This window comes from Rodentibacter haemolyticus, assembly GCF_015356115.1.
GTDB lineage: Bacteria > Pseudomonadota > Gammaproteobacteria > Enterobacterales > Pasteurellaceae > Rodentibacter > Rodentibacter haemolyticus.
Genome location: NZ_CP063056.1, coordinates 1095759 through 1152978, shown reverse-complemented (window position 1 = coordinate 1152978; position 57220 = coordinate 1095759). Strand labels below are relative to the sequence as shown.

Sequence of the window (57220 nt, the reverse complement as noted above, 5' to 3'; positions counted from 1 at the left end):
GATAACCGGAAAAGTTGCGCTGTGCCGGTTTTAACAAACCTAATTTCTCATAATCCCGAATTTGTTTTGGGGTAAGTCCGCTTAATTTGGCGACTTCACTAATATTCATAAAAACACCTTGACCTTTACCTTGGGTTAAGGTTTATAGTAAGCCACCTCAAAATATCATTCAATACTAACAAGGAGAAAATAATGAAAAACGTTCGTTTAACGGTAACAGGAATGCATTGCGGCGGTTGTGTAAAAAGCGTAACTCGCGTATTGGAAGAATTAGATGGCGTGGTGCAAGTGAATGTTGCCCTTGAAGGCTATGCGGATGTTCAATTTGATGAAACCAAAGTCTCCGTTTCACAATTAATTGAAACCATAGAGGATGCAGGTTTTGACGCAACAGAGTAAAAAAATTTCTCTTCAAATTGAGGGAATGACTTGTCAATCTTGCGCCAGTCGAATTGAAAAAGTGCTGAATAAAAAGCCTTTTGTGGAACAAGCGAATGTCAATTTTGCGGTGGAAGAAGCGCAGGTCGTTTTTGATCCGACACAGGCAAGTGCGGATGATATTCTCGGCATTATTCAGAAAACCGGTTTTAAAGGAAGTTTAAAAACCGACAAACAGTCGCTTTTGCGGGAAGATAAAAAATCCCATTGGCGACTTTGGCTATTGTTGGTGATTAATATTCCGTTCTTAATCGGAATGATCGGAATGTTGATCGGTAATCATCAGTTAATGTTGCCGCCAATGTGGCAATTTGTGTTAGCAACCGTTGTGCAATTCGGGTTGGCCATTCCGTTTTATCGCGGAGCAATAGGCAGTATTCGCGGCGGATTGGCAAATATGGATGTTTTGGTGAGCAGCGGCACACTTACGATTTATCTGTATTCCGTTTATATGTTGTTTTATCACACTGCACAAGGTCACGATGCGTTACATCACGTGTATTTTGAAGCGGCTGTGATGGTGATCGGTTTTGTAAGCCTCGGTAAATTTTTAGAAGAGCGAACAAAAAAACACAGTCTCAATAGTTTGGAATTGTTGCTACGGCTTACGCCAAGCCAAGTTAGCGTTTGGCGTGATGAAATGTGGCAGATTATTTCCCTTGATCAAGTAAAAATCGGTGATGTATTGCGGGCAAATCAAGGGGAGCGTATTGCTGCGGACGGCATTGTGGAGCAAGGAAACGGCTGGTGTGATGAAAGTCATTTAACCGGTGAATCGATGCCGGAAATGAAACAGGCGAGAAGCAAGGTTCTTGCCGGCGCAATGGTAACCGAAGGCAGTTTGACTTATCGGGCGCATCAACTCGGCAGCCAAACTTTATTGGGTGATATGATGAGCGCATTGTCTGAAGCACAAGGCTCGAAAGCGCCCATTGCGCGTTTTGCCGATAAAGTGGCAGGTGTTTTTGTCCCCGTCGTGCTTGGTATTTCCGCAATCACTTTTATCTTAACTTGGCGGATAACCGGTGATCTTGAAACCGCAATTATTCACGCCGTATCCGTACTGGTGATTGCTTGCCCTTGTGCTTTAGGGCTTGCCACACCGGCTGCGATTATGGCAGGCATGGGGAAAGCGGTTAATTCAGGTGTTTGGTTTAAAGATGCGACAGCAATGGAACAAGCGGCGCATATTAATACTGTTGTATTAGACAAAACCGGTACGCTAACCACCGGTGAGCTAAACATTGCTACAGTATGGTTGCCGCAAAGTGCGGTCATTTCCGAAGACGATTTATATCGCATTACCGCAGCCGTAGAACAATATGCCAATCATCCTCTTGCGAAAGCGATTGTGCGTGAGGCGCAGAAAAAAATCGCTTCGATTCCGACCGCACTTTCGGTGAAAGCCGAAGTGGGAGCGGGTATTTCGGCAGAAGTAGAAGGAGTAGGACTCGTCAAGGTGGGGACGCCTGCGTTTTGTGAATTTGATTTACCGAATGATCTGGCGGAAGTATGGGACATTGCCAGTGTAGTGGCGGTTTCAATTAATGGAAAAACTGCCGGTGCTTTTGCTTTGACGGATACCTTACGCAAAGAAAGCGAAGCCGCAATCAAGCGATTACATCAGCATCATATTCAGGTGATAATGATGAGTGGCGATCGCCAATCCGTGGTGGATTATGTCGCACGGCAGCTTGGTATAAAAATGGCATTCGGTCGGCGCTCACCACGTGAGAAAGCGACAAAAATTCATGCTTTACAACAAGAAGGAAGAATTGTTGCAATGGTAGGAGATGGCATTAATGATGCTGCGGCGCTTGCAATGGCGGACGTGAGTTTTGCGATGAAATCCGGTTCTGATGTGGCACAACAAACCGCCTCCGTCACCTTAATGCGCCAATCGGTAAATCAGCTTGCCGATGGGATTTTGATTGCGCAAGCAACACTGAAAAATATCAAGCAAAATCTCTTTTTTGCGTTGGTTTATAATGTGCTAGGTATCCCGCTTGCGGCATTAGGCTACTTGAATCCGGTGATTGCCGGTGCTGCAATGGCGTTAAGCTCTATTTCGGTATTAACAAATTCTCTAAGACTTAAACGTCTCAAACTTCATTAGCAAAGGGGGGGAATTTTCCGGTATTATGTAGCAATTGCACAAAACATCGTAAATACCATCGTTCCTGTAAGGTGGGCAAATTTTTGCCCACCTTTCTAATTACGATATTTCAATGGTGGGCAACTAGTTGCCCACCCTACCCCAAGAAATATCAAAGCGCTTTGTGCAACTGATACATAATACCGGAATTTTCCCCCCTTCTCTTTATTCGTTTACCCAAAGCGGTAACGAGATAGTCATCGCCAAGCCGCCTAACGGACTTTTTTCCGCCCACACTTTACCTTGATGCCCCTTAACGACATTTGAAACGATAGCCAAGCCAAGCCCGGTGCCGCCGGTTGTGCGTGTACGCGTCTCATCAACGCGATAGAATGGGTAGAAAATTTTTTTCAATTCTTCCGGATGCACCCCGGATCCGTTGTCATCAATGCGGATCTTCAGGAATTCTTCTTCTTCTTCTTCTTCTTCTTGGAGAAAAATATGAAGTTTGATCTTATCCTTTGTATATTTCAGCGCGTTTCTAATAATATTTTCGACCGCACTTTGTAGTTGATCCTCATTGCCGTTTAGAAAAATATCGACATCGCGGGGTAAATCGAAGGATTTCTCAAATTCAATATGACGCTGTTCGGCTTCAAATACCGCATCTTGTACCACATTACGCCAAATTTTTTCTGCCGGAAAGATGGTTCTTGTTACTTGCGCATTGATTTGTTGACGAGAGATGAGTAATAACTCATTAATCATTTTATCCATACGGGCAACCTCTTTCTCAATGCGCTGAACGGCATTGGTTTCTCCGATTTGATGGCGCAGTAGTACCGTAGCGAGTTGAAGCCGGGTTAGTGGTGTTTTCATCTCATGAGAAATGGAAGACATTAAGGTTTGTTGGTTTGAGATTAATTCATTAATCGCCATTGTCATTCGGTTAAAACGAGTACCTACTTGGCGTAGCTCCAGCGGTCCATCATGGCTTAGTCTTGGATCAATTGTAAAGTTACCCAGTGCTACATTGTTTGCCGCTTTTTGCAAACGAGAAATTGGTTTTACTATAGTGTAAGTAAACCACCACAGCAGTGGTGTTGTAATGAACAGGGCTAAAATAAGTAATGTCAGTGGGTTATTCAGTAAATATTGAAGTATCTCTTTATGCGGATCAACACGGGATACGAAGAAGAGTGAAAACGGCTCATGAAAGTCATTATTTGCATATAGTTGGAAAGGGCCGGCAATTTGGATGTCGTCAAAATTCTTTCGCATTGGAATTGAAAAATCCGTTGAATTTTCAGCAAAACGATATACAAGCGGTTTTTCTTCAGTAAATGCACCGAATACTTCTTTAGTATGAGGGTTGTAAATAACAGGGCGGGCAATATCAAACTGCTCGACTGGAAGTAGAGGTGTTTTAGAAAGAATGGATTTGATTTTATGATGGTAGATGATTTCAGCTATTGTTTTTTGGTAGTTCGCAATTTCATTATTTTGTAGCGCAGAGTAAAAACGGTTATCAACATAGGGAAGGGCAATAATGGTTACGATCATGGCTAAAAAAGCAAACCAAAATACGGCGAAGATGCTAACGGTTAACTGATTCAGACTAAATTTCTTTTTACGCTGCATAAGATTATTTATTAACTAAAAGATAGCCTCGCCCACGCAAGGTTTTAAACCAAGGCAAACCGTTTTCTTTTTGTGGTAATTTTTTACGTAGGTTTGACATATGCATATCGACTGAGCGATCAAATGGAGAAAGCGCTTTCCCTAAGGCACTAAGACTTAATTCTTCACGGGTGACTAATTCTCCCGCGGAGCGAACCAACTCTCTCAGTAATGCAAATTCTGATTCGGTAAGATGTAGATCTTGCGTTTTATAGAACGCTAAGTGATTTTCTAAATGAAGTTTTAATCCGTGGAAATCTACCCATCCGTTTTTGTCCCTTTGAGAAGAGAGGGGGCGGTTTGATGTGCCATTTGAATCGACACTTCTACGTAAAATCGCTTTAATGCGTGCAACTAATTCCCGATCATTAAAAGGTTTTGGCAAATAGTCGTCAGCCCCCAGTTCTAATCCGAGTACGCGATCAATTTCTTCACCACGTGCGCTCAGCATCATAACGGGTACGTTGGATTGTTGGCGGATATGTTTTAGTGTTTCGATGCCGTTTAATACCGGCATCATTACATCTAACAAAATTAATGCATAATTTTGCTCAAGTTTATCCAACGCTTCTTGACCATTATTAGCCACATCAACAATAAAGCCTTCCAGCGAAAGCACTTCCGCAAGTAAGTCCGTTAGTTCGGTATCATCATCAACGAGTAAAATTTTTGACATGACCAACTCCCTTATCGTTACTTAATTATCCGATGAAAGAATGCCTGCAAAGCAGGCGATAGACCGGAATTACCAGAATTTCCACCAAGATTTTTTCTGTGCATTACCATTGCGCTCAATAATCGTGTTATTTTCATTTTGTGAGGCGACTTCAGGTAATGGCTTATCAAGATTGGTTTCGGTTACAATACCGCGTTGATCAAATTTTACGGTAAAAGTATGTTGTTCCGGCGATTGATAGGCGTGTTGTTGTAAAAACACGTAGTACCAAGTGAGATTGCTATAAGGGTCAATTAAAACCGGCGTACCAAGTAAATATTGTACTTGTTGTGCCGTCATACCTTGTTTTACTTGCGCTACATTAGCGGCTTCCAGGTAATTCCCTTGTGGCACATCAATACGATAAACCACTTTCTCGATAGTTGAACAAGCCGTCAGGCTTAATGCCAATACCGCTGCGCCAAAAATAGTTTTAAATTGCATTTTCTTTACCTTAATTTCTGCAAACTTTCTGAAATAATATCCAAAGTTACGGGACTTGCCAAACTAATTCTCTGATTTTAGGGCTTTTTGTAATTGATCTTTCAAATTCGGTGGTAAACCTTTAATCGTTAATTCATCGGATAGCGGATCCCAAAGAATACGCGTATTAAGCAAATCCGCATCAAAACTCAATGTAACGCCTTTACCGGAACCGGAGAATTTTGTGAGCGATTTCAATGCAGAACGTAGCGGTGGGATACTTTCTTCTAAACCGTAATCTTGTGCTTCGGCAAAGGCGACAAAAGATTGCTCGTTTAGAGTGGGTAAGTTTGCCGAAAGTTCCGTTAATTCAATCTCTTCGCCGCCGCTAAGCTGCCCTTTGCAATACTCAAAAACCTGCTTTTTCACTGCTTGGGTTTGCTCTTTATTTAATTCGCCTTGCTCACAATAATCGCTCACCGCTTGTAATAAACATTGATTTTGCACTTGCGGATTTAATCCTTCTTCCGCACCAAGAAAATCCATAAAGAAATCACTGATTTTACGACCGACACGTCCTTTGATAAACGTTAAATAGCGGTTGGAGTTCGCATTCACCTGCAAATCCGTCAAATTGATCCGTGCGGCGATGTCGAATTGTGTGATGTCGAGATATTCCGTACGGCGAATGTCCAAATGCTCGTCTACCAGCATACTGTGGCGGCTATCAAGCAGCGCAATAAATAAATAGTCGGTGGCTAAAAAATTATACTGGCAGAGAATGAGCGTGCCGCTATCGGCAAAATTATATTTACTTAATTCATTTGCGAGCAGTTGGGTGGAGGATTGGCTAAAACCTAAAAATTCGATTTCCCGTTCCAGTAAGCGATTTAAATGTTGGGCAAAGATGGAATTTTCTTGGAATACCCCAAAAGCTTTCGCTTTATTTTGATAACCTTGGTGTAATTGCAACATCATTTGTTCTACTTCCGGCGTGATCGCCAACAATTCATCACGCAGAACGCTTTTCATTTCTGCATTTTCACCGTCAGTTTGCTTGATTAGCTGATGGAGTACGATTTGATTAACGCTAATACTCATTTTCTTTTCCTTTCTTCAAAAACGTTGCAAATTATAACCGCACTTTTTAATCAAGAAAAAAGAAATTGTTTAGGATCTGGGAAATAATCGGGTATGATAGAGCGACTTTTTTCTCTCGTTTTGAATAAAATGGCTCAACATTCAAAGTATTCCGATGCGCAACTCGGCGCAATTGTAAATGATATGATAGCCGTGTTGGAAAAGCATAAAGCCCCTGTCGATTTGTCTCTCATTGCACTAGGCAATATGGCAAGCAATTTGCTTACCAGCAGCGTGCCGCAAACTCAACGTGAGGCTTTGGCGCAAGCCTTTTCCAATGCTTTAGTTAACGCAGTAAAAACGCACTAATATGATGTGGTTTAAAAAAGGCACTTTCAGTGGGAAACAATATCGTGATGATACCTCCCGAAAAATTTCGTGGGGGCATTGGTTTGCCTTTTTTAATATTATTATTTCGGTGCTGATCGGCGCACGTTACGCTTTTCTCATTGATTGGCCCGATACGCTTGGCGGTAGACTTTATTTCTTCGTTAGCTTGCTCGGGCATTTCAGTTTTTGCGTTTTTGCCGTTTATTTATTGGTCATTTTTCCACTGAGTTTTGTTGTTAAAAATCACCGCACTTTCCGTGGTTTAACGGTCATACTTTCTACGGTTTGTACAACGCTATTACTGTTTGATACGGAAGTATTTCACCGTTTTAATCTGCATTTATCTTCTGTGGTGTGGAATTTATTGGTGAATCCGGAAAATGGTGAGATGTCACGCGATTGGCAAATTTTCTTTACGCCAATGCCGATCATTTTGCTTGCTCAAATGCTGTTTTCCCGTTGGAGCTGGGAAAAGCTCCGTAGTCTTGAACGGCAAAAATGGCTGAAAGGCGTAGGGGTATTTTTCATAACAACTTTTATTGCAACGCATCTTATTTATGCTTGGGCGGATGCTTATTTGTATCGTCCGATTACAATGCAACGTTCCAATTTTCCGCTTTCTTACCCGATGACGGCACGCTCTTTCTTGGAAAAACACGGCTTGTTGGATTTTGAGCAATACACGAAAACATTGGAGCGGGAAGGACGATTAGATGCGCTGAAGATTGATTATCCAAAGCATAAACTCACCTTTGCACCGCTTGAAAATAAGCCGAATCTTTTAGTGATCACGGTTTCAGGACTGCGTTATGATGCGGTCTCTCGTGAAAAAATGCCAAGACTGGCGGCGTTTGCTAAGGGTTCGACACAATTTGTCAACCATTATAGCAGCGGTAATACAAATAATACCGGGTTGGTCGGCTTATTCTATGGTTTGAATGCAAATTATACGGACAGTATTCTGAGCAACCATACGCCGTCCGTATTGATTGAAAAACTCCGTTCGGAAAAATATCAATTTGGTTTATTCTCAGCCACAAACTTTAAAGATAGCTTATTCCGTCAAGCCCTCTTTAAGAATATTAAGTTGCCGCAAGGAAAATTCGGCAATGAAAGTGCGGTCAAAAATTTCAATGAATTTATGGCTGCAAGAACCGCCCAACCCCCTTGGTTTGCTTATCTTGATCTTGATTTAACGGCAAAAAACGAGACGGAATATGACCGCACTTTAGGACGAATAGATGCGTTGATTGAGCAGGCATTAATGAACGTGCCATTAGAAAATACCCTCGTGATTGTAACGGCAGAACACGGTTTGGCTTTTCATAAAATGGATGAAAAAGATCGCTCCGGTTATTTTGGACGTGATGCTATTCAAGTTCCGCTGCTGGTCTATTGGAAAGACTTACCGGCGGGCGTTGAAAAAGGGCTAACCGGGCATACCGATATATTGCCGGCGTTGATGACATCGGTGTTCAAGGTAAAAAATCCGTTGAGTGATTATTCGCAAGGGCGTAATTTATTTGATTTGAATGGAGATAATTGGGTGCTTGCTTCAAATTATCGTTGGAACGTATTGATTCAACCGGATGGCACGCAGTATCACATTGATCGTAAAGGAAACTACAAAAAATTTGACCGCACTTATCAAGAACAATTTTCCGAACGTCCGCCATTGGGGCTGTTCTTGGAAATGTTTAAACGGGAAAATTCATTTTTTGAGAAATAAGATAAGTTAGGCGGTATTTCCGCCTTGATTTTATCGTAAAAATGAATGGCTTTTTGTGCTTCAACCCTTTATACTTGCGCCTCAGTTTAAGACTGAAAAGATGTTATTAATGAAAATCCGTGAGTTTTTCATAACATTATCACTATGCTTCTCGCCACGCTTGCCGTGCCTTTCAATTAATACGCTTCTCGTCTTTTTATCCTCATTCTTTTTTATGGAGTTTGTATGAAAAGCCACGTTCGTAGTTTTAAAACCTATATTCGCGATGAGATCATTAAAAAAGGCGGTTGGGTGAATGCCCACGCGCATGCAGATCGCGCCTTTACGATGACTCCGGAAAAAATCGGGATTTATCATAGTAGCAATTTGCAGCAAAAATGGGATTTGGTCGATGAAGTAAAACGCACTTCCAGCGTTGATGATTACTATGCGCGATTTTGCCAGTCTATCGAGTTAATGATTTCCCAAGGTGTAACGGCTTTCGGTACATTCGTTGATATTGATCCGATTTGCGAAGATCGTGCAATTATCGCTGCTCACAAAGCACGTGAAGTCTATAAGCATGACATTATTTTAAAATTTGCCAATCAAACCTTAAAAGGCGTGATTGAGCCCACTGCCCGTAAATGGTTTGATATCGGTTCGGAAATGGTGGATATGATAGGCGGTTTGCCATATCGCGATGAATTGGATTATGGACGCGGTTTAGAGGCAATGGATATTTTGCTGGATAAGGCAAAATCTCTTGGTATTATGTGCCATGTGCACGTGGATCAATTTAATAATCCAAGTGAAAAAGAAACCGAGCAATTATGTGATAAAACCATTGAACACGGTATGGAAGGGCGTGTGGTCGGGATTCACGGAATCTCTATCGGATCGCATTCCAAAGAATATCGTTATCAACTTTATGAAAAAATGCGTAAAGCAAAAATGATGATGATTGCTTGCCCGATGGCATGGATTGATAGTAATCGGAAAGAAGACTTAATGCCGTTCCATAACGCTTTAACACCGGCAGATGAAATGATTCCGGAAGGTATTACGGTTGCTTTGGGAACAGATAATATTTGCGATTATATGGTGCCGCTTTGCGAGGGTGATTTGTGGCAGGAATTGAGTTTGCTTGCGGCAGGTTGTCGTTTTCCTCATTTAGATGCGATGGTGGATATTGCAAGTATTAATGGACGTAAAGTGTTGGGATTAGAGCCGATTTAATTGAAATTCATTTAAAAAAAGAGCGGTCATAAAATAAAAGGTTTTATGATCGTTTTTTATTTGAAAATAGAAATTAAGGTTATTGAAGAAGATATTAGAAGAGGTGGTGGGCGATACCGGTCTCGAACCAGTGACCCCCTCCTTGTAAGGGAGGTGCTCTCCCAACTGAGCTAATCGCCCGATAATATTAAGGCTAAATCCTTAAATTTTCGGTTTATTTAAACACGTAATTAAGTGGTGGGCGATACCGGTCTCGAACCAGTGACCCCCTCCTTGTAAGGGAGGTGCTCTCCCAACTGAGCTAATCGCCCACTTAAGATAGCGTTTAAATAAAAGGGAAAGTTTGAGCGGAAAGAACACTTTAGAGAAGTGGTGGGCGATACCGGTCTCGAACCAGTGACCCCCTCCTTGTAAGGGAGGTGCTCTCCCAACTGAGCTAATCGCCCGCTTGGTCAAACTTAACAACATTAAGTACCTTGGATAGTGGTGGGCGATACCGGTCTCGAACCAGTGACCCCCTCCTTGTAAGGGAGGTGCTCTCCCAACTGAGCTAATCGCCCTTAATGTTGTGGGTTGGCATTATAGGGATAATGTGTTTTCAGTCAATCATTTTTTATAAAAAAGCGATTAATTGTTGTAAAAATAAGCATAAAAAGCAGCTTTACTTATTTAGATGTGAATGCAGTCGTAGTAGAATAGCGGGCAATATTTTGATTAAAGATAGGTTAGAAAATGAAATTAGCAGCTCCTTTTGATTTAGATCCGAATGTGAAAGTGCGTACCCGCTTTGCCCCTAGCCCTACCGGTTATTTACACGTAGGTGGGGCGCGTACTGCGCTTTATTCTTGGTTATTCGCAAAACATAATCACGGCGAATTTGTATTGCGTATTGAAGATACGGATTTGGAACGTTCTACGCCGGAAGCCACGGCTGCGATTTTGGAAGGAATGGAATGGTTAAATCTGGCTTGGGAGCATGGGCCTTATTACCAAACCGAACGTTTTGATCGCTATAACCAAGTTATTGATGAAATGCTTGAACAAGGTTTGGCATATCGTTGCTACTGTTCTAAGGAACGTTTGGACGCTCTTCGTAATACACAAGAACAAAATAAAGAAAAACCACGTTATGATCGCCGTTGTTTGCACGATCACGGCCATTCACCGAATGAACCGCACGTCGTTCGTTTCAAAAATCCGACGGAAGGCTCGGTCATATTTGATGATGCCGTGCGGGGACGCATTGAAATTAGCAACAGTGAATTGGATGATCTCATTATTCGCCGCACGGACGGTTCACCGACCTATAATTTCTGTGTAGTGGTAGATGACTGGGATATGGGCATTACTCATGTGGTGCGTGGTGAAGATCATATTAATAATACGCCTCGTCAAATTAATATCCTCAAAGCTATCGGTGCACCGATTCCGATTTATGCACACGTTTCAATGATCAACGGTGATGATGGTCAAAAACTTTCAAAACGTCATGGTGCGGTGAGTGTGATGCAATACCGTGATGAAGGTTATTTGCCGGAAGCGCTCATTAATTACCTTGTGCGTTTAGGTTGGGGGCATGGTGATCAAGAAATTTTTAGTCGTGAAGAAATGATTCAATATTTTGAACTTGATCACGTGAGTAAATCGGCAAGTGCCTTTAATACCGACAAACTCTTGTGGTTGAACCATCACTATATCCGTGAATTACCGCCGGAGTATGTAGCGAAACATCTTGAATGGCATTATAAAGATCAGGGTATTGATACAAGCAGCGGGCCTGCGTTGAGTGAAATTGTGACAATGCTTGCCGAACGTTGCAAAACATTAAAGGAAATGGCGATGGCAAGCCGTTATTTCTTTGAAGAATTTGATACTTTTGATGAAGCGGCCGTGAAAAAATATTTCAAAGGTACTGCTGTTGAAGCCCTTGAAAAAGTAAAAGAAAAATTGACCGCACTTTCCGCTTGGGATTTACATTCTACTCATGAAGCGATTGAACAAACCGCTGCTGAGCTTGAAGTAGGAATGGGGAAAGTCGGTATGCCGTTGCGTGTAGCGGTTACCGGTTCGGGTCAGTCGCCATCAATGGATGTAACTTTAGTCGGCATTGGTCGTGAACGTGTACTTGCCCGTATTCAACGTGCGATTGATTTTATTAAGTCGCAAAATGATTAATATTTAATCGTCTGATCTTTTCAAGATAATTTCATATTGACAGCGGTTGCGGCAAAATTTAAGATAGCACCGCTTTTTGGGGATATAGCTCAGTTGGGAGAGCGCTTGAATGGCATTCAAGAGGTCGTCGGTTCGATCCCGATTATCTCCACCAAATTTATCAACGCACTGTGTTTACAGTGCGTTTTCTTTTTCTAGATATTTCGTAGTTTATCGGAATAAAGTATCAAACAAAGTGCTATCACCATAATGAGGATGGCTCCGGCGAATAAAATCGTATCTAGCGCGCTTTCGTGTATAACGATAATAAAACGTAGCATTGCGGTGATCCCCGAATAAATAAAATAGCGTAAAGGGAAGTGATAACCGCTTTTAAAATATTGCACGATCAAGCCGATAAATCCGAAGTATAAGAAAAACATTACGGCTTGTTCAGCTAAGGCATAAGGCACAACGGTCGAAGGGCTTATCACCATCAAGGCAAGAGAATAAGTAATTTTTGCTAAAGCAATAGTAAGTACAATCGCTAAAGCAATCAATGCGGTACTTAGTATGATTTTTAGTATGTTTGTTATGATATTAGGGAATTTCTCCATTTGGTTTTCTTCCATTGTTTATCCTCTATCTGTTTATCTTTAATAAAAAATACCGACATTATCATCGGTATTTCTTGGAAAGTGCGGTTATTTTTCACCGAGTTTTAATCCGGCGCATAATATAGTTTTCCTATTTCAATTTTTTGACGACCCGTTTCTTCACGCCATTTGTTGCTATCACGTAACGAATACACACAGCCGCAATATTCTTGTTGATAAAAACGTTCACGCTTGCTGATTTCGATCATTCGTTGTGAACCGCCTTCTTTGCGCCAGTTGTAATCCCAATAAATCACGTCATCATACTTTTCTGCCGCACGATGTCCGCAACCGTTGATTTGGTTCATATCTTTCCAACGAGAGATTCCGAGACAACTTGTGAAAACAGGGAAACCGTGCTCATGAGCATATTCCGCGGCTTTTTCAAAACGCATATCGAAACACATCGTACAACGAATTCCACGTTCCGGTTCCCATTCCATACCTTTCGCACGATCGAACCAATTTTGGCGATCGTAATCCGCATCAATAAAGGGAATGCCAAACTTTTGAGCGAAGCGAATGTTTTCTTCCTTACGAATTAAATATTCCTTTAACGGATGAATATTCGGATTGTAAAAATAAATGGTAAAGTCGATACCGGAGGCAAGGATTGCTTCCATCACTTCACCGGAGCAAGGCGCACAGCAAGAGTGAAGAAGTAATTTATTGTGTCCGTCGGGTAGGGTTAATTTTTCACGAACAAAAGGGGCGTTAGGATCTTTACGCACTTTTTGTTTGCGTATTTTAGGCTGGAAATTGACCGCACTTTGCGTTGAATTTTCGGTGTTATTCATAACGTTAATATAGGGAAAGATTTTCCTAAAATGTTAATTTTGTATCAAAAGTTAATAGGTTCTATCTACGGATAAATAAGCTAAAGAAATCAAGGCCTGTTTGTATTCGCTTTCCGGCAAAATAGCAATTGCATCAACGGCTTTTTGTGCCTCTTGTTTTGCCTGCGCCATAGAATAATCCAACGATTTATGCTCTGCCATAATGGCAAGCACTTCATCGATAGCTTCTCGTTTACCGCCTTGCTCAATAGCTTCACGGATAAGTGTCGCTTGCCGCTCATTTCCATTTCGCATTGCGTGCAATAGAGGAAGCGTCGGTTTTCCTTCCGCCAAATCATCGCCCACATTTTTTCCGAGTGCTTGGGCGTTTGCGCTATAATCCAATACGTCATCCACCAGTTGGAATGCGGTGCCGAGATAACGACCGTAATCCTGTAAGGCTTTCTCTTGTGCTTCCGTTGCGCCGGCAACAATGGCGGCGGCTTGTCCTGCAACTTCAAATAAACGTGCGGTTTTGCTGTAAATCACACGCATATAATTCGCTTCACTGGTTTCAGGATCATTGACGTTCATTAATTGTTGGACTTCGCCTTCCGCCAGTACATTGGTTGCATCTGCCATAATGCGTAGGATTTTTAAAGATTCCAATTGTGCAACCAACTGAAATGCCCGCGTGTAAATAAAATCTCCGACCAATACGCTTGCGGCATTGCCGAATTCCGCATTGGCGGTAGCACGCCCACGACGCATATCGGATTCATCTACGACATCATCGTGCAATAAAGAGGCGGTGTGAATAAATTCGACAAAGGTTGCGCAAGTGATCGTTTGCGATCCTTCAAACCCTAAAGATCGTGCGGCAAGTATGGCGATCAAAGGACGGATCCTTTTTCCGCCGCCTTGCACAATATAGAAACCGAGTTGGCTTATTAATGCCACATCGGAATTTAATTGAGTAAGAATATTTTGATTCACTTTCTGCATATCCGGATCAACTAATTGCTGAATAGATTGCATGTCCATTAAATCTTGTTTTTTCATCTCTTTTGATTGGCTTCTAAGGTAAAAGTGCGGTGTATTTTAACTGAATTTTCAGGCTTTCTGAAATCAAACCACCGGAAAAGGGAATTTTTTTATTTTATTACAAATAAACCCTTGCTATGGGATCGTTTTTTCCGTAGAATTTGCGACCTATTTTATGTGAATTTTGAAGTGCGGACTGCAAAGTGCAGAAAAGCACAGTTAAGCGGAGTATTTATGTACGCAGTTTTCCAAAGTGGCGGTAAACAACACCGTGTTAGCGAAGGACAAGTTGTTCGTTTAGAAAAACTTGAACTTGCAACCGGCTCAACAGTTGAGTTTGATTCAGTGTTGATGGTCGTTAATGGTGAAGATGTAAAAATTGGTGCACCGGTAGTTGCCGGCGCAAAAGTAGTGGCTGAAGTGGTTGCACAAGGTCGTGGCGAGAAAGTAAAAATCGTTAAATTCCGTCGTCGTAAACACAGCCGTAAACAACAAGGTCATCGTCAGTGGTTCACCGAAGTGAAAATCACTGGGATTCAAGCATAATTTCAGGGAGATCAAGTAGATGGCAACTAAAAAAGCTGGTGGTTCAACTCGTAACGGTCGCGATTCTGAAGCTAAACGCCTTGGTGTTAAACGTTTCGGTGGCGAGTCTGTGTTAGCAGGTAGTATCATTGTTCGTCAGCGTGGTACTAAATTCCATGCAGGTAGCAATGTAGGTATGGGTAAAGATCACACCCTATTTGCAACGGCAGACGGTAAAGTTAAATTTGAAGTAAAAGGCGAAAAAAGCCGTAAATACGTAAGTATTGTTACTGAGTAATTTAAAACCTATTTGAGTGAAACGCCCTACAAATATGTGGGGCGTTTTATTTTTTGGATCATCCTTGCATTCCGTAACTTTAGGATCTAATGTATAACCACTGAAGATTTATATAAATTTATTGTGAGTAGCAACAAACATAAGGAATAAGTATGAAACAACAACCATTCTTGGGCTTTATCTTTGCTTTAATTACCGCGATGGCGTGGGGCTCACTACCTTTAGCACTGAAACAAGTTCTTTCAGCGATGAACGCACAAACGATAGTCTGGTATCGTTTTGTTGTTGCAACACTTGCATTGTTGTTATTGCTTGCTTACAAAAAGAAATTGCCGGAATTGGCTAAAATCGGGCGATATGGCTGGCTGGTTGTTATCGGTGTGCTTGGGCTTGCAGGAAATTTTTTATTATTCAGCAGTTCACTTAATTATATTGATCCCTCGGTCGCACAGATTTTCATCCATTTATCTTCCTTTGGTATGTTGCTTTGCGGTGTCTTTATTTTTAAAGAAAAGCTAGGATTACACCAAAAGATCGGGATCTTGCTTTTATTAGCAGGTTTAGGATTATTCTTTAACGATCGTTTTGATGTATTCAGTGGTCTGAACCAATATTCCATCGGTGTGATATTAAGTGTAAGTGCTGCCTTGATATGGGTTGCATATGGTATGGCGCAAAAACTCATGTTGCGTAGATTCAGTTCACAACAAATTTTATTAATGATGTATTTTGGTTGTGTTATCGTGTTCACCCCAATGGCTGAGTTTTCGCAGGTACAAGCATTAACCCCTTTTACGCTTGGTTGTTTTATTTATTGTTGTTTGAATACCCTAATTGGCTATGGTTCTTATGCCGAGGCATTGAATCGCTGGGATGTTTCAAAAGTGAGTGTGGTGGTAACACTTGTACCGCTTTTCACTATTTTATTTTCTCATCTTGCACATCTTTTTAGCCCTGAGTACTTTGCCCTACCGAAACTAAATACTGTTAGCTATATTGGGGCGTTTATTGTAGTATGCGGAGCAATTTTATCTGCAGTTGGACATAAATTATTATCACCGCATAATGTGAAATAGTGCGGTATTATGTATCAGTCGCACAAAGAGAATTTTATATACAATATTTATCGAGGGTAAGGTGCATTAAGCTTTGCGTAACGCACCATTTCATCATTAACCCTCTATTGGTGCGTTACGGCTTCGTCTAACGGCATCTTACTATGATTTGTGCAGGTGCTCATAATACTGAAATAGCATAAAAGTGCGGTTCGATTTTGGAGAATTTTTAATGAAATTTATTGATGAATCCCTCATTCGTGTAGAAGCCGGTGATGGCGGTAACGGTTGTGTCAGTTTTCGCCGTGAAAAATTTATCCCGAAGGGAGGGCCTGACGGCGGAGACGGCGGAGACGGCGGTGATGTCTATTTAATGGCTGATGAAAATCTCAACACATTGATTGATTATCGTTTTAACAAACGTTTTGCTGCCGAACGTGGTGAGAACGGACGCAGTTCGGATTGTACAGGTCGCCGTGGTAAAGATATTATTTTGCAGGTTCCGGTTGGAACAAGGGCGATTGATAACGATACCAAAGAAATCTTAGGTGATTTAATTAAACACGGACAAAAAATGTTAGTGGCAAAAGGGGGTTATCATGGTTTGGGGAATACCCGTTTTAAATCCTCCGTAAACCGCGCACCACGGCAAAAAACCATGGGTACACCGGGTGAGAAACGTGATTTATTGCTAGAATTAATGTTACTTGCCGATGTGGGGATGCTTGGCTTACCTAATGCCGGTAAATCCACGTTTATTCGAGCCGTTTCAGCGGCGAAACCGAAAGTAGCGGATTATCCGTTTACAACTTTAGTGCCAAGTTTAGGTGTAGTGAAGGTGGATGAGGCGCACAGCTTTGTGGTTGCCGATATTCCCGGTTTAATTGAAGGGGCGGCAGATGGCGCCGGCTTAGGTATTCGTTTCTTGAAACACTTAGAACGTTGCCGTGTATTGATTCATCTTGTGGATATTCAGCCGATTGACGGTTCTGATCCGGCAGATAATATCGCCATCATTGAATCCGAACTCTTCCAATATAGCGAGAAATTGGCTGAAAAACCGCGTTGGTTGGTGTTCAATAAAATTGATACGATGAGTGATGACGAAGCTGATGAGCGGGTCAAAGAAATTGCTGAGCGCTTAGGTTGGGATGAAGATTATTACCTTATTTCTGCTGCAACAGGTAAAAATGTACCGGCATTATGTCGCGATATTATGGATTTTATTGAAGCGCATCCACGTGAAGTAGAAGAACAACAGGTTTCTCCGGAAGAAGTGAAATTCAAGTGGGAAGATTATCACCAGGAACAATTGGCAGAACATCAGTTCGATGACGAAGATGATTGGGATGAGGATTGGACAGAGGAAGACGATGAGGGAATAGAGTTTATTTACAAACCATAATTCTTTCTAACAAAAGTGCGGTCAGATTTGAGTATAAATCCGACCGCACTTTTTCTTTTTCTGATTATCCGCGACGTGCATTTTTCATAATGCGTTCTTTCGCCACTTTCCATTCGCGATCTTTAATGTCATCACGTTTGTCGTGTAGTTTTTTACCTTTTGCCAAGCCGACTTTGATTTTTGCCCAAGCGCCTTTCCAGTAAAGTGCGAGTGCAACAATCGTAAAACCGTCCCGACCGGATTTACCGAAAAGGGATTCTAATTCCCGCTTATTCAGTAATAACTTACGGGTTCGGGTGGGATCGCACACCACGTGTGTTGAAGCTAAGCTTAAAGGCTGAATTGTCGCGCCGAATAAATAAGCTTCCCCATTTTTGAAAATAATGTAGCTATCACTAATATTGGCTTTGCCTGCACGCATAGATTTTACTTCCCAGCCCTGCAGTTCAAGCCCCGCCTCGATTTCATCTTCAATGAAATAATCATGTCGGGCTCGTTTATTCAAGGCGATCGTGTTTGAACCGGGTTTGAGTTTTTTCTTTGTCATAATTTGCTATATTTTTGAATTTTTGCCGATTTTACCGAATATGCGCTTTGATCGCAAAATTGAGGTAAATAAAAGAGAAAAGAAAGGGCCGGATATTCAGCCCTTTTAGATTTTATAGATTTTTTATGATTCCAGCTCACCGCAAAAACGATAACCTTCTCCGTGAACCGTTGCAATTATTTCCGGTGTATTAGGGTGATCTTCGAAATGTTTACGAATGCGGCGAGTGGTTACATCCACCGTACGATCCTGCGGTTTTAGTTCGCGACCGGTCATTCTTTTTAGAAGTTCTTCACGGGTTTGTAATTTTCCCGGATTTTCACAGAAATGTACCATTGCACGAAACTCACTGCGCGGAAGTTTAAATTCTTCTCCCTCCGGGGTAATTAAATTATGGCTATTTAAGTCTAGCGTCCAACCGTTGAAACGATAAGAATCACGTTCGTGACTCGTGTTTTCCTTTTCGTGTTGTAACATCGCACGGTGCAGTAAATTGCGCGCACGAATAGTTAATTCTCGAGGGTTAAAAGGCTTAGTCAAGTAATCGTCCGCACCGATTTCTAAGCCTAAAATCTTATCTACTTCATTATCTCGTCCGGTTAGAAAAATAAGCGGTAGGTTGGCATATTCACGTAATTCCCGTGCTAATAAAAGTCCGTTTTTACCCGGCAAATTAATATCCATTACAACAAGATTAACAGCATTATCGTTCAAGATTTGATGCATTTCCGTGCCGTCTTGCGCTTCAAGAACGATATAGCCTTCCCCTTCAAAAATGCCTTTTAATGTATTGCGGGTAACAGCCTCATCTTCAACAATGAGAATTTGCGGTGCTGCCATTTTCCAATCCTTTTACTCACTTCTACCAACGGCTATTTTAGCTTTATAACATAGTTGTAACAATGGAAAAGTGCGGTTATTTCTTCGGAACTTTCCATTTTTTATGATCTAAATCATACTTTTGGGCTTTTGATTTGCTTTGTGTTAAGATTTCGTCACAAAAATTTATCTCTTTAATCCATATAACCTATGAAAAATCATCTTCTTTTTTTTAGCTTCATCTTGACCGCATTTTTTAGTCATGCCGGGTTATTTGATAACAAATCTTCTTTTTTAAACGTCGATGAAGCCTTTCCGCTTTCCGCTGAAATTTCTACCGATAAAACACAGCTTCATATTCGTTGGGATACGGCAAAAGGTTATTACCTTTACCAAGATAAAATTGAGGCAAGAAAGGAGGGGGAATCGCAATTACTTTCCGTCAATTTCGGTCAGCAATCGGAAGTTCATCAAGATCCTTATTTTGGTGAAGTAAAAGTGTTTACTCAACCCTTAGATGCTTATTTTTCCGGGAAGGAATTTACCGCAGAGCAGCATATAGAAATTTCCTACCAAGGCTGTACCGAGGGATTTTGTTATCCTCCTGAAACGAAATCTCTACGAGTTGCGGATTTACCGATAACCGATTTTGAAGAAAAAACAACCGCACTTCAGGCGGAGCAAGATCGCTTGGCTGAAGGATTATTCAAAAGTAAATATGCGGTATTGGGCTTTTTCTTGTTAGGATTAGGGCTTGCTTTCACGCCTTGCGTGTTGCCTATGTTGCCATTGCTCTCTGCGATTGTCATCGGGCAGCAAAATCGCCCGAATATGGTGCGAGCTTTTTCTTTAAGTTTCCTTTATGTGCAAGGTATGGCATTGACTTACACCTTACTGGGATTAGCTGTCGCCGCAATCGGTTTACCTTTTCAAATTGCGTTGCAACATCCTTATGTAATGGTTGCGCTTTCTCTCTTATTTGCGCTTTTGGCATTGTCGATGTTCGGCGTATTTACTTTACAGCTTCCCGCTTCTTTTCAAACCAAATTAAATGCCTTAAGCCAAAAACAAACCTCCGGTGCTTTCGGCGGAGCATTTTTAATGGGAATGATTGCAGGACTTGTCGCTTCACCTTGTACTTCAGCCCCGCTTTCCGGTGCGTTGTTGTATGTCGCGCAAAGCGGCGATTTGGTTACCGGTGCGCTCACCTTGTACTTACTCGCCTTGGGGATGGGGATTCCGTTAATGTTAATTACTTTATTCGGAAACAAAATTTTGCCGAAATCAGGGGCGTGGATGAACACGGTTAAACAAAGTTTCGGCTTTGTTATGCTGGCTTTACCGGTGTTCTTGCTTTCACGTATTTTGCCGGAGGTTTGGGAACCACGTCTATGGGCATTATTAGCAACGGTTTTCTTCATTTGGTTTGCCTTACAAATGCCAAAAAACGGTATGGGTTATGCGGTGAAAATTTTCGCTTTCGGTTGTGCGATGATCGCCGTTCAACCTTTACAAAACTTCGTGTGGCAGAACCAATCCGGCGTACAAAGTGCGGTCAAAAATCCGGAAGTTTCGCAAGTTAAATTTCAGCGTATCCAAAATTTACAAGAGTTAGATGAAGTGCTTTCACAGAATCCTCATTCGATTGCTATGTTAGATTTATATGCAGATTGGTGTGTGGCTTGCAAAGAACTTGAAAAATACACTTTTAGTGATGAAAAGGTGCAAAATGCTTTCGGGAATCTTTTATTGCTACAAGTGGATATGACAAAAAATAGCGCTGAAAATAAAGCGATAATGGAACGTTATCAGGTTCTTGGCTTGCCAACAATTTTGTTTTTAGACCGAACGGGCAATGAGATTTCAGGTAGTCGAGTTAGCGGTTTTATGGATGCGGAAACCTTTTTAACTTGGATCAATAAATTGAACCTTAAGTCATAATTTTCAACGCAAAGTAGAAAGTCTTTTTCAAATATTGTTATTGTTTAACCAAATGTTAAGGATTATGATCAATACGTTTTTTAACTCGTCTTTTAAAAGGAAAGCATTATGAACAATCTTGAAAAATTTCGTCCTTATGGTTTAGCGTTATTGCGTATCGCTGCCGCTTATATGTTTATTTTACATGGTACGGCAAAGTTCTGGGAATTTCCCGTTTCAATGACCGGCGGTAACGGTGCGGTAGATGCGCCTTTGATGATTGTCGGTGGAGTTATTGAAATTGTCGGGGGGATTTTGATACTTTTTGGCTTATTTACCCGTCCTGCGGCATTTATTTTATCCGGACAAATGGCATACGCTTATTTCTTTATGCACGCAGCGCAAGGGAACTTATTTTTCCCTCTCGCAAATGGAGGGGAACTTGCCTTACTATATTCTGTCGTATTCTTCTATTTTGTTTTTGCCGGCTCAGGGGCGTTTGCATTAGATAACAAATTTAAGAAAAATTAATTTTGTAAAATTTATAATCTTCATAGCCCACCTTGCGTGGGCTTTTCTTTTTCAATCTTTTCTATATTTACGCAACCGTTTGCGCTATAATGCGCCCGCTTATTTTAATTATTAAGGAAAAAATTCAATGACAGCTCGTCCTATTCGTCAGGCTTTATTAAGCGTTTCAGATAAAACAGGGATTGTGGAATTTGCCCAAGGTTTGATTCAAAGGGGGGTAAAATTACTTTCTACCGGCGGTACGGCAAAACTTTTAGAACAAAACGGTTTACCGGTTACTGAAGTGTCTGATTATACCGGTTTCCCTGAAATGATGGACGGTCGTGTAAAAACCTTACACCCGAAAGTTCATGGCGGTATTTTAGGTCGCCGTGGTACGGATGATGCCGTTATGCAACAACACGGCATTGAAGGTATCGATATGGTGGTGGTGAATTTATATCCTTTTGCCGCAACAGTGGCAAAACCGGATTGTACCTTGGCTGATGCCGTAGAAAATATTGATATCGGTGGACCGACAATGGTGCGTTCTGCAGCGAAAAACCATAAAGATGTAGCGATTGTGGTAAATAATAATGATTTCAACGCAATTCTTGCGGAAATGGATCAACACCAAAACAGTCTTACTTTAGAAACCCGCTTTGATCTTGCTATCAAAGCTTTCGAACATACCGCACAATATGATTCGATGATCGCAAACTATTTCGGTCAGCTCGTGAAACCTTATTATACGGCAGCCGAAGAAGATGCAAATGCGAAGTGCGGTCAATTTCCACGGACTTTTAATCTTAATTTTATCCGTAAACAAACGATGCGTTACGGTGAAAATTCTCACCAAAATGCGGCATTTTATATTGAACAAAATGTGCAAGAAGCCAGCGTTTCCACAGCTAAACAATTACAAGGTAAAGCGCTTTCTTACAACAATATCGCCGATACGGATGCCGCACTTGAATGTGTAAAAGAATTTGACGAACCGGCTTGCGTGATCGTTAAACATGCAAATCCCTGTGGCGTGGCATTAGGGGAAGATATTTTGGAGGCCTACAACCGTGCTTATCAAACGGATCCGACTTCTGCATTCGGCGGCATTATTGCCTTTAATCGTGAGTTAGACGAACAAACCGCAAATGAGATTGTAGAACGTCAATTTGTTGAAGTGATTATTGCACCAAAAGTTTCTCCTGCGGCAATAGAAGTGGTGAAGCGTAAGAAAAATGTTCGCTTGCTTGAATGCGGAGAATGGCACGAGCGTACTCAACGTTTAGATTTCAAACGTGTGAACGGTGGCTTGTTAGTGCAGGATGCTGATTTAGGTATGGTTGGCTTAGAGGACTTAAAAGTCGTCAGTAAACGCCAACCAACGGAACAAGAACTTAAAGATTTATTATTCTGTTGGAAAGTCGCAAAATTTGTGAAATCTAATGCTATCGTTTATGCCAAAAATAACCAAACCATCGGTATCGGCGCAGGGCAAATGAGTCGTGTTTATTCAGCGAAAATCGCCGGCATTAAAGCACAAGACGAAGGTTTGGATGTCGCCGGCTGTGTGATGGCATCCGATGCCTTTTTCCCATTCCGTGATGGCATTGATGCGGCAGCCAAAGTAGGCATTCAGTGTGTTATTCACCCGGGCGGTTCAATGCGTGATCAAGAAGTGATTGATGCGGCGGACGAGCACAATATGGTGATGGTATTAACGGGAATGCGCCATTTTAGACATTAAGATTGATATTTCGGTCTTTCAATTTTGAAAGACCGAGTTTATTTTTTCTTGCCAAAGAAAATCAATCATTATTTTAGGTGGGCAACTTGTTGCCCACCTAAAATACCGTGATTAAAATGGTGGGCAAAAATTTGCCCACTCTACCCATTTTCGACAATCACAACATATAAGGATCATTATGAATATTTTAATTATCGGAAACGGCGGTCGTGAACACGCTCTTGCTTGGAAAGCCGCTCAATCGCCATTAGCGACAAAAGTTTTTGTTGCCCCTGGTAATGCAGGCACTGCATTAGAAGCTAAAGTAGAAAATGTTACTATTTCAGCAACAGATATTCCCGCTTTAGTAAAATTTGCTCAAGATAACCAAGTCGGCTTAACGATTGTTGGGCCTGAAGCGCCATTGGTAATCGGTGTGGTGGACGCTTTCCGTGCGGCAGGATTAAAAATTTTCGGTCCGACCCAAGCGGCTGCACAGCTTGAAGGATCTAAAGCTTTCACAAAAGATTTTTTAGCCCGCCATAAAATTCCAACAGCGGAATACCAAAACTTTACCGAAATTGAACCTGCGATTGCCTATTTGCGGGAAAAAGGTGCGCCTATTGTGGTAAAAGCAGATGGCTTGGCGGCGGGCAAAGGGGTGATTGTTGCAATGACATTGCAGGAAGCGGAAGATGCCGTGCGCGATATGTTATCAGGTAATGCCTTTGGGGACGCAGGCAGCCGTGTTGTCATTGAAGAGTTTTTAGATGGCGAAGAAGCCAGTTTTATCGTCATGGTGGACGGCGAAAATGTTGAGCCGATGGCAACCAGTCAAGATCATAAACGGGTTGGTGAAAATGATACGGGGTTAAATACGGGGGGGATGGGGGCTTATTCACCGGCACCTGTCGTTACTCCTGATATTCATCAACGTATTATGCAAGAGGTTATTTATCCAACCGTTAAAGGTATGGCGACAGAAGGAAATGTTTATACGGGCTTTCTCTATGCAGGATTAATGATTATGCCGAATGGTCAACCAAAAGTGATCGAATTTAATTGTCGTTTCGGTGATCCGGAAACCCAACCTATTATGATGCGTTTGCAATCTGATTTAGTTGAACTTTGCCTTGCCGCTTGTGAAGGAAAATTGGATAGCCAAAAATCCCAATGGTGCGAACAAGCCGCTCTGGGTATTGTATTAGCGGCGGAAGGTTATCCTGCGGATTATCGTAAAGGCGATGAAATCATAGGTATTCCGGCAGAAAGTGCGGTCAAAAACCAAAAAGTTTTCTTAGCCGGTGTAGAACAAAAAGACGGGAAATTACTCACTAATGGCGGGCGTGTACTTTGTGCCACGGCATTAGGAAATTCTGTATTTGAGGCTCAACAACAAGCCCTCTCCCTCGCTGAACAAATCCAATGGGCAGGTAGATTTTATCGCCGTGATATTGGCTATCGTGCCGTTGTGCGTGAGCAACAAAATAACCGAAAATGATATTGATTCGATAACAATGAATTAAGTTAATAATTAAAATGAAAATTATGAACTAAATTTTAATTAAACTTTAATTCATAAACGGGTAAACTGCCCATCAACAGATCACAATAACAGGAGAACACAATGTTTAGTAAAAAAATGACGATTGCCGATTATGATTCGGTGTTATGGCAAGCGATTTTGGATGAGAATCGTCGCCAAGAAGAACATATTGAATTAATTGCCTCTGAAAACTATGCCAGTCCACGAGTGATGGAAGCGCAAGGTTCACAATTTACCAATAAATACGCGGAAGGCTATCCGGGTAAGCGTTACTACGGCGGTTGTGAGTACGCGGATATTGTGGAGCAGCTTGCGATTGATCGTGCAAAAGAATTATTCGGGGCGGATTATGCAAACGTGCAACCGCATTCCGGTTCACAGGCGAACGCAGCGGTGTATGGTGCATTAATTAATGCGGGCGATACGATCTTAGGAATGGATTTGGCACACGGCGGGCATTTAACTCACGGTGCGAAAGTCAGCTTCTCCGGTAAAATTTATAACTCAGTGTTATACGGTATCACGGCGGATGGATTAATTGATTATGAAGATGTTCGTCAAAAAGCGTTAACGTGCAAACCAAAAATGATCGTAGCGGGTTTTTCTGCTTATTCACAAGTGGTGGATTGGGCAAAAATGCGTGAAATCGCTGATGAGGTCGGAGCATATTTATTCGTAGATATGGCTCACATAGCGGGTTTAATTGCCGCAGGCTTATATCCGAACCCATTACCACACGCACACGTGGTAACCACAACCACACATAAAACCCTAGGCGGGCCACGTGGCGGTTTAATCCTTTCCTCTTGTGGTGATGAGGAAATCTACAAAAAACTTCAGTCTTCCGTCTTCCCTGCGAACCAAGGCGGTCCGTTGGTTCACATTATTGCTGCGAAAGCGGTTTGCTTTAAAGAAGCATTAGAGCCTGAATACAAAGTCTATCAAGCGAATGTGATTAAAAATGCGAAAGCGATGGTGGATGTGTTCAAACAACGTGGTTTTGATGTTGTGTCAAATGGCACTGAAAATCACCTGTTCTTAGTCAGTTTTATCAAACAAGGTTTAACCGGTAAAGCGGCAGATGCGGCATTAGGCAAAGCGAATATCACGGTGAATAAAAACTCTGTACCGAATGATCCGCAAAAACCATTTGTGACTTCCGGTATCCGTGTAGGCACACCTTCGGTAACGCGCCGCGGATTCACCGAGCAAGATTGCCGTGAATTGGCAGGCTGGATGTGTGATGTATTAGATGTGCTTGGTAAAGAAAATGAAGAACAAGTGATCGCAGCAACCAAAGAAAAAGTCTTAGCGATTTGTAAACGCCTTCCTGTTTACGCTGCATGATAATTTTTGGGGTATTAATGATATGGCTAGCGGCGGTGAATATCGCCGCTTATTTTTTGATATGGAAAGATAAGATACGGGCTATACAACATAAATGGCGTATTTCGGAAAACACTTTTTTCCTTTTGAGCCTCCTCGGTGGGTTTATGGGCGTGCATTGTGCTATGCAGCGATTTCGCCATAAAACAAAACATTTCACTTTTAAGTTCGCTGTGGTGATCAGTTCATTTCTTTGGGTGGCGGGATTGCCTTGTTTACTGCTTTATTGGGCGTAGGGTGGGCAACTTGTTGCCCACCTAAAATACCCTGATTAAAATGCTGGGCAAAAATTTGCCCACTCTACAGCCTTGTTGCCCACCTAAAATACCCTGATTAAAATGGTGGGCAAAAATTTGCCCACTCTACAGCCTTGTTGCCCACCTAAAATACCCTGATTAAAATGGTGGGCAAAAATTTGCCCACCCTACAGCCTTGTTGCCCACCGAAAATATAGGGTTGAAACGGTGGCAAAAATTTTAAAATGTTTTTCCGGTGTAGAGTGGCGTTAGGCGAAGCCGTAACGCACCTTACAATAATCAATTTTTATTTTATCCAACGTAAGCGTAAATGGTCATACACCCAGTTAAATACTAGCGCATAAAACGTGATTAATAGTGTTAATGCAATATCCACCATAAAGGCTTGCAACAGCGTTAAGTCCAGCAAATAAGCAATAGCAGGGATCGTGAAAATTAAAAGACCGCCTTCAAAAGCCAAAGTATGAGCAACACGTAAACCAAAGCCACGTTCTTCTCGCTTGCCTGTAAAAATTTTGTCGAAGAAATAATTAAAGACAAAATTCCACAACATCGCCATGACAGCCATTACGGCTCCTGTGCCTACCGCTGTGCCAACTTTCGCATCACTAAAAAGTAAAACAGCTAATGCACCGATAGCCATTGCCCCTAGTTCAAATAAAATAGAATGAAAAATTCGTTCAAATAAACTCATCATGCTCTCCGGATAAAAGAAACGGAGCATTATAAATTAAATCGGTAAAGGAGCAATTAGTATCCTCTTGATTGATTAAAAGTGCGGTCAGTTTTTTTGAGATATTATGTTGGGACTATTCATTCACGATGGTAATAATGAAGAAGGAATAATATTGAAAGAAAAAGGACCGGATTCGATAGCATATCGAAAACAGTCCTTTAATCATTTTGTTTTAGGATTCGGACATTCTCACAGAGTGTTGTTTAAATGAACAAATCCTTGGTTCTTACCACTGATACATATAACCTGCAGCAGCGGTAGATTTACTTTGGCTATCAACACCAACAGATAATTTAATGATGTGTTTACCATTATCTGATGAACGTGAATAACCTACCGCTAAGGCAGCTTGTCCTTCACGAGTACCGACACCTACACCAAGACCCGATTTACCCGGTAAGTAAACCTGAGGAATATTCGCCATTGCCGCCACAGAAGCGATACCGGCACGATTTCCTTTATTATTTTTATTGATCTTGTTGTTTAAGTTGCCAATTTTGTCATCTAATTGAGAAACATTGACTGCATCAGTAGGTGCTTTACCAGCTGCCACATTAGTGATTCTTGCCGCAGAACCATCTGCTTTTGCCACTTTAAGATCGCCGTCAGCAGTGTTCGTAATGGTTGGTCCACCGTTGAATTGAACGCTATTGATATCAATATCTCTTGCAAGCCCATAAGTCATTGTTGAACCGTCTTGTCTTACCACTAAGTTTTTACCGGCTGCATAGGTTACTGTGTTGCCGGCTTTCACTTTGGTAGTTACACCATTATTTGCTACCACTTGCTCTGTCGGTTTATTAACGGAAGTAATGGTATGCGACACATTATTGATGGTATCCCGCATTGTGGTTGCATTAACAAACGCATTGCCTTCTGCCGGATTATCCAACTGTGCTTTGCCTGAAGCCTCCACCGATGTTGATGTAGTTGGAACGGTTACATCGACATCGTAAGTGACATCAACTCCACCGCTAGCATTTTTTGTTACGTTCGCTTTAGTATTTTTACCGTTCACATAGTTAACTGTTGCACCCGGATTAACCAATACGGTCTTACCGTCCTTATCTGTCGTTTTCCAACCACTGCCGTTAATCGCATCAGCTACTTGCTCCACAGTGGCAATACTACCATTTGTGGCGTCAAATTTAACCTTACCGGCATTTGGATCAGAGAGATCTCTTACAGGGGTAATATCACCGGTTAAGACGGAAACCTGCTTAATGGTTTTAGGCGTACCGTCTGCATTTTTCTCTTGCACAGGCTTACCATCCGGAGCTTTCACAATGTTACCATTTGCATCTTTTTGATAAACAGGAGCTTCAGTATAGTCCGTAGTTTTACCATCGACATTCACATCAAAGCTCACTTTATTTTTACCGTCAGCCTCTTGGGTAACGACAGAGGTTGTACCTTGCCCATTGATAAAATCCACTTGGTTACCGGCGGTAACATTATGTTTCACTGTTCCATCATTATCGCCAACTTTCCAGAATGCACCATTAACTAGCTTCTCGACTTCACCCGCCTTTAAGTAGCTATTTTGGTCGGCAACAGAGACATTACCCTTTGCAGTTACCTTTCCTGTCGTATTGTTTACACTTACTGTATAAACATCTGCCGTACCATTAGATGTTTTTACAACAGAGATTCCGTCACCCTCTTTTACTTCTGTTTTTGCAGCATTTACCGTATCTTTTAATTAGCTAACATTTACCGCATCATTATCCGCCACACCGGCACTCACGTTATGGATGACATTATTTCCCATATTAATATTTGAGTTCGGGTTAACCGTCAAATTACCTACGGTAGTGTCGCCATTTACCGTTAAGTTTTCTGTAATATTGACATTTTTTGATAATGCATAGGTAATATTCGTACCTTCTTTTTTGACTTCTAAATTATTCCCTGCAATATAAGTGATGCTATCGCCTGCTTTGATAGCGCTTTCGCCATCGTTTTTACTCTCATCAATATCCTTATTATTTTTCGCCGTAGTAACGTTAAATGAAGCATTGTTAACCAAATCAGCGACCTGTGTTCCGTTTAGGATCGCATTACCGTCCGTCACATTTGCTTTACCATCAACAACTTCAGCAGTAGTATTTGCTAGGGCGTAAGTTACATTAAAGCCATCGTTTCCATTGGCCTCAACCTTCACGTTAAGCCCTGAACCTGCATTGAAGTTCACATTATCGCCCGGATTTACTAAGCCGGTTTCAGTTCCATTACCTTTAATCTTCCAACCGCTGTGATTGATCGCATTGGCAACAGTTGAGGCATTTACTAAGTTATCGCCATTGTTTGGAACATCAATTTTGCCTGTTGTGGTATTTGGTGAAAGTGCGGTCGTATTAGCGGCAATATTTCCGGCATCGTCAATTTTAATGGTTTTGTTGTCAACTTTTGTTGCGAAACCGTATTCAACTGTGTCAGTACCATTTACGGTTGTAAAAGTACGACTAATTTCAATCCCGTTACCGCCGTTGAAATTTACAGTATCACCGGAATTAATGTTGGCTAATGTCGTATTAGCATCGGTTGCCTTGTTACCACCTACATTGGTTTTCCATGCAGACCGGGTTATCACGGCATAAAGCTGTGAACCGTTGATCGCATCAGTGGAATCTTCGGAAATTCTACCTGCCGCCACATTTTGAATTTGACGTTCTGCTCCTTGTTTACCCACGGATACAACGTAATGCGTATCTTTTAAAACACCGGCGAAGCCATTGTAGATAATGCCATTTACTGTTGCATTATTCACCGCCGTTCCTTCAGTGGTTTCAGCTTGATAACCTAATGCTACAGAACCATGTAAGGTCGCGTTTGATTTATAGCCTAATGCTAACGCCCACGAATCACTTGCATTGGAACCGGCACCTAATGCAGTAGCGAAGGCAGCTCTTGCTTTTGCCTCAGAACCTAGTGCAACAGCGGAGTAAGTGGCGTTAGATAATCTACCCACTGCCACCGAACCGAGCTCGTTAGCCGAAGAGCTATAACCTAATGCCGTCGCTTCTAAGCCTGTTGCACTTGAACTTTGACCAAGTGCGGTTGATTGCCCGCCCGATGATGTAGCACTATTACCAATAGCGACATCGCCGTCATTCTGTGCTTTTGCTTGATAACCCATTGCAATCGTAAGATTGCCCACCGCTTCGGTATAAGTCCCCATAGAGATTGAGTTGTCACCAATTGCCTTACCTTGTCGTCCGATAGAAACCGAGTTTTCCCCGATCGCTTCGGTTCTTAAACCGATTGCTGTGCTGTAATTCCCGGAGGAGCTGGCTAAATTGTTGATAGCGGTGCTAGCGATTCCGGTTGCATTTGACAAATGTCCGATTGCGATAGACTCCTCGCCTTTAGCAAAAGCCGTTGAACCTACTGCCGTTGAAAAATTCGCTGTTGCTTCAGCCCGTTCCCCCAAGGCTGTGGCCGATTCGGCGAGAGCTTTAGCGTGTGAACCAATCGCAGTGGTTAGATAATGACTGGCATTCGTATCCGAACCAAGGGCGCTAGACCCAATACCGAGAGCTAATGCCGAATATCCTACTGCTGTGGCATTAATTTCACGCGCAATACTGTTTGAACCTAAAGCTGTCGCATCTAAACCTTCAGCATTGGCTAAATATCCTAATGCAGTTGCATTCACTGATGAAGCTTTACTGTTAGCGCCCAAAGCTGTTGTATTAACGTTACTTGCCGTAGCATTGAAACCTAATGCTGCGCTCTCTTTATTGGCATTTGCCTGATTTCCCATTGCTACGGAATTAGAGCCTGATGTAGTGGCAGAGTTACCAATCGCAACCGAGCGGGCTTGTGCGTTGCTACTTTCACCGATTGCTACGGCTCTTGAAGCAGCGGTTGCTCCTTTGCTGATTGCGACAGAACTTACGCCATTCGCTGCCGCACCGTTACCAATACCAACTGCATCTGAGGCATTTGCGTTAGTGCCTAATCCCATGGCAATGCTATTGTCCCCTCTTGCCGTGGTATTTTGTCCAATTGCCAAACCACCCGAACCGCTTGCCACGGCATTCACGCCCACGGCAATAGAACCTTTGGTTAATGCGCCGCCAGTTTGACCGTATGAGCCTTTATTGGTTGTCTGGTTACCGTTTAAGGTTGTTTTTGAACCATCATTTACGTGTAAGTAACTTTCTTCACCACCGCTGAGTTTCTTCGATAACTCGTATGAGACCATATAAAGCTGAGAACCGTTAATCGCATCAGTAGAATCAGCGGAAATGTTACCCGCAGCCACATTTTGAATTTGACGTTCGTTGCCTGCTATTCCTACGGAAACAACACGGTTAAGTGTTTTACGCGTTAAAGCACCTTTAAAGCCACTATAGGTAATATTATTAACTGTTGCCGATGTTACCGCAGTACCATTTGATGTTTCGGATTCAGAACCTAATGCCACGGAATCTTGTAGATGTGATTTTGATCCATTACCAATTGCGACCGCACTTTGCCCTGTAACATTAGTATCACGCCCCATGCCGATCGCATCTTGTCCGGTAACTTGTGTGCTGTAACCGATGGCAATACTTTGTAAAGCATTGCTGGTTGCATTACGACCGATTGAAATAGAGTCGTTCAGGTAAGCTTTAGCTTGAGGACCAACCGCTACTGTTGCTTCACCGCTTGCATTTGCGGCCCAACCCATTGCTATCGCTGAATTATCACTTGCCTCTGCTTTCCAACCGATCGCAATAGTTTGATGATGTGAGGCATTTGCTTCCGTTCCAATCGCAATACCGTTATTACCACGATCCGTTGAGGTTTTTGCTGCAAAACCAATAGCAATACCCTGCTGATGAACAGAAGATGAATTTTCACCAATGGCAATACCACGAGTATTTGTTACATTAGCGTTTACACCCATCGCGATACTATTTTTGCCTGAAGCCTTTGAATTTCCACCGATAGCCATTGAGTTTATACCGGTTGCTGAAGCATTGTCGCTCGTATTGATCTCAATATTCGCAGCTAAAGCCTGCCCGCCAATTACCGTAGCGCCGGCAGTCATTAATGAAATTGCGAGGGTTGAAAGTGCGGTTGTTTTTTTGATTGATTTTGTTTTGCCTCTGGCTTTATCTAGCTCAGAAACGGCAACCCAAGTTTGTGTTGTATGATTCCAAATAACTTTAAATATTTTGTTCATAAAATACCTCTTACTAAGTTTAAGAACAATAAGTCGCCCGAATAATAAAAGGGCGACACAATACCCTAATTTTACTTAAGGGGTTAATCTATTTCAGCCTCAAACGGAATGAAAAATTCGCTCAAATAAACTCATAATGCTTTCCCGATATAAAAAATAAAGGAGTGATTATAAATTAAATCAATAAGGGGGCAATATTGGATATCTACTTTGCCATCATATCAAAACTTATCGAAACTAATCCCGACTTACTTCAAATAATTAGGGCGAATATTCAAGAGGCTCACATATCTTCTTGGTTAATAAAAGTGCGGTCGGTTTTTGATTTATTTTTCGGTATTATGCGATTATTACTCAAGGTGTGATTTTTGAATGAACATAGGAATGTCAAGAGCATAGCGTCCTTTGTTCATTAGTTAAATAAATCAAAATTTTATCAATGATTATATGTACTTATAGATTCAAACTCGTATAGCTAAGGGGATGGATAAGCCCATTAATAAAGCCGCACAGTCGCACTCATAAAACCTATAGCAAGGCCACAAATTCTACGATTTTGCCACATGATACCGTGTAATTTCATCATCTGCTATCCCCAAATGTGATGAAACCGCTTTATTCTCTAACATAATAAAATGTCATAAACAAGGTGAGTACGATACCTATTCCTACACTTAACCCAAAGGCCGATACGGTAGGCGTTGTGCTAAGTCCGAGCAAAATAAACGAAATAAGCGTGGTACAACAGGCCAATAGAATAGAAACTTTTTTATCTTTTATCGGTTCTTTTGCCGTTTGCATATAAGCGGTGTAATCTATACCGATAGCAGAAACCAGTAGTAAACCAAACATTACAAACAGACTTATTGGTAAGTTAAACCAGCCGAAAATTGCCACCGTCATGATGATTGCAGAAAACGGAATCAGTAACATTTTTGCGCTTTTCTTCAATCCGAAATATTTCCACAGTAATAAACCTGCGAATAAAAAAGAGAGTAATTTCAACCAAGCGGCTTGATTGCGAGTTTCCTGAAACGAGAGATTTAAAGAGGCGCGTTTATCCTGTAAGAAAATATGTTGATTGTCCGCCAATTCGGTAAGTGCGGTGATATTTTGAGGATTTGTTATTTTTACTATACCGCCAATGTGATGCTCCCCTAAATCGCCTAAATACAGAGATTGCCAAGCTTGACCGAACTGAGTTTTTAAGGCTTGTTGTAAGTTTATAAGCGGTTTATTTGCCAAATCTTTTAGTGAGTTTTCCACTGCACCAAGCGGTATGCCGATTTCTTCCAAAATAGCATAATCCTCCGAGTTAATTTTTTGGCTAACTTCTGCAATAAAATTTTTTTGCTCATCCTCGGATAATAACCATTGGCTTAATGATTGATGTGCGATTTGTCGGCTTTCTAATTGCCGGCTCAACCGGCGGGATTGTTCTAGCAATGCGTTATCATCTTCCGCTACGACCAAAAAATATTGACTGCCGAAATCTATTCCCGTCAGTTTTGCAATTTGTTGCAATTGCGCTACCAGCTGCGGTGGCATTGCTATCCATTGGCGAATATCATCTTGCCATTTACTTTTACTCAATCCGATACCAACAAAAATTAACAATGCGACAAACAAACAGATTTTCGTTTTTTTGTTCAATGTAACTTGAAAAATTTCAAAAGGGTTTGATCGCTTGTTGTGACGGTAATTCTTAAATAACGGCGGTAAATAAAGCAAAGTCGCACAAATTGCGCCAATTAAAGCAAAAGCGGAGAAAAGTGCGGTCTGTTTTAACACCGGTAATGGCGTAAAACCAAGCAGGCCGTACCCCAGCAATGTAACGAAAAGGCTAATAAAGAACGTGAAACGTAAACGGTTCATTGCTTGTTGCGGCTGCCAATTTAAATTAAAGAGTGATGAGGAAAGCCAATGTAGCGGAAAATCAATGAGTACGCCGACAAGACTTGTGCCGACTACCAGCGTTAAAATATGTATTTGCCCGAAAAACAACAGGGTTGCCACTACACCAAATAACATTCCTACCACAATAGGCAAAAACAACCAAAGTACGCGTAGTGTCCGAAATACGCTAACCAATAACAATAGTGTTAAACCAATTCCAAGCGTACTCATCAGAATGCTTTCTTGCTCTGCTTGTTGCTTGGCATATGCGGAAAAAAGAGAGGTGGATGCCAGTAAGAGCTCACCTTGTTGTACTTCAATAAATTGCCTATTTTGTTCCGTGAATTTCAATAACGACTGACTTGGCGTAAAAAAATCCTTTTGATTCAGCTCCGCTCTTAGCAAAACCCAAGTGTATTTATCTGCGGAGATAAAGACCATTCCATTTTCCGCATTCCATTGAATATTCGGTGAAAGCCGATGTTGATTGATAAAACGCCCAAACCCAAGCCAATCCCGTTCGATTGTTATCAAACCGGTTTGCGCAAAAGGGTTCACTATTTGTTCGGCATATTGCTGAAAATATCCTTTTGCATTCGTGAGTAACTGATTACGCTGATTTTCCGGCAGACCCGCAACACTTAACGAATCAATCTCTTGTTGAAGTTGACTGATGTTCGGCTGAAATTTGTTGTCGATTCGAGTGAATAGATGGCTTTGTTGCCACTGTTTACTCAGCTGTTCTGCGAGAGTAAAGGCTTTAGCACGATTAGAATGCCCGATTAAAGCGATGAATTGGCGGTTAAGCTGCTGTTCTTGAATCTGATCGGCTTTAGATTGCACCGCTGACCAATGTTGTTCTTGGGGTAACAAGGCTTTGAGATCGGTTTCAAGCAGATGATTTTTCTGTATTTGGAGGCCTAAAAATAGCACGGCTCCAATAATCATCAGAGCATAAAGCGTTCGACAAGCGGTGAGATAACGAGACATTTTACAAAGGTTCTAATTTAATGCCGATTGTGCCAAAGCCGATAACGGCTGATTTAATCGTATATTTTTAAATTGAATAAGGGTGCGATCGCCTTGTTTTTCTTTCAGCTCGATCGAATTAACCACAATATCGCCCTCAATGGTAATTTGATCAAAAATTTGTTTCATCAATAAACTGTTTGGTTTTAACAATAATTGCCAATTTGAAGCAGACCCCGTCAGGCTAAACTCAAATTGGCTTGATAATGCGGATATATCGCCACTAAGTAATCCTAAAAACAATTGGATTTGTTCCGCTTGCCCCATACTGGAATTAGTCACCCAGTTTGAACCATTCCACTGAAAAATCCCCTGAGCAGTCACTTTCATTTGGCTCGCAAACGGTTTTTCCATTTGCCATAGTAGCCCTTTTTTTGCCACTAAAGTAAATTTTCCGGTGGCAACAATCGGCTTTACTAACGATTTTAAAAAACGTTGCTGACTAAAATCACCTTGTACGGATTGCGGTTTTTGTAATTGTTGAATCAGCTCGGCTTGAGAAAATCCCCATGAAAGCGGACTAAAAAAAAGTAAAAGTAAAAACAGATATTTTTTCATTAGCGTTCCCCTACAAGCGGTCGAAAACCCTTAAAATTTTGCACCGCATTTCGCCACGATAATGGCGTTTCAAATTGTGTTTCTCGGCTTGCAATTTCAATTGCCATTTGGGTCGTCGAGCCTTTAGTTAGCTTTTCACCGGTTATCACATCAACAATAACATAATCAAATCGGATACAGCTTTCATATTCGATTAAGGCTAGTTCCACGCGAATTTTTTGGCGGAAAAGTGCCGGTTTGACATATTTCAAATCAAGTGCCACGATCGGATACGCAAAACCCTGTTCACGCATGACATCATAGGTATAACCAATTTCGTCCAAAAAGGCACAGCGCGCCATTTCTAGGTATTTTACATAATGCCCATGCCACATAATGTTCATTGAATCCACATCAAAGAACTGAACCTCATACTCAGATTGATGTTTGCAATAAATATGTTTTTTCATTCTCATAGTGATCAAAAAGTGCGGTCAGTTTGCCGCACATTTTACGAAATTTATTTTACAATATCGCCTTTTAGCGCTACGCCTGCAATACTTCGCCCTGCATGACATTCGTATTGAGAGGGACTTCTATATTCTTTTTTCTTATAGTAACTCACTAAGTTGGAGACTTTGGTTGCCCCTTCTTTCTTAGCACGCTCTTGGAATTTTTTCACGGCAGATAAAAACACCCATTGGCAAGCTTCTAAATCACTTTTATTCAGTGCATTGGTTTTCGGATTGGTTGTTATGCCCTTGCGAATAACTTTACCGGGTGCCGTTTTACCAAAGTAGAGTTTCACACTCGGATCGAGAATTTCTTTTGCTTGTGATGAATTTAACGCTTCTTGAATAGAATAATAATGTGTCGTATCACGCGGGGCACAAGCTGCCATAATAAGCGCTGCGGTGACTACACCTGCTGTTTTAACTAATTTCATATTGTTCTCCTATCTAAACCCATATTGTACACACCATAGTGAATTAAATTCACTTTATTTTTGTTGCCAAAAATCATAAAAATTAAACCATAAATGTGGATTTTTTGCACATTCTTTTGCAAGTAAATCAGCATACTGTTGCATTACGTGGTGAATATGTTGTTCACGTACTTTAGCACGTCCCGTGATACCGCTAGAGAAATGCCGCAGTTTTAAACGATATTTGCCGTTTTCTTTTAAGCTGAAAATGGTATTAATCGGTGCTTTAAGGAGAGCAGCCAACAGCCAAGCGCCTTCGGGAAATTCAGCCGCTTTGCCTAAAAAATTAACCGCATAGGTTTTATCGCCTCGTAGCGGAATGCGATCAGCGGCAATGGCAATCCATTCGCCTTGTTCTATTTTTTCAGATAATGCCAGCATTTTTTGTGCATCCAGTTCTTCCACCTGAATAAGCGGTAATTCATCTGCGCCGGCTTCAACTAAGGCGTGATTAAAGGCTTCAGCGTGTTTACTATGAACCAAAGCATTTAACTTAAAATTTGGGTGATGTCCGTTATTCAGCAAGGCACGACAAATTTCAATATTGCCGAAGTGGGAACAGATTAATATTTGCCCTCGACCGCCGGCATCAATTTCGGCATAGAGATTTTCGCTGTCGTCAATCACTAAATCCGCATAATGAATTTGATGTTGCCATACCGCAAAACGGTCGGTAATCGCCTCGCCAAAGGCGAGAAATTGACGAAAAACCGCCGCTTTTTTTAACCGCACTTGGGGGAAATAAGCGGTCAGATTTTGTTGATATTCTGCAATATAATGCCGTACTTTGCGTGAAGTGAGGTAAAAATATAACACGACCCAGAAAGTACAAAAGCGAATCAGCCAAAGTGGGCAATATCGCACAATCCATTGGGTTAGTTTCAGAAAAAAGGCCGTTCCCCGTTCTTGTTGCTGTGCCCAATGTTTTGGGTTTTCCGTCATGACCATTTCCCTGTTAATAAGCGCATTAACATTGTAAAAAACAGCCGTGCGTGCATTTTGCTAATCAACCAATTATCCGCCAAACCTCGAAAATGCGAAACACCGCCTTCATCATATTTTACCGGTGTTTCTACCCAAATCATGGGGATTTTCCGCCATTGGCAACGCACCAGAATTTCAATATCGAAATCCATACGATCACCTAGCTTCTCTTGAGTAACAATAGGGACAACTGCGACTAACGGATACAAACGAAAACCACACATACCGTCTTCAATTTGAGTCGATAAGGTATTTACCGCTATCCAAAAGTTGGTAATTTTACGCCCATACAAACGGGCTTTAGGGGCATCCTCTCCATAAATCGGTTTACCGCAAATAAGTGCGGTCGGATTTTCATGAGATTTTTCTAAAAATGTCGCAATATCCGCCAAGTTATGTTGGCCGTCCGCATCCACTTGAATCGCATGAGTAAAACCGCATTTAAAAGCTTCCGCCAAACCGATTTTTACCGCAGCGCCTTTACCGCCGTTGTGTCGGCTGTACACAATGGAAACCTGATCGTTTTCTAGGGTTGTCAACGCTTTTTTATGCTCTTCACTTGAGCCGTCATCCACCACCAACACGGCTAAATCAAAAGCCTGTAGCTGCTCGATCACCCGACCGATTATGTCGGAATGATTATAGTGCGGAATAATGGCAACGGGGTTAAAGTTGTTCATTTTTAATCCGAATTAACGCGCTTTGCATATTTGTTCAAAATCCTGTCGCAAAATCTTTGACTGGCTATTGCGCGGTAATTTATCGGTAAACCGCCAATAGCGTGGTAAAGCAAAGCGTTCCTGTTTAGTTAATAAATGCTGGCGCAACGTCCGAATCAGCGCTTTACGCCCCTGTTTTTGATATTCTGCCATTCCTTCATCGGATAACGCCACCCACGCTAACGGACGATGTTTATGATCAATATGCGGCGCAATAAAGCAATCGGCAACCCAATGGTGCTGCATTAAATCCTGTTCAATACGAATCAGTGAAATCCGTTTATCGCCCAGCTTAGCAATGCGGTCAATGCGCCCTAACAACAAAAAGCCTTGCGGATAAAACTCTACCGCATCGGCAGTTTGCTCTCGCTGCGGTACGCGATGAGATTCGACCCATAGTGCGCCTTCCTCATTAACGCCGACTTTCACGTCCGGCACGGTTGTCCAGTATTCCGTGCCTTGCCGAGTGGCAATCACACCGGTTTCCGTGCTGCCGTAGCCTTCAATTAGCGGCACATTTAATTTTTGTGCAATTCTCATTGCCTCGACTTCCGCCAATGCACCGCCCGAGGTGACGATACCGCAAAGATTATCGTAATGAATATCTTTGCGGTTTATATCCAAGCCGGTAAGAAAGGTCGGGCTGGTAATCCAAATCGCTTTGCCAAAATGGCGGCTATGCTGTAAGAAACTATCGGGAAAGGTATGTTGTAGGCGGTCAATCACCCAGCCACGTAACAACGGCAACATCACACGATAGGTTAACCCATAAAAATGCTGCACACTGACACTGCTCACCAAATGCACCTGTTGTTCGGTGGCAAAAGGTAAAATTTGCGCCACGATTTCCGCTTCCTGCCAAAGTTGCTCGGGTGTTTTTACCACAATCTTGGCATTGCCGCTGCTGCCGGAGGTTTTTAACCAGACTTCGGTCTGATTACCCCGCGCTACAAGCGGTCTGTTTGAGATAATTTTTTGCGAAATGCCGTAATGGGTAAAACCGGCATCATTAAAGAGCAGGTCGGCATTTTCATCGACCCATTGTTGATTATCGCCAACGAGATTTGGCGGTAACAGCACACGCACGTTAGCATTTAAGCAGGCAAGTAAGACACAGGCAAAATAAGTCGCATCATCAAACCATAATGCTACCGCTTGAATATTATCTTGCTGTAATTGTGCGGAAATTTGATGGGCGCGGTAATAAAAATCCGCCCGAGACCATTCCGGATTCAGCGCAATAGGGAGAGAAGATGAAGTGATGGTTTTCATTGTATTTATACCTAATTTAACAGCGCATTTCGTTGCACTTTTGTCGAATCTGTTGATGTTCGTTTTTTTGTGCGACACTCTACTGTTTCGTCTATTTTATTTTCGATTATTGTTATTTGGTTAAGCACCCCGTGCCGACACCTTATATTATTTATCTTTAACATATCGCCTCACAAGCCATTCTCCCACAAATAATACGCCCATCAGCACATAAGCAATCACACCGCTATAAATCGCCCAATAATGATATTGTTCCAACAAAATTAATCCGGCAGTCACGGCAATGTTAAAAACAAAAAAGCCGCACCAGACTAGGGTCACATTGCGTGTATAACGAATTGCCTCAGGGGGAAGATTAGGCGTTTGTAACCGAGCAAGCCGTTCAATAAAGGATTGGGCACTAAATAGGCTGGCAGTAAAAATAACAAGCATTACAAGGCTAATGATAACAGGATACCAATACATTGTTTGCAAGGTTCGGGTAAAGGCAACAATCAGTAGAAAAGCTGTCATAAACAGCGCAAAAGCACGTTGAAAACCGACCACACTTATTGCCTTTATACCCCAGAGTAAGGCGAGCAGGCAAGGCAAAATGGATAGAAGGTGACTATTTGATTGCCATAGCCAAATTAAAGGATAGGCAACGGCGGTAATACCTAATAGCAGATTGATTAAAGGGGAAAACCACGCTATTGCCATCATCTTTACCTTAAGCCAATATCACCAAACCGCTGGCGCAAGGCTCGCCATCGGTTTTTAATTGGAATTTCATTCGTTGTTTAGGCGCTTCCCAATCCAATGTTAATTCCATTTCATCATTCGGACGCAGAAATTTCTGGAATTTGAGGTTATCAATTCGTGTAATCGTTTGGGAATGCTGAAAAAATTCATTAATTTTGTCGCTAATCCATTGCAATTCCACTACACCCGGCACCAATGGAAAATTGGCGAAATGTCCTTTGAAATAAACCAAATCAAGAGGGACTTTACCCTGAAATACCTGTCGGTTTTCAGATTTTTCTTGGTTATGCCAAATTGGATCCCGTTGTTCTTGCCGGCAAGTTGCTTCAAACGCCAAACGGCTAATTTTAGATTGGCTATTACGTGGCAGTGTATCGCTAAATCGCCAAAAGCGTGGAATTGCCGTTTTCTCCTGATTTTTCGCCAAATGCGTTTTTAATGCTTCGATCACCGCTTTTCGCCCTTGCTCACGAAACAGTTCGATACCTTGTTCAGACAAGGCCAACCAGCAGGCAAGACGTTGCTTTTCGGGGTGTTGTCCGATATAGCAATCGCACACCAATGGATTGGTCATTAAACCTTGTTCAATACCGGCAAGGGAAAGGCGTTTGTCGCCTAATTTAATAATTCGGTCCGCACGCCCTAACATTTCAAAGCCGTTTTCCGACAATTTGATGATATCTTCCGATTGTTCACGCCCGCTCACCCAATCCGCCTCAATCCATAAGGCAGAGCGTTCATCAACACCAATCGTTGCGGTTGGCATAGCTTGCCATAGGGTTGAACCCCGTCGGTAAGCAATAGCACCTGCCTCGGTTGAACCGTAAAAATCCGTAACGGGGAAACCCAGTGTCGTGTTGATTGCTTGCGCAATTTGATCGGAAAGCAAACCGCCGGCGGAAATAATGCCTTGTAAATTCGGAAAAGCCAAACGTTGCCAATCGATACTCGCCAGCATTGTCGGGCTACTAATCAGCACAGATTTTTTCGCACGCTTGCACGCCAATGCCACATCTTCCGGATAGAACTGCTGTTTGCGCTCAATCTGCCAGCCCAGCACGAGCGGCATCATAATTTGGCAAATTAAGCCATAAAGATGTTGAATACTGACGGTGCAAACCGAACGGACTTGATTGCCGGATTGAAAACCAAAGGTATCGGCACAAATTTGAGCGTTCCGCCACAGCTGTACGGCAGTTTTTACAATCGTTTTCGGCGTGCCTGTGCTACCGGACGTTTTAAGCAAAAACGCACTATCCGACGAGAATTGATCGAGAGGGCGGTTTGGCAGAGTATATTGCCCATTCAAGGCAAATTCATCGAAAAAACAGACCGCACTTTTAATACCGCTTGAGGCAATGTTAATTGGTGTATCAGTAAGCCATAACTCCGCTTGTCCTGCGGTCCATAGGATACTTTCTGAGGTGAAATTGGGTAATAACAAGGTGCGAACATTGGCGTGCCAGCAGGCAAGTAGCGTGCAAGCCAGTTTTGCGCCATCTTCAAACCATAGCGCAACAGCTTGGATTTCTCGACGTTGTAATTCGTTGACAATCTGCCAGACACGTTGCTCAAAATCGGCAAAAGCCCAATCGGGTGATTGAGCAATTAAATCGGTAGGTAAATAATTCATTGGGCGATCAGTAATTTACTCTGTCTGCGTTTGACTGATTTTTACCACAGCTTGCACCACATCGGCAACGGTGCGCACATTACGGAAATCTTCCGCTTGTAATTTATGTCCGGTTTCACGTTTGATATGATCGATTAAATCAATCGCATCAATGCTGTCGATCTCTAAATCTTCATACAAGTTGGTCTCCGGCGTAATACTTTTGGGATCGACTTCAAACAGGGTTTCCAGTGCGTTCACTAACAGGGCTTGGATTTCTTGTTCAGTCATAGGATTATTCCTTAGTGGCTCGAATAAATGCGGCAAGGGTTGCGACACTTTCAAAGTGATCACGCAAATTTTGTTTTTCGCTGTCTAATTGCAAACCAAAAGTTTTTTGTACAGCCAACCCCAATTCAAGGGCATCCACTGAATCTAAGCCTAAGCCCTCATCACCAAATAAAGCGGCTTCGGTATCAATGTCCTCCACACTCATATCTTCCAGCCCAAGACTATCAATAATTAACTGTTTTAATTGTTGTTCGAGTTCCATTTTTTGTCCTTATATTGATTGGGTATGTGAATTAAATAACTGTTCTAATTGCTTTTTCAAACGGCGTGATGCAATAGGTAATGAGGTTTCCTTTAACAAAGTTTGCGGATCAATATCATCACAAACCGTTAAATCATAAGTAATTTTTTTCGCGGGTATTTTATACCAAGGCTGCCCTTTTTTAAAATTCGGCGGCGACATTTTTATCACCACCGGCGTAATCACGCTGGCACTGCGCAATCCGATAGAAACCGCCCCACGATGTAAATTTACCACGCCGTCCCAGCCTGTTCTTGTGCCTTCGGGGAAAAGCAATAAGGCTTCATTTTGCAAAATCTGATGGCTTTTTTCCAACATCTCTTCGCTTTCAGTATTCGGCAAAAAACCGCTGGCAAGGATTGGAGCGACCAAAATCGGGTTATTGAGTAAATCTTGTTTAATAATACAATTTAATCGGCTTTCTTTTGCAATAATTAACACTACATCTAATAATGACGGGTGGTTGGCAATAATTAATTGCCCTGTTCTACCTAATTTTTCAAAGCCGTGATAATTGACTTCCAATACACCGGACCATTGGGCGTAACGAACAAAGTATCCCCAAATTATTCCAACCCAACGTCGTGCTTTTAATTGGGTTTCAAGATCGTTTTGTTGTGGATTACGTGTGTAAGGCAGTAAAACAATGCGAAAAATAACGCCGGCAAAGGCAAATAAGACAAAGCCAAACATCGTACCGAAAAAACGGCGTAATCGGTTTAATTTTTCCGCCATTGCCACACCTTATCATTTGCGCTGCCGGTTTGCCATTTTTCGCTTTGCAGATAATGCTGCCGAACCCATGCCAACGCATTATCTTTTGCCAAAAGTGCGGTCGAATTCTCTGCATTTTTTGCCACTAAGCTCAACTGATATTGTCCACCCTTCGTCACTACTAACGCTAATGCATAAGCAAAAGGCTGACGAAAAACCGGCTTAGCATTATAGCTTTCCAATAACGGACTTTCCGCCACCACAACCAACACTTTTTGATGACTCTCATTCAAGAGCAAGTAGGCTTCCAGCAATGCCGCTTCTAAATTGTCACGTTGTGCCGTAATGGAGACGGTTTCTGTCGTTACCTGGCGAAACTCAGACCACTGCCCAACCAGCGCATTATGTACCGATAAACTAAATGACGTCGGCGAAACATCCCCTTCCTGCAATAGTGTATGCCACAGCCCGAAACTACGATTAATTTCGCTATTACTAGAAGCATACACCACTGGAATATTTGCCTGTTCAGGCGGAAGCAACTCCCACGCCGCCTCAAAAAAAAGCCGAGCAGAATCACTTAAACGACGACGTTTCATCGGTGGCAGAAAAGCCAGCGTCGGGGAAAAATCCTGCCAATTTTTAGCATTTTCCTCCCAATACTGTTCTCCTTGCTGCCAATCAGCAATGGAAAGCTGTTTATTTGTTACAACCTTCCAAGCCTGAACATTAAATGTAAATTTACAATGTGTTGTCATAGTAAATTATTAGTAGTTCTTGAATAACTCTGCAATCATTTTATCAAACTGACCTTGAATACCGACTTGTTTTGCGATAGCTTTTTCATCACCACGATAACGATAAGAAATTTCGCCAATCGTATTTAGTGTTTCATCTGAACGCTCACGTAGCACTAAATGACCACGAACGATAAGTTCTTTATTCCCTTTTAGCGCACTCACAAGTACATACTTACAATTTTCAGGAATTTTAACCCCTTCATAAGTAACCGTTTTTATACCTTTTTTTGCCAGGCTTTTTTCTATCAATCCAGCAATTTCTTTCGGTGTAAAATTAAGAGAAGTGCGTTGTTCACGAACACAAACAGAAGTTAAATCAGCCCGTTTTTCCGCTGGACTACTCCCCGTTAAACCCGATGCACACCCAGCTAAAATTGCACTTGTAAGTAAGGTAAAAATTAACTTTCTCATAATGAACTCTCCATCTAATTAAAATGCGTATTAGTTTACACGAAATTTAACTATCAACCAATATAACCGAAGGTGCTTATTCTCCTTTTACAACCCACCAAATACTTTCATCTTGCTGATTCTGTCGATAGCCTTCAAATACCCAACCGATAAGCTCCGTTTGATCAGGTGCCAAATCCAATTCGGCAAGTTCAAACAGTTTTGTCAATTGTTTTTTTTCCATTGCTAGAAAAACGCTGACACCTTGTAAATGCAAGGTTTGAGCAATGTGAAATACCGCCGCATTATTGTAATAATCCTTTATTTTTTACTATATCTAAATCTAATTTAACATTTTTACCCTCTTATTTCGGCAACGTTTAGGTAGTCACGCAAATCGGGTTACTTATATATATTTCTTCAGATATTTCGATGTTTTTGATTTATTGCATTGCAACAATGCTTCCGGCGTACCACAGAATATAATCTCACCACCGTTTGTACCGCCCTCCGGCCCTATATCAATGATCCAGTCCGCCTGTGCAATCAGTTCCAAACGATGTTCTATCATCACGACCGTATTGCCGTTATCCACTAATTTACGCAAAAGGGAGAGTAGCAGTTCAATATCCTTGGCGTGAAGCCCTGTGCTGGGTTCGTCCAGTACATAAATATTTCCGTTTTTATGCAGTTCACTGGCAAGTTTTATACGTTGCACTTCGCCGCCGGAAAGGGTACTGGTTGGCTGACCTAATGTCAGATAGCCAAGACCGACATCCAGCATACTTTGCAGCAGATTTCTGATTTTGGCGTTCTTAAAGAAGTCGTAGGCTTTTTCAATAGTAAGATTTAATACTTCTTCAATATTCAAATCTTTATATTTGTAACTTAGTGCGGTCGGATTATAACGATGTCCGCCACATTCTTCACATACCACCACAACCGGTTCGGCGAAAGCCATTTCATAGCTGATCTGCCCCGTCCCGTTACAAACCCGTGCAACCGCCTTCCGAATTAAAGCTGAACCACTTGGTATTTACGCCATTTTCTTTGGCAAAAATTTTCCGAATTTCATCCATCACACCGGTATAGGTCGCCGGCGTGGAACGGATTGATGTGCCGATTGGTTTTTGATCGATGACAATGGTATCTGGATAACGATTTGTAAATTCATAGCGTGCCAGCGTACTTTTTCCGGAACCGGCAACGCCGGTAACTGCCGTGAGTATGCCTTTTGGAATCGTTACGTCAATATGTTTTAGATTGTGCAAATGGGCATCTTTTATTTCAAAACCCTCTCGCCACGCAAGCGGACGTTCATTGAGTTCGATGGCTTTCTTTAATACCTGTGCCGTGAGCGTATCCTTTGTAATCAAACCGCTCAAATCGCCCTGATAAACAATTTTACCGCCACGGCTTCCGGCGTTTGGTCCAAGTTCAATAATGTGGTCGGAAAGCAACAAAATCTGACGGCTGTGTTCTACAACCAATACGTTGTTATACTTATCCCGAAGTTCCACCAGCATTCGCCCGATTTTCTCGGCATCTGCCGGGTGAAGACCTGCCGTCGGTTCATCAAAAATATAGGTAATATTAGAAAGACTATTGCCAAGGTTTCTGACTATTTTCAAGCGTTGTGCTTCGCCGCCGGAAAGCGTTTCCACTCTTCTAGATAGCGAAAGGTATCCCACGCCTACATCTGTCATTCTTTTTAAATATTCCTTAATTTGTGCGACAAGGGATTTTCCTCGCGGATCGTCTATCTGCTCTAAGATTACCGCCAAATCACTCACAGGCATCGCCATCATATCTATAATATTGTAACCGTTGATCTTGGATGCCAACGCTTTTGCATTTAATCTGCTACCACCACAGGCTCGACAAGGACCGTGATTTACCAGCGACATTATTTCAGCCTGTAGCCCCACTTTCAATTTTGTAATATCCCGTTTCAGATAAAGCCTATAAAAACGTGGGATCACACCTTCATAATCGACCTTATCGACACGCCCAGTATTATTGGAGCGAATTTCCACCTTCATTGGCTCATTGGAACCGTTTAGCAGAAAATCCCATTCCGCCTCAGTATAATCGGAAAGTTTCTTATCGGGATCAAGGACGGCATTATTCTGATAAAGATATGTCTGCCAGCCGGAAGAAAATTGACTAAATAAAATTGCCCCTTCACGCAGAGATTTGTTCTTATCAAAAAGCCTTGTCTCATCTAACACCATTTCTTCGCCAAGCCCTGTGCATTTCAAACACATTCCTGCCGGGTGATTGAAAGAATATGCCATCGAACCGCCCGCTTGAGGGGTTCCCACACGCGAGAAAAGCAGTCTCATTAGCGGAGCAACATCCACAGCCGTGCCAACCGTAGATCGTGAGTTGCTTCCCACCGTATGTTGATCGACTACAATAACAGGCGTGAGATTTTTCATTTCATTCACCTTAGGACGCTCATAATGCGGCATTTTATTTCGTAAAAATAACGGATAGGAAGATTGCCACTGTCTGGCACTTTCCACGGCAATCGTATCAAAGACAAGAGAACTTTTGCCAGAACCGGATACGCCGGCAAACGTAACAAGACAGCCTTTAGGAATCATTACATTGATATGCTTTAAATTGTTTTCAAAAGCACCGATGATTTCGATTTTTTCAGATTTGTCGTTCATGCTCTCTCCTATCAAACTATCCCACTTCACGATAATTCTACTCCATGTAATTTTAGTAAGAATCTTAAGTTGATTAGCCCTAAATTTCACACCATTTCAAGCTGTTATTTGGTATCCCAAAGTTAAACCGAAACTCACATTCTTTCCAGAATAGTAGAAAGGCCTTATTCGCCTTTTACAACCCACCAAATACTTTCATCTTGCTGATTCTGTCGATAGCCTTCAAATACCCAACCGATAAGCGCCGTTTGATCAGGTGCCAAATCCAATTCGGCAAGTTCAAACAGTTTTGTCAATTGTTTTTTTTCCATTGCTAGAAAAACGCTGACACCTTGTAAATGTAAGGTTTGAGCAATGTGAAATACCACCGCATTATTGATATTTGCCATAAAATCCAACGGACTAGGTAACTGTTGTTGCATTAAATGATCAAACATCTTTTGAAATTTGGTCGGTGAATTAAAACTTGAGCCTAAATAGACCGCACTTTCTTCATTGACATAGTCCTTCAAACTCAATGCACCAAGTAATGCCAGTTGAGTAAAACGGCTTAAACGACGCGCCTCAACCCCTTGTACTTTTAATCGACTGCGAAGGGTTTTATCATCCAGCCATTCCTTTAATTGAAATTCTGCGATTACTTCCATTGCAACACCCACCCGATATTGCTGCCGCCGAAACCGAGAAAATAATTCAATACGACAAGCGGTTGATTTTCAGCATTATTTTGCAATTGTTCCAATAGCCATGCGGTTTCCAATGCACCACTTGCCCCTAGCGTATGCCCAAGCACTTTTTTCGGCAAAAAGTGCGGTCGGCTTGGGAACTGTTTTTGTAATAACGTCTGCTCGACCTCATCGAAATCGCCGCCGACAAAATGCGGTTTAATGGCAGAAATCTCACTTGGTAAGCGGTCAGATTTTTGTAAAATTTTGCAAATCAAGTGTTCCAATGCCGCTTCACTATTATTTGTCAAACTAGCGTGATCGGTCAGGCTTGCCACGCCTAAAATCCGACAATCGGACGGCTGCTTACTCAACGCCACACACCCCATTCCTTCACCTAAAATAATGCCTTTTTCCGCCGGATGTTGAGCGAGCAAGCCCATTGCCTGAAAATGCTCAAAAGTGAGACGGTTAAACATCTCAAAGCCTAAAACCAGCGCCTTATCACATTTTCCTTGCGCAAGCATTTTTACCGCATAACCCATCGCTTGTGCGGAAGAAGTGCAAGAGGTGGCAAAATTAAATACTTTAGTACCGTATTTTTGCTGAAGATAATTGCCAATCACTGCGATATTAGGTTCGCTTGGTAAAGGTTGCCGGTGTACAAAGCGATACTCGCAATCAGCAATCGTATAAGCGGTCGAGCCAAGCAAAATCGGCATTTCCGCCAATTCAGACAGATGCCAACCGGCCTGTAATAGACACTGCTCAATTTGTTGTTCAATCAAACTATAGAGCTGTGTCAAACTCAACAACGGCTGTTCAAACGCCGAAAAATAAGGCAATTCAACCGATTGCCCTAATTGAAGTGCGGTGCGATTTCGGCAAGTTTTTGCAGAAAGATGACCGCTTGCATTGAGATAAACCGCCATTATTGATGTTCCGCTCGAATAAATTTCGCCAAATCCGCTACATTCATCATATGCTTCCGCACCATCCGGTCGCCTTGTAAACGAACCTTAAAATGCGCCTGCAACGCCACCGCAATTTGCAACGCATCCAGTGAATCCAACTGAATCCGGCTTTGCCCGCCAAAAAGCGGTTCATCATCACGAATCTCTTCAGGCGCAAAATCCTCTTTTTCCGATTCCTGCACAATGAGTTTTTTAAGTTCTAATTCGAGTAATTGGGGTTCAAGGGTAAAAATATAAGTCATTAAAATCGCACCTGTTTTTTTAATTGTCGCTGATAAATCAAAGCAGCCAACAAAATCATTGATAAACCAAAAGCGGTCAACTTTGCCAGATAATTTGCAATTTGTGATAAATCGTATTGGTTAAGTAGCAAATTTTGGAAGCCGTTCAACGCCCAGCCCATTGGCGAAAATTCGGCAATCGCTTGCATTATTTCAGGCATCACATAAGTCGGCACCATAATGCCACCGATTGCCGCCATAATAATAATGCCACCACCGCCCAACACCACTGCGTGTTCGGTGGTACGAGCAATCACGCTCACCAATAAACCGTAACCCAATGCCGAAAGGCTGACCGCCATTGCTAATACACTATAATGCCACTCTGTTCCCGTAAGCGAAAATGCCGGCATTTTAAGACGAGGAAGCACAAAATAACCTAGCGCAACCATACCGATAAATTGTAACTGATTGATCAAAAAATAAGGTATCCACTTTGCCACAATCAGCTTAAATGCAGAGGCTCTTGCCATTCTCAAACGCGTAATGGTGTTGGTTTGTCGCTCCATCGCCATCACATTCGAGAGCGGAATCATAATAAAAAACATCCCGAAAATCAGCCACGCCGGCACGCTGTGCTGTACGGAATTCGGCTTTGCCACTTCTTTGCCCTGACGATTAAGATAGATCTCCTGCCATAAATCTTTGGCTAAATAGGCGTTAATCTCATTAAATTTTTTATCTAAATCTTGATTAACTTTTTTCTCTATCTGTTTGATTGGTTTGCGCTTATTGTTCTCAAGCCGGATATGACTATCAGCAAGATAGCGTTCAATTCGCTCACGGCTATAGTGCTTTTGCAAAATACCTTTCACACCTAACAACCAGCTGCGATCTGCGCTCGGATTAAGCCAGAGTTGTAACGGTTTTTCCGCCGAAAGTGCGGTCGTTTTTTCATTAAAATTTGCAATAAGCAACTCAAATTTGCCCGCTTGTAATTCGGTTTGATAATGAGAAAGCTCGGCAATATCCGCCTGTCTCACCGCCAGATTTTCATTTTTTAATGCGTGAAAAAATGCACTGTTGAGCGGATTTTCTGCCTCACCCAACAGCACAATCTCCGCCTTATGACTCAGTTCATTATCGTTACTCAACGCCGCCGACATAATCAGCATAAATAAAATCGGCATAATAAACAGCACCGCAACCCCGTGCAGATCGCGGCTTAATAAGCGAAGTTCTTTAAAGATCGAAGCAATTAGCACGCATTTCCTACCTGTTTATCCAAAAAATCCAAATAAAACTTCTCAAGCGGTTGGTTTCCGATAATTTTTTGCAAATCGCCCTGATAAATCAACTTTCCTTCATTTAACAGCACTAATTGCGAACAAAGTTGCTCGATTTCTTGCAAATAATGCGAGGTATAAATCACTGTCACGCCTTGCTTCGTCAGCTCCGCTACACTGTTTAAAATAAATTGACGAGATTGTGGGTCAATACCCACGGTGATTTCATCAAGAAAAATCACTTTTGGCCGGTTAATCAAGCCGATAGCAAAATTTAAACGACGTTTCAAACCACCGGATAAATGTTTCGCCAGTTTGCTTTTATGAGCGGTCAGCCCTGTCTTTTCCAGCAATTCTAACAACCAATTTTTATCCGCAATATCATAAAGTGCGGCGAAAAATTTTAAATTTTCCCACACCGTTAAAAGCGGATAAAAGGCAAAATCCTGTGGAACTAGCGAAATTTGATGGCGTTGTTGCTTAGTCAATGTATCAAACGGCACGCCTTCAAATAAAATCTCGCCTTGCTGCACCGACTGCAACCCAGTCAAAAGTGACATCAACGTGGTTTTCCCCGCCCCGTTTGGACCAAGTAGACCAACGGCGGAGCCTTGTTGAATATGTAAATTTACATTACATAAAGCTGCGGTTTGAGCATTTGGGTAATAGTGGTTTAAATTTTTTATTTTAATCATCAATCTTCCGTAGGGGCGGGTCCTGTGCCCGCCCGAAATTATCCTACTATATTATAATTTATCTAACGCCCAATTTAACGGATTATTCGCAATATATTCCGCAATCATTAAATAATCTTTTTCATCACGAACAATATGTTCATAATAGCTCCGTTGCCATAATTTCTTATTAAATGGCTGCCAATTATTTTGTTTTACATTCTTTATATATTCACATTCGTTCGAGATTTAAAACGTTGAATGACATCAAATAATGAATAGCGAGTCAGATTCGCTTCATTTTCAAAATGAAGGATAAAATGAATATGATTAGGCATAATGACATAATCCAAGCATTTTATCGTAGGAAAATATTGCGCCAACTCCAAATAACAATCTTCAACCATTTTACCCGCAGCGTTTAATTCCATTTCCTCATTCAGAATGTTACCGAATAAACATAAGCGATCTTGCACACAAATGGTAATGAAATATAACCCATTTTCGGAATAATCGTAGTGTTGTAAACGGATTGTTTTACGTTGTGGTAAATGTTGTTTATTCATATCTGTTTCGGCAATCATTTCGGGCGGGCACAGGACCCGCCCCTGCATTTATTTCAACATTCTCCACAATTTCTCTTCCTTCTCCGCAATCCCCCTTAAAAACTCCGCCACTTCTTTATATCCTCCCACTGTTGGCTTTCGGCATTGCTTCACGCACAGCGTGGCAAATTCTCGCCATTGATCGCCGATTTCGGTCATTTGCTCGGAGGCTTGTTTGAATTTGGGTTCTTGGCAGATTTCGGCGGCTTGTTCAAGGAAATAGGCGTAGAGATAACGGAACCCCGCTCCGCCCGTGCCGATTTCTTCCTGCATTCGCACGATATGCCCAAGATACAAGCGGTTGTATTTCTCGCCTTTTTTGCAAGCAGTTAATTTTTCGATTGAGTTTGCCACAGTGAGAATACCTTTTACGCCGACAAAAAACAGCGGAGCAAGCATTTGTTTTGCCTGCTTACGAATCGCTTTGCGAACCAAAATTGGCAGGTCAATTTGAGAAAAATCAGGTGTTTGCTCAAAATAATACATCAGCCCTTTTGCTGCCAACGCCCCTTTGGCAAAACGGGCTTTTTGTAGGTCTTGAGCGGCACAGCGTTGCACCGTTTCAAACACAGGATCGCTGATTAAATAATCATTTTGATCCTTGCCATACACCAGCAAATTATGTGCGTTAAAATGAAAACGCATTTCAGGCGGAAAATAAGGTAACCAGAAAACCGAAGTCTGCAAGCCGACCAATCTACCGTTTTGTAACGCCTGATCTAACGCAACTTGCCCAGCCTGTTCATTAGAAAATTTCTGCATTTTCAACCGCACTTTCAGCATTTTCGACACATTTTTGATAATGTGCTTTGGTGGCATACGATAGGAAATCAACGGCATTCCGCTCACTTTGATAATTGGCAGATAAACAAAGGTCAAGGCGGATGCTAAGCCAAACACCATCGCTTCGTTTAGCTCCGCTCCGTGAGATTTTAATAATGTGGACATCACACCACTTTCGCAGTGGGCGGTGTGTTGGTGGATAAAGTTATTCATTTGCAAAAATTTTGTAAAAAATGACCGCTTATTTCTTTAATTTTAACAGCTGTTCTATATAAATTTCGCCCTCTTTCTCTTTTTCTAAGCGGCGTCGTTGGTTAAATTTTTCATATTCTAACAAGGCTTTTTCATCGGCTTGTTTCTTGCTAATCGAACCTTGATTTTTTAGTACATTTCGATCATTAAAAGCTAAAAAACTGTCCAATTTATCTTCCCAATCTTTTAGGAAAAAATGTTTTTTTCGACTTGCCTGATCTTCAGCAAAATCCAACCACATCGATACAATTCGATTTAATGCCGTAATTTCCTGCTCATTCAAATAGTTTTTAGCAACCGTCACATCTTTTCTGACTATTTCCAACCCATTGAAATTTGTTAATCCCATATTTGGCAATTCTGAATTTGCTCGTTGAAAAATCAATTCAGCCGCCGTTTTATCTGTGCAGGCAAAATGCAGCTTATTTTGGATTTTTTGGAAAAATTGTGTGGTTTCTTTAAAACTTGGTTGATAATCAGCGGCAAGCGTAAAAATTTCGCGCACCCGCAAGTACATTCGGCGTTCACTTGCTCGAATATCCCGAATTTTTTCTAATAAAAGATCAAAATAATCATCTGCTTGATTTGCCCCAATCGGTGGATTTTTTAACCGCTCTTCATCTAACACGAATCCTTTTTGGATATACTCCCCCAACGTACGGGTTGCCCATTGGCGGAATTGTGTACCTCGGGTAGAACGCACACGGTAGCCAATGGCTAAAATCATTGGCAACGAATAAATTTGCGTATTGTAATTCTTGCCGTCAGCGGCAGTTGTCAACTGAAAGTTGACAACTGAATTTTCACTCAACTCGTTTTCCGCTAAGATTGCTTTAATATGTTTACTGATATTTTGCTTGGTGGTTTGATAAAGTTCTGCAATTTCTAACTGACTTAACCAAAGTTGAGAACCTAATTCACGGAGAGTGAATTGAGATAAGCCATCTTCGGTTGTATAAATAATGATATTATTTTCCGCCATATCTAATCCTTACTGTCAATGAATATCAATAAGTGCTTTTGCCGTATCTCGCAAGATCCAAATTGCATAAATAAAAACTGTTATGAAGAGGACACTTATAATATGCCAAATTAACTCAGGATATATTGAATAACTTTGTTTTGATGAAAAAATCGATAATATTAATGCAACAGCAATCAAAATGACTTGCTCATTTATCGATTTCCAAATTTCATTCTTTGAATTCGAAAAATTAGCCATGCTAGGATCTCGAACTGCCATTCTAGTTAAAATTATCGATAAAACAGCAATATTAATCGCCAATAATGTGGATAAAATACTAATTAAATTTTGCTTAAAAAAAGCACAAGAAAAATTTGCATCTAAAAGATACTCTAATAAATGTAGAGTGACTCCCCCTAAAAATGCCACACAAAAATTTTTAAATGTCTCCATTGCTTTCTCCCACGACTACGGCTACTATATCCTCCCTTATATTTTCAGGTGAACTATTTATAGTAAGTGAATCACAAGTAAAAAGAGATATTCCTTTATTTAAATCAGTTAATCTTTTAGCCCCATTAAACTGTACTTTAATACCGCCACCACCTTGGCTACTATAATCTACAAGATCATTAATAGATTGATTATCTGGTGTAATCGTTAGACTTGATTTTTCTGCTGCATTAAGTCTCAGATCAGTTCTTGCCGTATTAGACGTTTTTGCTAAATTCTTTAAATCATCACTCAATACTCTCGAAATATTTGCCATGTTGGGAGTAATAAGATTAAATTCTAGTCTTTTTATAGACTTATCTTTGATAAAATCCCAGAATAATTTCTTATCATATATTGGATTAATATGCACATTCAAATTATGCAATTCCATAATTTTATTTAGTCTATCACTTAATTTATTCACCGCACTTTGAGTTTTAGGGAAGGCGGTAGTCCTTTTTTCAATAGCTATGATTTGTTCATCAGGATTATTTAATACTACTATATACACTTTAGGCCAATTTTCTAATTCTTGAGTTGTAAATTCATCTGTTTCCATTGTTACAGACTTAGGCGTAGCCATCAAATAAATATAAACTTCACTTTGCTCTAATTCCTTTTTAGGGTAAACTCGCTTAAAAAGAATCTTTTTCATACCTTCCATTTCATCTAAATGTGAATTACTACAAAGATTATTGAATGCCTCTATAAAATATGCATTCTTATTTATCAATAATTCTTCAATACTTTTTTCTGGAATTTGGAATAAATCTAATTGGTTTCTCTCAATTGGAATTATTTGATAACGATATAATTCAAAACTATGTTTCTCTCTAAACATATATATTCCTTTATAAAGATTTAATGGTCTCAATATTATTTAATAATAAAACAGAAGCTTTAAATACCCCAGAATATATCTCCAACTTCCTCTCACTCAACTTCCTAAAAACCTCCGGCCTAAAATGCCGTTTGATTTGCCATTGCCAGAAGCCTGTGGCTTGAGCGAGGCTTTGGAGATCGTAGCGATTTTTGTATATTAGGTAGTAAATGATTGATTTTTTGCCGTTTTTAACCGCTTGTAGGGCTTGTTCGGTCAGTTGGTTGAGTTCATCCACCACTTGTTCGGTGGCAAATTCTTCCGCTTGCCAGCCGGTGGTGGTTCCAGCTTCAAATTTACCATTGCGAGTGGCGTAGATGACCTTTTTCTGCCCTTGAAAAATTTTGCTATTGTCTTGGGGAATATCTTCAATTTCCATATATTAACCGTAGAGGCGGTGCGTGTCCGCCCGTAAACTTTCGCTGATACTCGGGCGGGCACAGGACCCGCCCCTACCAATAATTTATTGCGTTACGACTTCAAGCAACATAAAACAACTTGAAAAACGACCGCTCTCCGGCACATAACACAGTACTTTTTGTCCTGATTTGAGTGGGAAAGTGCGGGCGAATTCTTCCAAAATAATGTAAATCGATGCCGAACCTGTGTTGCCGCAATAGGTTAGGTTGGTGAACCATTTTTCTTGCGGAATTTCAAAATTAATGTTGCGTAAGCCGTCCAATAAACGATCACGGAAGAAGCCCGATGAATAGTGCGGTAGAAAATAATCGATATTTTCCGCTTGCAAATTATATTTAAAAATCAACCGCTTGAGCGCATTTTCCACGGTGCAACGCACGATGTTTTCATTCAGCAATTTTACATCTTGCTTGATTGCCATAAAACTCTGCGAATCACGCTCTGTCTGCGAAACTGATTTCCAACTGACGAATTGCCCGTCTTTCACATCACCGCCCGCATACATACACACGGGCATTTCGTTGGCAAAAGAGACCAACTCAATCCAATCAATTTTAAAGCTCACGCCTGTTTGATTCGGCTGATTGGAAAGCGCCGCTGCGCCTGCTCCATCCGATAGCATCCAACGCAGAAAATCTTTTTCAAACCCGATTTCAGGCTTAGCATCCGCCAATAATTTGCTGTCCGCTTCCGCTTTGAAATTTTCGCTGCGCATAATTGCCGAAGCGCATTCAGACGCTACCGCCACTGCACATTGATGTTCGCCCGTACGAACCGCATTAAAAGCGTGTTTCATCGCCGCCATACCCGCCGCACACACGCCCGACATCGACATCACTTCCATTGGCGGAGCGTTTTCCAACAAGCCGTGTACCATCACCCCCTGCCCTGGCAAAATTTGGTCTGGGTAAGAAGTGCCTACAGCCAAACTGGTAAATGAATTTACAGAAATGCCTAATTTTTTGACCGCTTGCACGGCAAGTTCAGTGCTGGTATGGGTAGCCTGGCGAGTTTTGGGATCAACGGCATAGTAACGTTGCTGAATACCGTTAGAACGTAAAATCATCTTACGTACACGGGAAGGCGTTTCGCCCACCATGCCGAGTACAGCCTCCATTTCATCATTCGAAATAGGGTCATTAGGTAAGAAAGCAGAAATTTTGTTGATATAGACGTTTTGCATTTTATTCAAATTAATTGTAGGGGCGGGTCCTGTGCCCGCCCGATATATTTATATTGTTTTAGGGCAAGCACAAGACCCGCCCCTACGGATTATTCCCCAGAGGGTTGAGCGTAATATTTTTTCTGCTCATCCAATTTTTTCCGTATTAACGGTTTTAATAGACGTTTTATTAGTGCTGAAATTGGCACGACGGTTAAAATCATTGCCACTAAAAACACGATGTAAAAGCAGAGTACGAATTTGCGAAAACTCGGTAAAATTTGACCGCACTTTATCAACAATTTGCCCCAAATATGGAAACTTCTTGCGCCGACTTTTTCGCTCATCATCAATTTTTCATCGATTTTTACCGCACCCATTCCTTGAAAAAGTGTGCAATCAAGTGGTCGATTCTGCTGAAAAATTTGCAAAAGTTTTTCACCAAAGCGGGCTGCATCTTGAATTTCACTTTCGGCAATGCCTGCACTCGGTAAATTACCGACCTTTTTCTTGCCTGTTAGCATCCAAAGCGGTGTGGTGATGAAACTCGCCCAGTCGTTCGATTGATCCACTTTCACCACATTGC

Annotated in this window: 59 protein-coding genes, 5 tRNA genes and 1 pseudogene (2 of these 65 only partly in view); 17 read left to right on the top strand and 48 right to left on the bottom strand. The window is 41.6% G+C overall.

What is annotated here, in order from left to right; genetic code table 11:
- Positions 1 to 109, bottom strand: the 5' end (the start) of a protein-coding gene (gene cueR / locus IHV77_RS05555) for a Cu(I)-responsive transcriptional regulator (protein WP_194813097.1). It extends 287 nt beyond the left edge of the window; the window shows 109 of its 396 coding nt (coding positions 1–109); its start codon is at positions 107 to 109; its stop codon lies beyond the left edge, outside the window.
- 83 nt (positions 110 to 192) lie between these two features.
- Between cueR and IHV77_RS05550 the strand changes: the two genes are divergently transcribed.
- Positions 193 to 399, top strand: a complete 207-nt coding sequence (locus tag IHV77_RS05550; protein ID WP_194813096.1) for a heavy-metal-associated domain-containing protein — start codon at positions 193 to 195, stop codon at positions 397 to 399.
- Entirely contained in the window at positions 374 to 2554 is a 2181-nt protein-coding gene (locus IHV77_RS05545) for a heavy metal translocating P-type ATPase (protein ID WP_194813095.1), read from the top strand. The genes IHV77_RS05550 and IHV77_RS05545 overlap by 26 nt, the downstream gene beginning before the upstream one ends.
- A 204-nt stretch (positions 2555 to 2758) precedes the next feature.
- Here IHV77_RS05545 and cpxA read toward each other — a convergent pair whose 3' ends face one another.
- From cpxA to yejK, 4 genes are all read right to left on the bottom strand, one after another.
- A complete protein-coding gene (gene cpxA / locus IHV77_RS05540) occupies positions 2759 to 4174 on the bottom strand; it encodes an envelope stress sensor histidine kinase CpxA (protein ID WP_194813094.1) in 1416 nt (471 codons plus the stop codon).
- A 4-nt stretch (positions 4175 to 4178) separates the two neighbouring features.
- Positions 4179 to 4889, bottom strand: coding sequence for a response regulator (locus IHV77_RS05535; RefSeq protein WP_194813093.1), 711 nt, complete (start codon positions 4887 to 4889; stop codon positions 4179 to 4181).
- A 69-nt stretch (positions 4890 to 4958) separates the two neighbouring features.
- Positions 4959 to 5372 carry an outer membrane protein assembly factor BamE gene (gene bamE, locus IHV77_RS05530; protein ID WP_194813092.1) on the bottom strand — a complete coding sequence of 138 codons (414 nt, stop codon included), beginning with the start codon at positions 5370 to 5372 and terminating at the stop codon, positions 4959 to 4961.
- Between the two features lie 63 nt (positions 5373 to 5435).
- Complete coding sequence (gene yejK / locus IHV77_RS05525) at positions 5436 to 6452, bottom strand: nucleoid-associated protein YejK (protein ID WP_194813091.1); 1017 nt, start codon at positions 6450 to 6452, stop codon at positions 5436 to 5438.
- A gap of 129 nt (positions 6453 to 6581) precedes the next feature.
- Here yejK and IHV77_RS05520 point away from each other — a divergent pair, with 129 nt between their 5' ends.
- From IHV77_RS05520 to IHV77_RS05510, 3 genes are all read left to right on the top strand, one after another.
- Positions 6582 to 6800 carry a YejL family protein gene (locus IHV77_RS05520; protein WP_194813234.1) on the top strand — a complete coding sequence of 73 codons (219 nt, stop codon included), beginning with the start codon at positions 6582 to 6584 and terminating at the stop codon, positions 6798 to 6800.
- A gap of 1 nt (position 6801) precedes the next feature.
- Positions 6802 to 8550, top strand: coding sequence for a DUF3413 domain-containing protein (locus IHV77_RS05515; RefSeq protein WP_194813090.1), 1749 nt, complete (start codon positions 6802 to 6804; stop codon positions 8548 to 8550).
- Between the two features lie 225 nt (positions 8551 to 8775).
- The gene (locus tag IHV77_RS05510) at positions 8776 to 9768 is read left to right on the top strand and encodes an amidohydrolase family protein (RefSeq protein WP_194813089.1); all 993 of its coding nucleotides are present in this window, start codon (positions 8776 to 8778) and stop codon (positions 9766 to 9768) included.
- 104 nt (positions 9769 to 9872) lie between these two features.
- Here the strand turns inward: IHV77_RS05510 and IHV77_RS05505 are convergent.
- The 4 genes from IHV77_RS05505 to IHV77_RS05490 all read right to left on the bottom strand — a co-directional run bounded on the left by IHV77_RS05505 (position 9873) and on the right by IHV77_RS05490 (position 10328).
- Positions 9873 to 9948, bottom strand: a tRNA-Val gene (locus tag IHV77_RS05505).
- Between the two features lie 55 nt (positions 9949 to 10003).
- Positions 10004 to 10079: transfer RNA gene (locus tag IHV77_RS05500), tRNA-Val, on the bottom strand.
- A gap of 59 nt (positions 10080 to 10138) precedes the next feature.
- Positions 10139 to 10214: transfer RNA gene (locus tag IHV77_RS05495), tRNA-Val, on the bottom strand.
- A 38-nt stretch (positions 10215 to 10252) separates the two neighbouring features.
- Positions 10253 to 10328, bottom strand: a tRNA-Val gene (locus tag IHV77_RS05490).
- Positions 10329 to 10500: 172 nt separating this feature from the next.
- On the opposite strand from IHV77_RS05490, the gene gltX reads away from it, so the two are divergent.
- Positions 10501 to 11943, top strand: coding sequence for a glutamate--tRNA ligase (gltX, locus tag IHV77_RS05485; protein ID WP_194813088.1), 1443 nt, complete (start codon positions 10501 to 10503; stop codon positions 11941 to 11943).
- 78 nt (positions 11944 to 12021) lie between these two features.
- Positions 12022 to 12097: transfer RNA gene (locus IHV77_RS05480), tRNA-Ala, on the top strand.
- A gap of 40 nt (positions 12098 to 12137) precedes the next feature.
- Here the strand turns inward: IHV77_RS05480 and psiE are convergent.
- From psiE to ispB, 3 genes are all read right to left on the bottom strand, one after another.
- Positions 12138 to 12554 carry a phosphate-starvation-inducible protein PsiE gene (gene psiE / locus IHV77_RS05475; RefSeq protein WP_194813087.1) on the bottom strand — a complete coding sequence of 139 codons (417 nt, stop codon included), beginning with the start codon at positions 12552 to 12554 and terminating at the stop codon, positions 12138 to 12140.
- An 89-nt stretch (positions 12555 to 12643) separates the two neighbouring features.
- The gene (locus IHV77_RS05470; protein ID WP_194813086.1) at positions 12644 to 13375 is read right to left on the bottom strand and encodes an epoxyqueuosine reductase QueH; all 732 of its coding nucleotides are present in this window, start codon (positions 13373 to 13375) and stop codon (positions 12644 to 12646) included.
- Between the two features lie 51 nt (positions 13376 to 13426).
- Complete coding sequence (gene ispB / locus IHV77_RS05465; RefSeq protein ID WP_194813085.1) at positions 13427 to 14416, bottom strand: octaprenyl diphosphate synthase; 990 nt, start codon at positions 14414 to 14416, stop codon at positions 13427 to 13429.
- A 216-nt stretch (positions 14417 to 14632) separates the two neighbouring features.
- Between ispB and rplU the strand changes: the two genes are divergently transcribed.
- From rplU to cgtA, 4 genes are all read left to right on the top strand, one after another.
- Positions 14633 to 14944 (top strand): 50S ribosomal protein L21, encoded by a 312-nt coding sequence (rplU, locus tag IHV77_RS05460; RefSeq protein ID WP_194813084.1) that lies wholly within the window; start codon positions 14633 to 14635, stop codon positions 14942 to 14944.
- A gap of 19 nt (positions 14945 to 14963) precedes the next feature.
- Complete coding sequence (rpmA, locus tag IHV77_RS05455; RefSeq protein WP_005626413.1) at positions 14964 to 15221, top strand: 50S ribosomal protein L27; 258 nt, start codon at positions 14964 to 14966, stop codon at positions 15219 to 15221.
- A 152-nt stretch (positions 15222 to 15373) separates the two neighbouring features.
- Positions 15374 to 16297 carry a DMT family transporter gene (locus IHV77_RS05450; RefSeq protein WP_194813083.1) on the top strand — a complete coding sequence of 308 codons (924 nt, stop codon included), beginning with the start codon at positions 15374 to 15376 and terminating at the stop codon, positions 16295 to 16297.
- 211 nt (positions 16298 to 16508) lie between these two features.
- On the top strand, positions 16509 to 17681 hold the full coding sequence (gene cgtA / locus IHV77_RS05445; protein WP_194813082.1) for an Obg family GTPase CgtA: 1173 nt from the start codon (positions 16509 to 16511) through the stop codon (positions 17679 to 17681).
- A 64-nt stretch (positions 17682 to 17745) separates the two neighbouring features.
- Here cgtA and smpB read toward each other — a convergent pair whose 3' ends face one another.
- Positions 17746 to 18228: an SsrA-binding protein SmpB gene (smpB, locus tag IHV77_RS05440; protein ID WP_194813081.1), complete on the bottom strand. Its 483-nt coding sequence runs from the start codon at positions 18226 to 18228 to the stop codon at positions 17746 to 17748.
- A 123-nt stretch (positions 18229 to 18351) separates the two neighbouring features.
- Positions 18352 to 19068 (bottom strand): two-component system response regulator ArcA, encoded by a 717-nt coding sequence (gene arcA, locus IHV77_RS05435; protein WP_194813080.1) that lies wholly within the window; start codon positions 19066 to 19068, stop codon positions 18352 to 18354.
- Between the two features lie 189 nt (positions 19069 to 19257).
- On the opposite strand from arcA, the gene IHV77_RS05430 reads away from it, so the two are divergent.
- From IHV77_RS05430 to IHV77_RS05405, 6 genes are all read left to right on the top strand, one after another.
- Complete coding sequence (locus tag IHV77_RS05430; protein WP_194813079.1) at positions 19258 to 20988, top strand: protein-disulfide reductase DsbD; 1731 nt, start codon at positions 19258 to 19260, stop codon at positions 20986 to 20988.
- A 108-nt stretch (positions 20989 to 21096) separates the two neighbouring features.
- Positions 21097 to 21498: a DoxX family protein gene (locus IHV77_RS05425; protein ID WP_194813078.1), complete on the top strand. Its 402-nt coding sequence runs from the start codon at positions 21097 to 21099 to the stop codon at positions 21496 to 21498.
- Between the two features lie 127 nt (positions 21499 to 21625).
- Positions 21626 to 23224 (top strand): bifunctional phosphoribosylaminoimidazolecarboxamide formyltransferase/IMP cyclohydrolase, encoded by a 1599-nt coding sequence (gene purH / locus IHV77_RS05420; protein WP_194813077.1) that lies wholly within the window; start codon positions 21626 to 21628, stop codon positions 23222 to 23224.
- Positions 23225 to 23402: 178 nt separating this feature from the next.
- On the top strand, positions 23403 to 24704 hold the full coding sequence (gene purD / locus IHV77_RS05415) for a phosphoribosylamine--glycine ligase (RefSeq protein WP_194813076.1): 1302 nt from the start codon (positions 23403 to 23405) through the stop codon (positions 24702 to 24704).
- Positions 24705 to 24830: 126 nt separating this feature from the next.
- Complete coding sequence (gene glyA, locus IHV77_RS05410) at positions 24831 to 26096, top strand: serine hydroxymethyltransferase (RefSeq protein WP_194813075.1); 1266 nt, start codon at positions 24831 to 24833, stop codon at positions 26094 to 26096.
- Positions 26093 to 26371 carry a DUF1294 domain-containing protein gene (locus tag IHV77_RS05405; protein WP_194813074.1) on the top strand — a complete coding sequence of 93 codons (279 nt, stop codon included), beginning with the start codon at positions 26093 to 26095 and terminating at the stop codon, positions 26369 to 26371. Before glyA ends, IHV77_RS05405 begins: the two co-directional genes overlap by 4 nt.
- Before the next feature lie 307 nt (positions 26372 to 26678).
- On the opposite strand, the gene IHV77_RS05400 is transcribed toward IHV77_RS05405, so the two are convergent.
- The 34 genes and pseudogenes from IHV77_RS05400 to IHV77_RS05250 all read right to left on the bottom strand — a co-directional run.
- Positions 26679 to 27089 carry a PACE efflux transporter gene (locus IHV77_RS05400; RefSeq protein ID WP_333473532.1) on the bottom strand — a complete coding sequence of 137 codons (411 nt, stop codon included), beginning with the start codon at positions 27087 to 27089 and terminating at the stop codon, positions 26679 to 26681.
- A gap of 265 nt (positions 27090 to 27354) precedes the next feature.
- Entirely contained in the window at positions 27355 to 28593 is a 1239-nt protein-coding gene (locus IHV77_RS05395) for a YadA family autotransporter adhesin (RefSeq protein WP_194813073.1), read from the bottom strand.
- A gap of 237 nt (positions 28594 to 28830) precedes the next feature.
- A complete protein-coding gene (locus tag IHV77_RS05390; RefSeq protein WP_194813072.1) occupies positions 28831 to 32304 on the bottom strand; it encodes an ESPR-type extended signal peptide-containing protein in 3474 nt (1157 codons plus the stop codon).
- A 615-nt stretch (positions 32305 to 32919) separates the two neighbouring features.
- Positions 32920 to 35190: an MMPL family transporter gene (locus tag IHV77_RS05385; protein WP_194813071.1), complete on the bottom strand. Its 2271-nt coding sequence runs from the start codon at positions 35188 to 35190 to the stop codon at positions 32920 to 32922.
- Positions 35191 to 35202: 12 nt separating this feature from the next.
- Positions 35203 to 35787 (bottom strand): outer membrane lipoprotein carrier protein LolA, encoded by a 585-nt coding sequence (locus IHV77_RS05380; protein ID WP_194813070.1) that lies wholly within the window; start codon positions 35785 to 35787, stop codon positions 35203 to 35205.
- Entirely contained in the window at positions 35787 to 36236 is a 450-nt protein-coding gene (locus IHV77_RS05375; RefSeq protein ID WP_194813069.1) for an acyl-CoA thioesterase, read from the bottom strand. The genes IHV77_RS05380 and IHV77_RS05375 overlap by 1 nt, the downstream gene beginning before the upstream one ends.
- A 50-nt stretch (positions 36237 to 36286) precedes the next feature.
- Positions 36287 to 36712 (bottom strand): excinuclease ABC subunit A, encoded by a 426-nt coding sequence (locus IHV77_RS05370; protein ID WP_194813068.1) that lies wholly within the window; start codon positions 36710 to 36712, stop codon positions 36287 to 36289.
- Positions 36713 to 36766: 54 nt separating this feature from the next.
- The gene (locus IHV77_RS05365; protein ID WP_194813067.1) at positions 36767 to 37693 is read right to left on the bottom strand and encodes an LpxL/LpxP family acyltransferase; all 927 of its coding nucleotides are present in this window, start codon (positions 37691 to 37693) and stop codon (positions 36767 to 36769) included.
- Positions 37690 to 38415 (bottom strand): glycosyltransferase family 2 protein, encoded by a 726-nt coding sequence (locus IHV77_RS05360; RefSeq protein WP_194813066.1) that lies wholly within the window; start codon positions 38413 to 38415, stop codon positions 37690 to 37692. The genes IHV77_RS05365 and IHV77_RS05360 overlap by 4 nt, the downstream gene beginning before the upstream one ends.
- 12 nt (positions 38416 to 38427) lie before the next feature.
- On the bottom strand, positions 38428 to 39726 hold the full coding sequence (locus tag IHV77_RS05355) for an AMP-binding protein (RefSeq protein ID WP_194813065.1): 1299 nt from the start codon (positions 39724 to 39726) through the stop codon (positions 38428 to 38430).
- A 147-nt stretch (positions 39727 to 39873) separates the two neighbouring features.
- Positions 39874 to 40428, bottom strand: coding sequence for a COG4648 family protein (locus tag IHV77_RS05350; protein ID WP_228550044.1), 555 nt, complete (start codon positions 40426 to 40428; stop codon positions 39874 to 39876).
- A gap of 7 nt (positions 40429 to 40435) precedes the next feature.
- Positions 40436 to 42100 (bottom strand): AMP-binding protein, encoded by a 1665-nt coding sequence (locus IHV77_RS05345; protein WP_194813064.1) that lies wholly within the window; start codon positions 42098 to 42100, stop codon positions 40436 to 40438.
- Between the two features lie 15 nt (positions 42101 to 42115).
- A complete protein-coding gene (locus tag IHV77_RS05340; RefSeq protein ID WP_194813063.1) occupies positions 42116 to 42370 on the bottom strand; it encodes an acyl carrier protein in 255 nt (84 codons plus the stop codon).
- A 4-nt stretch (positions 42371 to 42374) separates the two neighbouring features.
- On the bottom strand, positions 42375 to 42632 hold the full coding sequence (locus IHV77_RS05335) for a phosphopantetheine-binding protein (protein ID WP_194813062.1): 258 nt from the start codon (positions 42630 to 42632) through the stop codon (positions 42375 to 42377).
- A 9-nt stretch (positions 42633 to 42641) separates the two neighbouring features.
- Positions 42642 to 43406 carry a lysophospholipid acyltransferase family protein gene (locus tag IHV77_RS05330; protein WP_194813061.1) on the bottom strand — a complete coding sequence of 255 codons (765 nt, stop codon included), beginning with the start codon at positions 43404 to 43406 and terminating at the stop codon, positions 42642 to 42644.
- Positions 43391 to 44143 (bottom strand): beta-ketoacyl synthase chain length factor, encoded by a 753-nt coding sequence (locus IHV77_RS05325; protein WP_194813060.1) that lies wholly within the window; start codon positions 44141 to 44143, stop codon positions 43391 to 43393. Before IHV77_RS05325 ends, IHV77_RS05330 begins: the two co-directional genes overlap by 16 nt.
- Positions 44144 to 44152: 9 nt before the next feature.
- A complete protein-coding gene (locus IHV77_RS05320) occupies positions 44153 to 44596 on the bottom strand; it encodes a hypothetical protein (protein ID WP_194813059.1) in 444 nt (147 codons plus the stop codon).
- A gap of 76 nt (positions 44597 to 44672) precedes the next feature.
- The gene (locus tag IHV77_RS11950; protein WP_269902546.1) at positions 44673 to 44804 is read right to left on the bottom strand and encodes a hypothetical protein; all 132 of its coding nucleotides are present in this window, start codon (positions 44802 to 44804) and stop codon (positions 44673 to 44675) included.
- Between the two features lie 177 nt (positions 44805 to 44981).
- A complete protein-coding gene (locus tag IHV77_RS11865; protein ID WP_228550043.1) occupies positions 44982 to 45536 on the bottom strand; it encodes an ATP-binding cassette domain-containing protein in 555 nt (184 codons plus the stop codon).
- A gap of 25 nt (positions 45537 to 45561) precedes the next feature.
- Positions 45562 to 47253, bottom strand: a complete 1692-nt coding sequence (locus IHV77_RS05315; RefSeq protein ID WP_228550042.1) for an excinuclease ABC subunit UvrA — start codon at positions 47251 to 47253, stop codon at positions 45562 to 45564.
- Between the two features lie 79 nt (positions 47254 to 47332).
- Positions 47333 to 47419, bottom strand: a pseudogene (locus IHV77_RS12045) (IS1595 family transposase); the annotation flags it as partial.
- Positions 47418 to 47900: a beta-ketoacyl-[acyl-carrier-protein] synthase family protein gene (locus IHV77_RS05310; RefSeq protein WP_194813058.1), complete on the bottom strand. Its 483-nt coding sequence runs from the start codon at positions 47898 to 47900 to the stop codon at positions 47418 to 47420. The pseudogene IHV77_RS12045 and the gene IHV77_RS05310, both read right to left, overlap by 2 nt.
- Positions 47891 to 48850, bottom strand: coding sequence for a beta-ketoacyl synthase N-terminal-like domain-containing protein (locus IHV77_RS05305; protein ID WP_194813057.1), 960 nt, complete (start codon positions 48848 to 48850; stop codon positions 47891 to 47893). The genes IHV77_RS05310 and IHV77_RS05305 overlap by 10 nt, the downstream gene beginning before the upstream one ends.
- Entirely contained in the window at positions 48850 to 49134 is a 285-nt protein-coding gene (locus tag IHV77_RS05300) for an acyl carrier protein (protein WP_194813056.1), read from the bottom strand. Before IHV77_RS05300 ends, IHV77_RS05305 begins: the two co-directional genes overlap by 1 nt.
- Complete coding sequence (locus IHV77_RS05295; RefSeq protein WP_194813055.1) at positions 49134 to 50378, bottom strand: ABC transporter permease; 1245 nt, start codon at positions 50376 to 50378, stop codon at positions 49134 to 49136. The genes IHV77_RS05300 and IHV77_RS05295 overlap by 1 nt, the downstream gene beginning before the upstream one ends.
- Positions 50372 to 51094: an ABC transporter ATP-binding protein gene (locus IHV77_RS05290; RefSeq protein ID WP_194813054.1), complete on the bottom strand. Its 723-nt coding sequence runs from the start codon at positions 51092 to 51094 to the stop codon at positions 50372 to 50374. The genes IHV77_RS05295 and IHV77_RS05290 overlap by 7 nt, the downstream gene beginning before the upstream one ends.
- Positions 51095 to 51297: 203 nt before the next feature.
- Entirely contained in the window at positions 51298 to 51639 is a 342-nt protein-coding gene (locus tag IHV77_RS05285) for a transposase (protein ID WP_228550041.1), read from the bottom strand.
- A 48-nt stretch (positions 51640 to 51687) separates the two neighbouring features.
- Positions 51688 to 52674: a BtrH N-terminal domain-containing protein gene (locus tag IHV77_RS05280; RefSeq protein WP_194813053.1), complete on the bottom strand. Its 987-nt coding sequence runs from the start codon at positions 52672 to 52674 to the stop codon at positions 51688 to 51690.
- A gap of 28 nt (positions 52675 to 52702) precedes the next feature.
- A complete protein-coding gene (locus tag IHV77_RS05275; RefSeq protein WP_194813052.1) occupies positions 52703 to 53695 on the bottom strand; it encodes a virulence RhuM family protein in 993 nt (330 codons plus the stop codon).
- A 15-nt stretch (positions 53696 to 53710) separates the two neighbouring features.
- Positions 53711 to 54130 (bottom strand): hypothetical protein, encoded by a 420-nt coding sequence (locus IHV77_RS05270; RefSeq protein WP_194813051.1) that lies wholly within the window; start codon positions 54128 to 54130, stop codon positions 53711 to 53713.
- Positions 54117 to 55013 carry a hypothetical protein gene (locus tag IHV77_RS05265; protein WP_194813050.1) on the bottom strand — a complete coding sequence of 299 codons (897 nt, stop codon included), beginning with the start codon at positions 55011 to 55013 and terminating at the stop codon, positions 54117 to 54119. Before IHV77_RS05265 ends, IHV77_RS05270 begins: the two co-directional genes overlap by 14 nt.
- A gap of 10 nt (positions 55014 to 55023) precedes the next feature.
- Entirely contained in the window at positions 55024 to 55431 is a 408-nt protein-coding gene (locus IHV77_RS05260) for a hypothetical protein (RefSeq protein ID WP_194813049.1), read from the bottom strand.
- Positions 55432 to 55515: 84 nt separating this feature from the next.
- A complete protein-coding gene (locus IHV77_RS05255; RefSeq protein ID WP_194813048.1) occupies positions 55516 to 56655 on the bottom strand; it encodes a beta-ketoacyl-ACP synthase III in 1140 nt (379 codons plus the stop codon).
- Positions 56656 to 56744: 89 nt separating this feature from the next.
- Positions 56745 to 57220, bottom strand: the 3' portion of a protein-coding gene (locus tag IHV77_RS05250; protein WP_194813047.1) for a dialkylrecorsinol condensing enzyme. 436 nt of this gene lie beyond the right edge of the window; 476 of the gene's 912 nt are visible here — the last part of the coding sequence; the start codon falls outside the window, past its right edge; the stop codon is at positions 56745 to 56747.

Coding starts and splice junctions, on each gene's coding strand:
- IHV77_RS05550 (WP_194813096.1), top strand. CDS start 193: ATGAAAAACGTTCGTTTAACGGTAACAGGAATGCATTGCGGCGGTTGT.
- IHV77_RS05545 (WP_194813095.1), top strand. CDS start 374: ATGCAGGTTTTGACGCAACAGAGTAAAAAAATTTCTCTTCAAATTGAG.
- cpxA (WP_194813094.1), bottom strand. CDS start 4,174: ATGCAGCGTAAAAAGAAATTTAGTCTGAATCAGTTAACCGTTAGCATC.
- IHV77_RS05535 (WP_194813093.1), bottom strand. CDS start 4,889: ATGTCAAAAATTTTACTCGTTGATGATGATACCGAACTAACGGACTTA.
- bamE (WP_194813092.1), bottom strand. CDS start 5,372: ATGCAATTTAAAACTATTTTTGGCGCAGCGGTATTGGCATTAAGCCTG.
- yejK (WP_194813091.1), bottom strand. CDS start 6,452: ATGAGTATTAGCGTTAATCAAATCGTACTCCATCAGCTAATCAAGCAA.
- IHV77_RS05520 (WP_194813234.1), top strand. CDS start 6,582: ATGGCTCAACATTCAAAGTATTCCGATGCGCAACTCGGCGCAATTGTA.
- IHV77_RS05515 (WP_194813090.1), top strand. CDS start 6,802: ATGATGTGGTTTAAAAAAGGCACTTTCAGTGGGAAACAATATCGTGAT.
- IHV77_RS05510 (WP_194813089.1), top strand. CDS start 8,776: ATGAAAAGCCACGTTCGTAGTTTTAAAACCTATATTCGCGATGAGATC.
- gltX (WP_194813088.1), top strand. CDS start 10,501: ATGAAATTAGCAGCTCCTTTTGATTTAGATCCGAATGTGAAAGTGCGT.
- psiE (WP_194813087.1), bottom strand. CDS start 12,554: ATGGAAGAAAACCAAATGGAGAAATTCCCTAATATCATAACAAACATA.
- IHV77_RS05470 (WP_194813086.1), bottom strand. CDS start 13,375: ATGAATAACACCGAAAATTCAACGCAAAGTGCGGTCAATTTCCAGCCT.
- ispB (WP_194813085.1), bottom strand. CDS start 14,416: ATGAAAAAACAAGATTTAATGGACATGCAATCTATTCAGCAATTAGTT.
- rplU (WP_194813084.1), top strand. CDS start 14,633: ATGTACGCAGTTTTCCAAAGTGGCGGTAAACAACACCGTGTTAGCGAA.
- rpmA (WP_005626413.1), top strand. CDS start 14,964: ATGGCAACTAAAAAAGCTGGTGGTTCAACTCGTAACGGTCGCGATTCT.
- IHV77_RS05450 (WP_194813083.1), top strand. CDS start 15,374: ATGAAACAACAACCATTCTTGGGCTTTATCTTTGCTTTAATTACCGCG.
- cgtA (WP_194813082.1), top strand. CDS start 16,509: ATGAAATTTATTGATGAATCCCTCATTCGTGTAGAAGCCGGTGATGGC.
- smpB (WP_194813081.1), bottom strand. CDS start 18,228: ATGACAAAGAAAAAACTCAAACCCGGTTCAAACACGATCGCCTTGAAT.
- arcA (WP_194813080.1), bottom strand. CDS start 19,068: ATGGCAGCACCGCAAATTCTCATTGTTGAAGATGAGGCTGTTACCCGC.
- IHV77_RS05430 (WP_194813079.1), top strand. CDS start 19,258: ATGAAAAATCATCTTCTTTTTTTTAGCTTCATCTTGACCGCATTTTTT.
- IHV77_RS05425 (WP_194813078.1), top strand. CDS start 21,097: ATGAACAATCTTGAAAAATTTCGTCCTTATGGTTTAGCGTTATTGCGT.
- purH (WP_194813077.1), top strand. CDS start 21,626: ATGACAGCTCGTCCTATTCGTCAGGCTTTATTAAGCGTTTCAGATAAA.
- purD (WP_194813076.1), top strand. CDS start 23,403: ATGAATATTTTAATTATCGGAAACGGCGGTCGTGAACACGCTCTTGCT.
- glyA (WP_194813075.1), top strand. CDS start 24,831: ATGTTTAGTAAAAAAATGACGATTGCCGATTATGATTCGGTGTTATGG.
- IHV77_RS05405 (WP_194813074.1), top strand. CDS start 26,093: ATGATAATTTTTGGGGTATTAATGATATGGCTAGCGGCGGTGAATATC.
- IHV77_RS05400 (WP_333473532.1), bottom strand. CDS start 27,089: ATGATGAGTTTATTTGAACGAATTTTTCATTCTATTTTATTTGAACTA.
- IHV77_RS05390 (WP_194813072.1), bottom strand. CDS start 32,304: ATGAACAAAATATTTAAAGTTATTTGGAATCATACAACACAAACTTGG.
- IHV77_RS05385 (WP_194813071.1), bottom strand. CDS start 35,190: ATGTCTCGTTATCTCACCGCTTGTCGAACGCTTTATGCTCTGATGATT.
- IHV77_RS05380 (WP_194813070.1), bottom strand. CDS start 35,787: ATGAAAAAATATCTGTTTTTACTTTTACTTTTTTTTAGTCCGCTTTCA.
- IHV77_RS05375 (WP_194813069.1), bottom strand. CDS start 36,236: ATGAAAAAACATATTTATTGCAAACATCAATCTGAGTATGAGGTTCAG.
- IHV77_RS05370 (WP_194813068.1), bottom strand. CDS start 36,712: ATGAAATTAGTTAAAACAGCAGGTGTAGTCACCGCAGCGCTTATTATG.
- IHV77_RS05365 (WP_194813067.1), bottom strand. CDS start 37,693: ATGACGGAAAACCCAAAACATTGGGCACAGCAACAAGAACGGGGAACG.
- IHV77_RS05360 (WP_194813066.1), bottom strand. CDS start 38,415: ATGAACAACTTTAACCCCGTTGCCATTATTCCGCACTATAATCATTCC.
- IHV77_RS05355 (WP_194813065.1), bottom strand. CDS start 39,726: ATGAAAACCATCACTTCATCTTCTCTCCCTATTGCGCTGAATCCGGAA.
- IHV77_RS05350 (WP_228550044.1), bottom strand. CDS start 40,428: ATGATGGCAATAGCGTGGTTTTCCCCTTTAATCAATCTGCTATTAGGT.
- IHV77_RS05345 (WP_194813064.1), bottom strand. CDS start 42,100: ATGAATTATTTACCTACCGATTTAATTGCTCAATCACCCGATTGGGCT.
- IHV77_RS05340 (WP_194813063.1), bottom strand. CDS start 42,370: ATGACTGAACAAGAAATCCAAGCCCTGTTAGTGAACGCACTGGAAACC.
- IHV77_RS05335 (WP_194813062.1), bottom strand. CDS start 42,632: ATGGAACTCGAACAACAATTAAAACAGTTAATTATTGATAGTCTTGGG.
- IHV77_RS05330 (WP_194813061.1), bottom strand. CDS start 43,406: ATGGCGGAAAAATTAAACCGATTACGCCGTTTTTTCGGTACGATGTTT.
- IHV77_RS05325 (WP_194813060.1), bottom strand. CDS start 44,143: ATGACAACACATTGTAAATTTACATTTAATGTTCAGGCTTGGAAGGTT.
- IHV77_RS05320 (WP_194813059.1), bottom strand. CDS start 44,596: ATGAGAAAGTTAATTTTTACCTTACTTACAAGTGCAATTTTAGCTGGG.
- IHV77_RS11865 (WP_228550043.1), bottom strand. CDS start 45,536: ATGGCTTTCGCCGAACCGGTTGTGGTGGTATGTGAAGAATGTGGCGGA.
- IHV77_RS05315 (WP_228550042.1), bottom strand. CDS start 47,253: ATGAACGACAAATCTGAAAAAATCGAAATCATCGGTGCTTTTGAAAAC.
- IHV77_RS05310 (WP_194813058.1), bottom strand. CDS start 47,900: ATGGAAGTAATCGCAGAATTTCAATTAAAGGAATGGCTGGATGATAAA.
- IHV77_RS05305 (WP_194813057.1), bottom strand. CDS start 48,850: ATGGCGGTTTATCTCAATGCAAGCGGTCATCTTTCTGCAAAAACTTGC.
- IHV77_RS05300 (WP_194813056.1), bottom strand. CDS start 49,134: ATGACTTATATTTTTACCCTTGAACCCCAATTACTCGAATTAGAACTT.
- IHV77_RS05290 (WP_194813054.1), bottom strand. CDS start 51,094: ATGATTAAAATAAAAAATTTAAACCACTATTACCCAAATGCTCAAACC.
- IHV77_RS05285 (WP_228550041.1), bottom strand. CDS start 51,639: ATGAATAAACAACATTTACCACAACGTAAAACAATCCGTTTACAACAC.
- IHV77_RS05280 (WP_194813053.1), bottom strand. CDS start 52,674: ATGAATAACTTTATCCACCAACACACCGCCCACTGCGAAAGTGGTGTG.
- IHV77_RS05275 (WP_194813052.1), bottom strand. CDS start 53,695: ATGGCGGAAAATAATATCATTATTTATACAACCGAAGATGGCTTATCT.
- IHV77_RS05270 (WP_194813051.1), bottom strand. CDS start 54,130: ATGGAGACATTTAAAAATTTTTGTGTGGCATTTTTAGGGGGAGTCACT.
- IHV77_RS05265 (WP_194813050.1), bottom strand. CDS start 55,013: ATGTTTAGAGAGAAACATAGTTTTGAATTATATCGTTATCAAATAATT.
- IHV77_RS05260 (WP_194813049.1), bottom strand. CDS start 55,431: ATGGAAATTGAAGATATTCCCCAAGACAATAGCAAAATTTTTCAAGGG.
- IHV77_RS05255 (WP_194813048.1), bottom strand. CDS start 56,655: ATGCAAAACGTCTATATCAACAAAATTTCTGCTTTCTTACCTAATGAC.